Origin of the sequence: Sorangium sp. So ce124, assembly GCF_051525235.1 — a bacterium.
Lineage (GTDB): Bacteria > Myxococcota_A > Polyangia > Polyangiales > Polyangiaceae > Sorangium > Sorangium atrum.
Genome location: NZ_CP150312.1, coordinates 13,257,417 through 13,313,329, shown reverse-complemented (window position 1 = coordinate 13,313,329; position 55,913 = coordinate 13,257,417). Strand labels below are relative to the sequence as shown.

The window sequence follows — 55,913 nt, the reverse complement described above, 5'->3', positions numbered from 1 at the left end:
CCCGCCGCCGAAGAGGGCCCCGGGCGCCACGCCCGCCTCGGCGAGCCAGCGATCGAGGAGCGCCGCCGCGGCGTCGAGATCGAGCGCGTCGCCGGCGAAGGGCGTGAGCGCCATCTCCGATCGGTAACGCTCCTCCAGCGCGCCGAGCTCCGCCCGGCCGCTGCCCGCGGCGCGCGTGAGCGTCGCCGAGGCGGCCACGGCGCAGCTCGTGGTGGAGCCGAAATCCAGGCCGAGCAGGGTGACCTGGGCGCCCATCACCGGACGGTCCTGATGTTCATGGCCAGGCCACCGTCCTACCGCACCGGCGCTCGGGGGTCGCTCCACGCCGGGGGGGACGTCAGAGCACCCGCTCGGGCGCCGCTCCACGTCAGGGACGTCAGAGCACCCCCCCGCGCGCCGCTCGACGTCAGGGACGTCAGAGCACCCGCTCGAACGCGCTCTGCAGCGCGGCCCGACCGCCGCGCTCGACGACGTCGCCGTGCGCCACCACGATGCGCTCCGGCTCCCACGCGAGCATCCGCTCCACCGACGCGCGCACCGCCGCGCGATCGCGCATCATCGAGCGTGCGATGCGCGACGGGCCGAACCTCCCGTAGGCGCCATTGAGGCGCATGAAGAGGCGCGTCGGGAGGTGATCGCTCTGCGCGATGTGAAAGCAGAGATCCCAGACGAAGAGCGTCCTGCTCGGCCGGTGGAAGAAGACCGTCTCCTCGAGCTTCGGCATCCCGCCGACCGCCGCCTGGTCGATCTCCGCCGACCAGAGCGGGTCGGGCGCGCCGTCGAGCGCGCCGGTGAACGTCACGTCAGGGCGCTTCTCGCGGAGCCCCCGTGCGCCGTACAGCCGCGCGTCCGGGAACAGCCGCGCCGCCGGCGAAAGGCCGAGGTGGTGCAGCAGGTTCGGCGCCACGATCGCCCGCACCTCGCCGAGCGCGCGGATCTCGTCCGCCTCCCGCTCCACGCTCGGGAGCGGCGAGAAGAGCAGCAGCCCGCCGTCCTCGAGACGCACGACCGGAGATCGCACGGGAAAACGGAGAAACCCCACCTTCAACGTGTCTTCCGCAACCCAGAGGGATTGATCGAGCCGTCGCAGCATGCTCCAATTGGTAAACCTGCTTGACCATTTAGTCAAGCAGATTGACCATTATGAGCCAACACGACCTCGATCCCTGCGACGTCGCCGAGCTCGAGCGGCGCAAGCGCGCGAGCCTCGGGCAGCTCCTGCTCCGCTCGGCGCGGCTGCTCGACGAGCGGGCGGTGGCGCGCGTCGCCCGGCGCGGCGCGCCCGGGGTGCGCCGGGCGCACACGGCGCTCATGCCGTACATCGATCTCGAGGGCACGCGGCTGACGGATCTCGCGGAGCGCGCCGGCGTGACGAAGCAGGCGGTGGGTCAGGTCGTGGAGGAGCTCGAGGCGGCGGGCGTGGTGGAGCGGACGCCCGATCCGGACGACCGGCGGGCGAAGCGGGTGCGGTTCACGCCGCACGGGCTGAAGATGCTGCTCCACGGGCTCGGGGTGCTGCACGAGCTGGAGGAGGAGCTCACGCGAGCCATGGGCCAGAAGCAGATGGCCTCGCTGAAGAAGGGGCTCACCGCGCTGCTCGCGGCGCTGGAAGCGCCGGAGACGCCGCCGGAGGGCCGGTGAGCGCCGGCGCGTCGGGGCTCCCGGGAGCGCCGGCAGGGTGGGGCTCGAGGCCCAGCGCGTGCGGCAGGAGCCGCGCGATGTTGCGCGCGTCGTCGATGGCGCGGTGCTGCGTCCCCTGAAACGAGAGGCCGACCCGGCGCAGGGCCTGCCCCACGCCGAGCTCGCGCTCGGCGCCGAGGCGGCGGGCAAAGGCCCGCTTGAGGTTGAGGTGATCGCCGCCGAAGGGCAGCGCCACCCCGTGGCGGCGGGCGTCGCGCTCGATCTGGCGTTTGTCGTAGCCACCCCAGGAGCAGAAGAGCGCCTGTTTTCCGCGCACCAGCTCTCTCAGCCGCGCCACCGCCGCGGGGAACCGCGGCGCGGCGTCGACGTCGGCCTGGCGGATGCTCGTCAGCCGCATGCAGAACGCCGAGAGGCGCGGGTTTCGGATCGGGCGCACGAAGCACTGCAGCTCCGCGGCGGGCCGCAGGGTGCCGGCATCGACGAGCACGGCGCCGACCTCGATGATCTCCATCTCGTCGCGGGGGAAGGCGGGGTCGTCGCTGCAGGTCGCCTCGAGATCGATGACCAGATAGTGAGTTAGGGAAGACATCGGCGTTCTCCTTGAATTCGTTGCGGGGAGTCTGCGGCCGAGATGGCCCGAGGACCCGGACACGATTCCGGACACGCCGCCCCCACGGGCTCGCTTACGGGCTTTTCCTGGGGGGATGAAGGGCTCTCCGGCGAGGAGCGGGCTTGCCTGCACGCGCGCTGGATCGATCATCGCGCGCTCGAACGGACCATGGTTCAACCACGTAAGTCGCTGCGTCGCTCCACTCGCAGCCGCTCAACCGAGCTCGCAACGAGGGCTTCCCCTGGCGGCGCCGCCGCGATAGGACTGCAGCGTGACACGGACCATCGCACGGTGGATACCCCTCCTCGCAGCGCTCTCCGCCGGGTGCGCCCCGGCGCCGCCCCCCGCAGCCCCGACGGCCGAAGAGGTCACCGCGAAGAAGGCCGCCAGCATGGCGCTCACCGCGCTGCTGAACCGCAAGTTCGACGTCCAGGGCTGCGACGCCTCCGGGGCGCGCGTCGTCCAGGAGGCCGAGGCGCGCGCGGGCACGCCCCAGGGCGAGCGCTGCGCCATCCTCGTCGCGCGCAGGAGCGACCGGACATGGCTCGTCGCCGTCCGCTCCTCGCTCTCGTCAGGCTCCGTCGGAGCGCAGGCGCTCGTGACAGTGCTCCCCGAGGCCGAAGGCGTCGGCGCTATCGAGTACACGCGCTGATCCGCGCGGCGCGGCGCTCACCGCGCCGTGGCGACGAGGAACAACCTCCGGAACGGAAACGGCGTCTTCCCGTCCACCGCCTTCGGATACGCCGCCGCCACCCGCCCGCCGTACTCCTCCAGGAACTCGGCCCGCTCCTGCGCATCGAGCGCCGCGAGCAGCGGCCGCAGCGCCGTCCCCTTGGTCCACTCGACGACCGGATTCGCGCCCTCGAGGACGTGCAGATACTCCGTCTCCCAGATATCGATCCGCGCCGCGTGCGGCGCCAGCATCCCGTAATACGCCGCCGGCGCCGCGACAGGGCTCTCCCTCACCACCGCCGCCAGCTTGTCGCGGAAGCGAGGCAGCCGGCTCGCCTCCACCATCGCCGTGTGCGACGGCGCGCCGTGGTTCCTCGGCATCTGCACCGCCAGCACCCCGCCGGCCGTGAGCCGCCGGAGCAGCGCCGGGAACAGCGCCTGGTGGTCGTCAAGCCAGTGCAGCGCGGCGTTGCTGAAGATCAGCGCCGGCGGCGCGGACGGCGCGAAGCGCGCGATGTCGCCCTCGACGAACCGCGCCCCAGGCAGCGCGGCGCGCGCCTGCGCCAGCATGTCCGGAGAGCTGTCGACCCCGAGGATCCCCCGGCCCGGAAAGCGCTGCGCCACGAGGCGGGTGATGTTGCCGGCCCCGCACCCGAGATCGACGATCTCGCCCGGCGCGGTGAGGTCGACCCGGCCGAGCAGGTCCATCGCAGGACGTGCCCTCTGGTCCTCGAACTTCAGGTACTGCGCAGGATCCCAGTCCGCCATCGCGCCCTCCACGGGTCCAGCGCCGCAGAGCGTGAGCTCTCCGCCGCCGTTTCCTTTCCCTACTTCCAGCAGATCCGGGTGCGCCTGTCGATGCAGAAACCGAGGACGTTCCCGTCCTGCGCATCGTGCACGCGGTGATCAGCCTCCGCCCGGACCTGCGCGCGCCCTTCGTCGAGCAGCTCGGTCCGCGCGGCGGCCGCCTTCGTAAACGCTCCTCCTCAAGCGGCCCCGGCCGCTACCGCTCGCCGCGCGCGATGTGCGCGAGCAGCACGTCGGGAGCGATCGGCTTGACCAGGTGGGCGTCGCACCCGGCCTCCCTCGATCTGCGCAGATCGTCCTGCTGGCCGTAACCGGTGAACGCGATGATCTTCAGCTCCGTCGCGCCCGGCGAGCGCCTCATCCTCCGGGCGACCTCGTAGCCGTCCATCTCCGGAAGGCCGATGTCGAGCAGGACCACGTCGGGCGCGAAGCTGCGCGCCATCTCCAGCGCCGAGGCCCCGTCGTGCGCCAGCCCGATCGCGTGGCCAGCCTGCTCCAGGAGCAGCGCCAGGGCGAACGCGTGGTCGCGGTTGTCGTCCACGACGAGGACCCGCCGCGGGCGCGCGCTCGAAGCGGGCTCGACGGCCTCCCCGGGCTCGGCCGCCGCCTCGACGGCCGGCAGGCGGACCGTGAACTCGCTGCCGCGGCCCTCGCCCTCGCTCGCGGCCGACACCGAGCCCCGGTGCATCTCGACGAGCCGCTTCACGAGCGTGAGCCCGAGCCCGAGCCCGCCGCGCGCGCGGTCGAGCGTCGGGTGCGCCTGCTCGAACAGGCCGAAGATCCGCGGCAGCATCTCTGAGGGGATGCCGACCCCGGTGTCCTTCACCCGGACCACGATCTCCGCCCCCTCCTGGCCCGCGGAGAGCCAGATGCGCCCGCCCTCGGGGGTGTACTTCGCGGCGTTCGTGAGGAGGTTGACGATCACCTGCTCCAGGCGCGCGGTGTCTCCGAACACCGGGAGCGGCCGCGCACCGACGTCGAGCGAGAGCTCGTGCTTCGAGGCGTCGATCAGCGGCGCGGCCGCCGCCACCGCCTGGCGGACGACGTCGCGGAGATCGAGCGGCGCCTGCTGCAGCGTGATCTTGCCGCGCGTGATCCGCGAGACGTCGAGCAGATCGTCGACCATGCGGCCGAGCTGGCACAGCTGCCGCTGCATGACCGACCGCGCCCACGCCCGCCGCGGCTCGGGGACCGAGGGCATCTGCGAGACGCTGAGCGAGAACTGGATGGCCGAGAGCGGGTTCCGGAGCTCGTGCGCCAGCATCGCGAGGAACTCGTCCTTGCGGCGATCGGCCTCGAGGAGCGCCTGCTCGGCCTGCTTGCGCGCGGTGATGTCATGGCAGGAGACGGCCACGCCGTCGCCGACCTTCACGGCCATGTTGCGCACCCACACGCGGCGCCCGCCGGCCGTGAGCTCGACCTCCGTGTCGTGCGGCTCGCCGGTCTCGACGGCGCGCGCGTAGAGCGGGAACATCTCCGCCCGAAGGTCGGGCATCACGTCGAGGAGCCTCCGGCCGACGAGCGCCTCCAGGGGCACGCAGTGGAGCCGCCCGGCCGCCGGGTTCGCGAAATCGAACACGAAATCGACGATCTCGCCCCCGGCGTCGCGCACCGCCCGGAGCACGACGAACGCGTCGAGCGAGAGCTCCTGGGCCGCGCGGAAGCGCTCCTCGATCTGGCGCCGGTCGGTGATGTCGATGTTCATCCCAATCCACTCGCGCACGCGCCCCTCCGCATCGAGCAGCGGCACCGCCCGGGCCTGCGTGCGCCGGTAGCTGCCGTCGGCGGCCCGGATCCGGTACTCGGTCTCGTAGCGCGCCTTCGCCTCGACGGCGCGCGCCCAGCTCTGCAATACCTGCTCCCGGTCGTCCGGGTGAACGACGGCCAGCCACCCGCGGCCGAGCATCTCCTCGGGCCTCTGGCCGGTGACGGAGCACCAGTGCGGCGAGTGCTGCTGCGTGAGCCCCTCCGGCGTCGTCGCCCAGACGACCTCCTCGGTGGCCTCGACGAGGCCGCGGTAACGGTCCTCGCTCCAGCGCCGCGTCTCCTCGGCCTGCTTGTGCTCGGTGATGTCCTTGACCACGCCGATCGTCCGCACCGGCTTGCCGCGCTCGTCCCTGATCACCGCGCCGCGCACCACCGCCCAGCGGACGCGGCCGTCCTTGCGGACGTAGCGCTTCTCGCTGCGCCACTCGAGGTGCCCGCCGTTCAGGGCCTGCACCCAGGTGGCGGTCTCCCGCGGGCGATCGTCAGGGTGCGTGAGGTCGGCGAAGGGGCGATCGAGGAGCTCCGCCTCGGAGTAGCCCGTCAGCTCGCAGAACGCCCGGTTGCACCCCACGATCCGCGCCGTCACCGGATCTCCCATGACGAGGGGCACGCCGGCGAGCTCGAGCGCCTGGAGCAGGTCGCGCACGCTCACGAGGTCCGCGCAGATCCCGCTCGCGCCCAGGCGCGTCCCCCCCGGCCCAGGGCTCCTCCCCTCGGAGAGCGCTGCGCTCGCCGCGCCCTCCAGCTCTTCTTGAGTCGATGTCACCCGCCCCCCGCGACGCCCCCCGAGATCGCCGGCCTGCGTACCGGCCGCCAGGCACGCGGCGTCGCGGGCATCGTAGTGCAACGGCGCGCCCCCCGGCAGCTCGCGGATCGAGCCGGCTCGGCCCTTCACAGCGGCTCCGGCGCGGCGCGCGGCGGCGCCACGTCGAAAGGAATCCCCTCGCACCCCCTCGGAACAGGGCCTGTCGCCACGGCGCCTCTCGCCGGGCGGCGCGGGGCGGAGGGCCCCTTCACCTACCGAACTCCTCGACCCACCGCGCGAGCACGGGGTAGCATTGCGCGCCGCAATCCACCGATCACCGAGGAGCGCCGCGCGATCCGTCGCCGGCCGCACGCAAGACCCTATGAAGCTCGCTGTCATCTCAGGCAGTCACCGCAACGGCTCCGAATCGGGGAAGATCGCCCACCACGTGCAGCAACAGCTGGCGTCGTCGACGGACGTCTCCTCGACATACACGCTCGATCTCGCCGACAACCCGCTTCCGCTCTGGGATCCGGAGGTGTGGCAGCCGTCCGAGAAATGGGAGCGCGTCTGGTCCCCCATCTCCGCCGAGCTCAGAGCGTCCGACGCCTTCGTGATCATCGCGCCGGAGTGGGGCGGAATGGTCCCCGCCGGACTGAAGAACTTCTTCCTCCTCTGCTCCCGGGGCGAGCTCGCGCACAAGCCCGCGCTCATCGTCGGGGTCTCCGCGAGCATGGGCGGCTCCTACCCGATCGCGGAGCTGCGCATGAGCAGCTACAAGAACACGTACCTCTGCTACATCCCGGACCACGTGATCGTGCGCAACGTCCGCAGCCTCCTCAACGACCCGGAGGCGCCGCAATCCCCCGACGACGAGCGCATCCGCGAGCGGCTCCGCTACGCGCTGGGCATCCTCCTCCAGTACGGCAAAGCCCTGCAGCACGTCCGCGCCAGCGGCCTGGTCGATCTGGCCAAATACCCCTACGGGATGTGACGAGCGCCGGCGGCGAACACGCTAGTCTCGCCGGGTGCCGAAGATCCTCGTCATCGACGACCAGCCCGCCGTCTGCGTCGCGCTGACGACGCTGTTCGAGCTGCACGGGCACGAGGTCCGCGTCGCCGCCACGCCCGACGAGGCGATGGCGGCGGTGCTCGGCGACGAGCTCGGCGCCGTGGTCCAGGACATGAACTTCCGGCAGAGCGCCACCTCGGGCGAAGAGGGGATGGAGCTGCTCCGCCGGATCAAGGCCGTCGACCCCGAGCTGCCCGTCGTGGCCATGACGGCGTTCACGTCGATCGCGGGCGCTGTCGAGCTGATCAAGGCCGGGGCGAGCGACTACGTGCCCAAGCCGTGGGACGACCAGAAGCTCGTCGCCACCGTGGGCAACCTCGCGCGGCTGCGGGCGCTCGAGCAGGAGAACGCGCGCCTCCTGGCCCAGCGCGGGCGCGCGCGGCACAGGCTCGCCGAGCGCCACGACCTGGCCGGGCTCGTGTACGCGAGCGACGCGATGCACGAGGTCGTGAGCCTCGCCGTGAAGGTCGCGCCCGCCGACGTGCCCGTCCTCATCACCGGGCCGAACGGGACCGGGAAGGAGCTCCTCGCCTCCATCGTCCAGGCCAACTCGCGGCGGCGGGACCGGCCGTTCGTCAAGGTGAACGCCGGGGCCCTCCCCGACGAGCTCGTCGAGGCGGAGCTGTTCGGCGCCGAGCCAGGCGCGTTCACCGGCGCGACCCGCCTCCGCGCGGGCCGCTTCGAGGAGGCCGACGGCGGCACCCTCTTCCTCGACGAGATCGGCACGCTGTCGCTGAACGGCCAGAAGAAGCTGCTGCGCGTCCTCCAGACCGGCGAGTACCAGCGGCTCGGGAGCAGCGTCACCCGCAAGGCCGACGTGCGCGTGCTGAGCGCGACCAACCGCGATCTCCCGCGGGCCATCGCCGAGGGATCGTTCCGCGAAGACCTGTACTTCAGGCTCAACGTCATCGAATTGACGATCCCCGCGCTGCGCGATCGCCCCGAGGACATCGCGCCGATCGCGAGCCACCTGCTCGATCGCCTCGCCGCGCGCGCGGCGGGCGGCGAGCGCGTGACGCTCGGCCCGCGCGCGCGCCACGCGCTCGTCGAGCACGACTGGCCGGGCAACGTCCGCGAGCTCGAGAACCGGCTCACGCGCGCGGCGCTGGTGCGCAAGGGCGAGACGATCGAGCCGCACGATCTGGGGCTCGACGCGGCCGCGCGCGCCTCGCATGCCCCTGGGGCCGCGCCCGCTGCGCATGCCGCGCACGCCGCGTCCTCCGCGCCCTCCGCCGAGCGCATCGAGATCGAGCGCGCGCTCGTCGAGGCGCGCGGCGTCGTCGCCAAGGCCGCGGCGTCGCTCGGCCTGAGCCGGCAGGGGCTCTACCGGCGCATGGACCGGCTCGGGATCCATATCGAGCGGAAGCTCAAGTAGCGCGCTCGTCCGGCGGCGGCGGCAGGCGGCACTCCGCCTCGGCCCCGCCCCCCTCGCGGCGCCGCAGCGCGAGCGCGCCGCCGTGCGCGGTCGCGATCTCGCGGCAGAGCGCGAGGCCGAGCCCGCGGCCCTGCTGCTTCGTCGAGTAGAAGGGCAGGAGCGCCTTGCCCGGGGCGTCGTCGGGGAGCCCGTGGCCGCGGTCGGCCACCGTGAGCGCGAGCTCGCCGGTCGAGAGCCGCCGCACCGAGACCTCGATCTGGTCGGGCGGGCTCCCGGCCTCGACGGCGTTCTTGAGCAGGTTCAGGAGGAGCTGCTGGATCTGCGCTGGGTCGAAGAAGCCGGGCTCGTCCGGCGCGCCGCCGAGCGTGAAGGGCGCGAGCCCGCGCAGCCGCTCGAGGAAGGGGCGCCACGCGACCCGCTCGGGGGCGGGCGGCGGGAGGCGCGCGAGCTCGGCGTACGCGGCGAGGAAGCGGGCGAGGTGCGCGCTCCGCTCCTCGATGGTGTCGAAGACCACGCCGAGGCGCTCCCGCTGCTCCGGGCGATCGAGCAGGAGGCGGCCCGAGTGGATGAGCGAGGAGATCGGCGCGAGGGAGTTGTTGAGCTCGTGGCTGATCAACCGGATCGCGTTCCTGTGGAGCTCCGCCTCCCGGCGCGAGATCTCGCGCGTAAGCGACCGGACCGAGACGAGGACGTGCGCCTGCGTGTTCAGGCGGAAGGCGCGGCGGGCGACGTACAGCGTCTCGAGCTCGCCCCGGCGCTCGACGGAGACGAGCGCGTCCCTCCCGGCGATCATCGCGGCGCGGAGCTCCTCGGGCTCCCCGGCGAGCAGCGCGGAGAGCGTCCTCTGGCCGATGCGCTCGCCCGCGGCGAAGAGGGCGCGCGCGGCGCCGTTGCCGTACACGATCCGGCCCGCCTCGTCGTGGAGCACCATCGCGACGGGCGTGGCGTCGAGCGCCGTCTCGAGCAGGAGCTCCTTCTGGTAGAGGTCGTCGCGCTGCGCCCGCAGGGCGTCGCCGAGGCGGTTGTGGCGCTCGACGAGGTCCCCGAGCTCGTCCCGGCGGTGGTGCCGGACGCGCTGCGTGTAGTCGCCTTCGGCGAAGCTCGCGAGGCCGTCCATCACCGCGCGGAGCACGCCGAGCGCGCGCCCGAGCAAGAGGCGGGAGGCGAGCGCGCCGGCGACCAGCGCGAGCCCGAGCCCCGCAAGGGCGCACCCGGGCAAGGACACCTGCGCCTGCGCAGCGACCAGGCTCCCGGCGCAGGCGGCGGCGGAGCTCAGGAGCACCACCGCGGCGTGGCGTACCCGGAGCGGCGCGCGGATCGGCCTCATGATCGCGACGCCTCGGCGGGGGAGACGGCGCTCGCGCGGAGCGCGGGCAGGAGCGCCGCCGCCATGCCGGCGAGCCACACGGCCACGGCGACCAGGGCGGCCGCGCGTGGATCCAGCGGCAGGTCGAGCTCGGGGGCGGCCGCGCGCGCCGCGGCCCGGAGCCCGGCGAGGGCGGCGGCGCCCACGGCGAGGCCGGCGGTCGTGAGCAGCGCGTTCTCCACGAGGATGAGGCGCGCCACGTCGGCGCGGGTCGCGCCCAGGGCGCGGCGGATGCCGAGCGCCTGGCGGCGCTCTGACACGAGCAGGGACGCCATCCCGATGCGCCCCAGGAAGACGACGACGAGCATCATCCCGATCAGCGTGAGGGCGAGGGCGCCAGCGCCGCGGTTCGTGTGGCTGTCGAGCTCGGCGCCCTCGTCGAGCGCGCGCACGAGCACGACGCGCCGCGGATCGGCGCGCTCGAGCGCCTCGCGCACCCGTGCGCCGGCGCGGTCGTCGCCGTCGCTGTCCTCACCGTCGCCGCCGTCGGCGCCGTCGTCTCCGTCCGGTTCGATCCGGATCAGGTAGGAGAGCGTGCGGCCGAGCGGCGGCCCCTCGGCCGCGAAGAGCACGCTGTCGGCGTCGGGCCCCAGGGCGGCGCGGAACGGCGGCACGACGCCGACGATGGCGAGCGGCTTCTGCCGGGCGCTCCGGCGCACGATCTGCCCGATGGCGCGGCCGTCCGGGAAGAGGCGCGCCGCGAGCGCCTGCGTGACCACGGCGGGCGTCGACGCCGCGTCCGCGGCGTCCCCGGGGGCGAGCAGGCGCCCTTCGAGCGGGGCCAGGCCGAGGACGGCCGCTACCCCGCCGCGGTCGTCCAGCATCCACGCAAGCGCGCTCGGACCGCCCGGGGAGGTCGCCTCGACGAGCTCCCGGTGGGTGATGTTGAACGGCGCCGAGCTCGCCTCCGCGGCGCCGCGGACGCCGAGGACGCGCGCGAGGGCCTCGGTGTCGCGGCGGACCGCGGCCTCGCGCTCGCCTCGGGACGCGAAGCTCGGGCCGTCGCGCTCCGTCATGGCGAGGAGCAGCGACCGCGTGTCGATGCCGCGCGGCGCGGCGGCCGCGCGGGCGTAGTGGAGGGCGAGCCCCGAGGCGTGGACGGCGACGGCGAAGCCGAAGGCGGTCTCGAGCACCATCAGGAGCGCGGGGATCTTCTGGCGGGCGAGCGCCCTGGCGATGGGGCCGATCACGAGCGCCGGAGCCCCTTGGCCGAGGGTTGCCTCGCCGCGCGCCACGCCGGGTACCCGCCGGCGAGGAGGCCCAGGACGAGCGCGGCAGCGACCGTCGCGGCCGAGCTCCGCGCGTCCAGGTGGTAGTCGATCGGCCGGAGGTGGATGACGCGGTTGACGAGGGCGAGCGCGGCCGCGGCGACGCCGAGGGCGAGCGCGGCGCTGCCGGCGGCCACGAGCATCGCCTCGAGCAGGAGCTCGAGGAAGACGGCGCGGGAGCTCGCCCCGAACGCGCGGTAGATGGCGATCTCGGCGCGCTTCGCGCGGAATTTCCCCTCGAGGAGCCGCGCGGCGTTGAGGGTGCAGGCCCCGAGGAGCACGTCGGCGAGCAGGGCGAAGAGCGTCGTGCCCGGGTCGTCCACGCGGAGCGCGTGCATGCGCTCGCGCGGCACGAGCTCGGCCCCGAGGACGCGCCTGCCCCGCGCGCGCTCGCGGGCCACGTGGGCGTCGAGCTCGGCCTGGAACGCGGCCCGACGGGCCTCGTCGGGGAGCTCGACCAGGAGCTCCAGCCAGCCGTTGTCGGAGGCCGCGAGCGCGTCGAAGCTGCCGCTCGGGTCCTCGCGCTCGTGGATCAGCGGCGGCCGGACGCCGAGCGCGATGCCCACGGCGCTCGGCGCGAAGGCGATCGGGTGAAGCGAGGCGCGCGTGCCGGGAGGGGCCGGGATGGCGACGACGCCGGCGACCCGGAAAGACGCTCCGAACAGCCGCAGCGTGCGCCCGAGGCCGCTCGCCCCGCCGAACAGCGTGCGCTCGGCCGCCTCCGTGAGCACGACCGGGCGATCCTCCCCGGCGCCCTCTGCCGGCGACCAGAGCGCCCCGCTCCGGACCGGAATCCCGAACATCCCGAACAGATCGTGGGCACAGAAGGCCACCACGACCGGAACGAGCGGACCGCCGTCGGCGCTGCCGGCGGCCATGGCGGCGAAGAGGTCGGTCTTGCGCGAGGGATGGGGGCTCCCGAGGAGGATGCGATCGCGCAGGCTCGGGGGATGGATCGCGCCCGGCGCCACGGGCGCGCCGCCCTCGTGCGGGACGGAGACGAGGTAGACCCCGCGCGCGGACGCCAGCGGGTCGGACGTGCTCTCGTGGAGGACCGCGCGCGCCGCCGTCCACACCGCGAGGCCGAGCGTGAACGCCAGCAGCACGATCGCTGTATGGCCCGGCTGCCGCCCGAGGCTCCTCCGGGCCAGCCAGAGCGCGTGGCCGAGCATCATCCGCGGCTCGCCGCCGTCGCCGGCGCCTCCGCGCGCGCGCCGGGGTCCGAGGGCGCCCACGGATCGATGAGCTTGCCGTCGAGCACGTGGACCCTGCGGCGCGCACGCGCCGCGAGCTCGGGGTCGTGCGTTGTCATGACGATCGTCGTGCCGCCTGCGTGGATGCGCTCGAGCAGATCGAGGATCTGCCGCGCCGAGCGGGAGTCGAGGTTGCCGGTGGGCTCGTCGGCCAGGAGGAGCGAGGGCTCGCCGACCAGCGCGCGCGCGATCGCGACGCGCTGCTGCTGGCCGCCCGAGAGCTCGCTGGGCCGGTGGTGGAGCCGCGCGCTCAGGCCGACGTCCTCGAGCGCGCGCAGGGCGCGCTCGCGCCGCGCACGCGCGCCCATGCCGCGGACCCGCAGCGGCACGTCGACGTTGTCGAGCACGTCGAGGTCGGCGATGAGCTGGAAGCTCTGGAACACGAAGCCGATCTTCCGGTTCCGGATCGCGCTCGCGCGCACGTCCGAGAGCCCCTGCATCGGCTCGCCGTCGAGGAGGTACTCGCCCCCGTCGAACGGATCGAGCAACCCGGCGACGTTGAGGAACGTCGTCTTTCCGGAGCCGGAGGGGCCCATCACGGCGAGGAACTCGCCGCGCGCGACGTGCAGCGTGAGCCCGGCGAGCGCGTGGGTCTCGAACAGGCCGCGCCGGTAGACCTTGGTGACGTTCGTCATCCGTATCATGTCGGCCTCTTTGGCAGGAAATGCAGGTACTTTATCTTCACGGCCATGCGCCAGATAGCTACCGTCGTCGCGTGAAGCGGCTCCCTGCATCGAAATCCGCTCCCTGGGCCACGCCGCGCGCGCATCGCCATGGACCGACGCGCAGGGTCGTGGCCGTGGCCTACGACGGCGCGAGCGCCATCGACGTGGTGGGGCCCACCGACGTATTCGCGTTGGCGTCGGACATCGCGAGTATGAAGGTGCCCGGCGCTCCACCCGCCTATGCTGTCGAGATCGCCGCCGTGAACGGCGGCGTGATCCGGACGGTGTCGGGGGCGCAGATCGTCGCCCACAAGGCGCTCGCGGATCTGGCGCCCGGCATCGATACGGTGCTGGTCGCCGGGGGCGAGACCCGTGAAGCGACGCGGGACGCCCGGCTGCTCGCCTGGCTCCGCGCGACGACGCCCGAGGTGCGGCGCATGGGCTCCGTCTGCACGGGCGCCTTCCTCCTCGCCGCCGCGGGGCTGCTCACGGGGCGCCGGGCGGCCACCCACTGGCGTTCCGCGGCCGCGCTCGCGCGCGAGTTTCCCGGCGTCGAGGTCGACCCCGACGCGATCTTCGTGCGGTCCGGGAAGATCTACACGTCGGCGGGCATGACAGCGGGCATCGACCTCGCGCTCTCGATGGTGGAAGAGGATCTCGGATACGACATGGCGCTCCAGGTGGCGCGGGGGCTCGTGGTGTTCCTCAAGCGCCCGGGTGGACAGTCCCAGTTCAGCCGCCCGCTCCTCGCGCAGACGGTCGCCACGGGCCCGCTGCAGGGCGTTGTCGACTGGATCCTCCGGCACCTCGACGCCGATCTGCGCGTCGAGGTGCTGGCGGAGAGGGCCGGGATGAGCCCGCGCAACTTCGCGCGGACGTTCACCCAGGCCATGCGGATGACCCCCGCGAAGTTCGTCGAGGCGGCGCGCCTGGAGCAGGCGCGCTCCTGCCTCGAGGGGGGTCGAGCGTCGATGAAGCAGCTCGCGCGCGACTGCGGCTTCGGCACGGACGAGCGGATGCGGCGCGCGTTCCAGCGCACCCTGCAGGTCACGCCGGAGGACTACCGGAGGCGCTTCGGTCGAACGTGAGCGGACGCGCGGACGCTAGATGCTCGGCCGGGCGCCGTCGACGCTCGCCGAACGCTTCGGGCGCGGCCGCGCGTGACGATGCGCGCCGGGGCCCCGCGCCTGCGTGTCCTGAAAGCAGGGGACGATGTCCTTTCGGCCCCCGCCGGCGTGGCGCACAGTCGGCTCCACGAAGCGCGTTCCGCCGCGCTCGTGAGAGCCAGGCGCGGGGCCGCGTCGAGGCGGAGCTCCGCCATCGAGGCGATCATCGGCAGAGGAAGAGACGAAAGGGTTCAGGGACGAAAGATGACGGACGCTTACGATATCAAGCTGCCAGATCCTCAGCCGCCGCTCCAGGTCGGCATGGTGCTTTATCCAGGGCTCACGGCGCTGGATCTGATCGGTCCTCAAAGCGTGCTGACCGCTCACGCGACGACCTATCTGCTCTGGAAGACGCGCGACCTTGTCATGTCCGACTCGGGGGTTCCCATCCAGCCGACGGCGACCTTCAGCGACTGTCCGGACGATCTGGACATCCTGTTCGTGCCAGGCGGCATGGGCACGCCCGACGCCATGGTGGATCAGGAGATCCTTCGGTTCTTGAAGGATCGAGGCGCCCGCGCCAGGTACGTGACCTCCGTGTGCACGGGATCGCTCGTCCTTGCCGCAGCAGGTTTGATGCAAGGATACAAGGCCACGACGCACTGGTCCACGCGCCACATCCTGGAGGCGTTCGGCGTGGAGTGCGTCCGGGCGCGCGTCGTGGTCGATCGCAACCGGATCTCGGGCGGCGGGGTGACAGCAGGCATCGATTTCGGGCTGACGCTGCTGGCGCTGCTCCGCGGGGATGATGCCGCGAAGCTGACGCAGCTCATGCTGGAATACGACCCCGCCCCGCCCTTCAACGCGGGGGTGCCCGAAGCTGCGGGCCCCGAGCTGACGGAGCGCATCTTGAGCGTCCTCGATCCGTACGATCAGCAGATGCGGAGGATCGTTGCGGAGAGGAGCAGCAGAGCGAGCTGAAGCCGACTGCGCGCGCAGCCGCGATGCCGTGTCGATGCCCCTCGGAGAGCGCATGGATCTGGACAGGCCAGGACTCTCTGAAATTGAGAGACGGTTGCATTCGGTCTGCCCCGGCGCGCTCGCCTGCTCGCGAAGCACCTTGTCCGCCTCGAGGTCGCGCCGCGCCGACGGCGCCGATCGCTCCGGTGCGCTATAGGGTGTCGTCGCGGATGAAGCAGCAGCAGGAGCAGCTGTGGCTCGACGACTTCATCGGAGGGCTCCCCCTCCCCGTCCTCGTGCTGAGCCCGGCTGGGGTCGCGACCCACGAGAACCCGGCGTATCGAGCGAGGTTCGGCCCGAGCGCCGACGAGCGCAGCGAGATCGCGTCCGCGCTGCGGGGCGGGCACTCCTCGGCGCTTCGCGCGGCGCTCGACGGCGTCTCGCGCGCCGTGCCGCTCGGCTCGATCAGCGGCGCGCCGTTCACCGGGCACTATTTCCCGATCCGCGACGCTTCAGGCGCCGTGGCGTTCGTCGGGATCCTGTTCGTCGAGGAGCGCGCCGCTCCGGTGCCGGCCGCTCCAGCGCTGACCTCCGAGGCCCACGACATCCCGGAGGTCGAGCGGAGCCTTCGCCGTATCCTCGATATGATGCCGCAGCTCGTCTGGTCGGCGCGGCCCGACGGTTATCACGATTTCTACAACCGCCGCTGGTACGACTATACCGGCGAGACGCCCGACGCCACGCACGGCGCCGGCTGGAACGACCAGCTGCACCCGGACGATCAGCAGCGCGCCTGGGAGCGGTGGAAGCGCTCCGTCGAGACGGGGGAAGACTACCAGATCGAGTACCGCTTCCGGCGCGCCGACGGCGTATACCGCTGGTTCCTGGGCCGCGCGCTGCCGACGCGCGACGAGGCAGGGCGCATCCTGCGCTGGTTCGGCACCTGCACCGACGTCGACGATCAGAAGCGCCTCGAGCAGCAGCGGGCCGAGGTCCTGGCGCAGGCCGAGGAGACCAGCCGGCTGAAGGACGAGTTCCTCGCGATCGTCTCGCACGAGCTCCGCACGCCCCTGACCGCCATCCTCGGGTGGGCGCGCATGCAGCGCTCGCGGCCGGAGCTCGCGCCCAAGGCGATGGATGTCATCGAGCGCAACGCCGAGGCGCAGGCCAGGCTCATCGAGGAGATCCTCGAGAGCTCACGCATCGTGACCGGGAAGATCCGCCTCTACCCCAGGAACGCGAGCGTGAACGAGCTCGTCCGCACCGCGGTCGACGCCATCCGGCCGGCCGCCGACGCGAAGGCCATCGGCCTCCAGGTCCGGCTCGATCCCGGTGTCGGGGACATCGTCTGCGATCCCGATCGGCTCCAGCAGGTGGTCACGAATCTGCTGGTCAACGCCGTGAAGTTCACGCCGGGCGGCGGGCACGTCGTACTCCAGACGGCGCTCCGCCCAGGCGCCGTCGAGGTGACGGTGACGGATACCGGAAAAGGCATTTCGGCCACCTTTCTTCCGTACGTGTTCGAGCGGTTCCGTCAGGCAGAGGCGGCCACAACGCGGCAGCACGGCGGACTCGGTCTCGGGCTGGCGATCGTCAAATACCTCGTCGAGATCCACGGCGGCACCGTCCGCGCGCGGAGCGACGGCGAGGGGAAAGGGGCGTCCTTCAGCGTGAGTCTGCCGGTGCGGGCCGTGGCCCTGGCGGCGCGAGAGCGCTCCGAGGTCCCGTCCGGGATCGAGCGTCCCTCGGCCGGGACGATCACCCGGCTCGACGGGCTGCGCGTGCTCGTCGTCGACGACGAGCCGGACGCGCGGGAGCTCGTCACCATGGTGCTGCGCGAGGCAGGCGCCCAGGCGGACGAGACGGGCTCGGCCTCGGCCGCGCTGGAGATGATGAGTCGCGCTCGGCCCGATGTGCTCGTCAGCGACATCGCCATGCCGAAGCAGGATGGCTACGCCCTCCTTCGCGAGCTCCGATCCCGCACACCGGACCTCGGTGGCTGCGTGCCGGCGCTGGCGCTCACCGCGTTCGCCCGGCCCGAGGACATCGTTCAGGCCCGCGACGCCGGGTTCCAGCTCCACCTCGCCAAGCCGGTCCAGCCGGGTGAGCTCGTGGCGGCGGTCCATCGGCTCGCGCGCAAAGGCGCCTGATACGAACCAGGCGTGGAGGACGAGACACCCTCCTCGTCCCCGCAGGAAATCGGCGCCGGACCGCGGGCGCACGACACCTGTCCGCCTCCGCCGCGGACACCTGTCCGGACGCGGACACGCGCCCTCGCGCGCCGCCCGCCGATTGCGGCCAATCCCTTTCGGGCATGCCCGCTGCTTGGGCGCCCCGCATGCGTCTTCTCATCTACTTCGTTTTGCCCTCCGCCACGGCGCTCCTCCTCGGCTGTTCCCCCGAGGCGTCGCCGGGCGCGAGCACACCGACATTCCACAGGGACATCGAGCCGCTGCTCCAGAAGAGCTGCCTCGGCTGCCACGCGCAGGACGGCACCGCGCCGGTGAGCCTGGCCTCGTACGAGAGCGCGAAGGCGCTCGCGCCGGTCATCGCCGACGAGACCGAGGCGCGGCGGATGCCGCCGTGGGGCGCGCTGCCGACCGACGAGTGCGCGCCCCCTCGCCCGTTCCGGGGGGACCTGCACCTCTCCCTCGACGAGATCGCCCTGCTCCGCGCCTGGAGCGACGCCGGCGCGCCCGAGGGGGATCCCGCGGACGCCCCGGCCCCCTACACCCCCGTCGCGGCGGGCCTGTCGCGAACGGACCTCGAGCTCTCGCCCAGAGCCCCCTTCGCCGCTGCGGAGGGCTCCGACAGCTTCCGCTGCTTCGTCCTCGATCCGGGGCTCACGGAGCAGGCGTGGGTCCAGGGCTACGACGTGCTGCCGGGGAACCGCGCCGTCGTGCACCACGCGCTGCTCTTCATCGACGTGAACCGCGAGAGCGAGGCGCTCGGCGGCGAGAGCGGCAGCTACGAGTGCTTCGGCGACGCGCGCCTCTCCGAGCCGTCGCTGCTCGGCGCCTGGGCGCCCGGCACGCAGGCGTTCGAGCTGCCGCCGGACATCGGCATCTCGGTGCCGGCGAACGCGCTGCTCGTGATGCAGGTCCACTATCACCCGAAGCCCGGCGAGAAGCCCTCGCCCGACGCGACCCGGGTCGCGCTCCGCCTCATGGACGAGAAGCCGAGCCGCGCGCTCTCGCACCTGATGCTCGGCAACGCCGAGGCGCCATTCCTGGACGGCACCGGGCTCCTGCCCGGGCCGGGCGACCGCGGGAGCGTCGAGTTCCGGATCCCGGCCGGCGCCCGCGGGCACGTGGAGCGGATGCGGTACACCATCGACTTCCCGATCCCCGAGATCTCGATCTACGGCGCCAGCGTCCACATGCACCGGGCCGGCGTCGACCTCAAGGTCGACCAGCTCCGCGCCGAGCCGCGGGGCGATGAGGCCGACCGCGAGTGCCTCGTCCAGACGCCCGCGTGGGACTACAACTGGCAGCGGCTCTACAGCTACGACGCGCCGATCGACGAGCTGCCGACGCTGCGGTCGGGCGACACGATCGAGCTCCGCTGCACGTACGACAACTCCACGGAGAACCCGGCGCTCGCGGCGCAGCTCATCGAGGAGCGCCTGCCCGCGCCGCAGGACATCGTCCTCGGCGAGTCGACGCTCGACGAGATGTGCGTGGCGTTCCTGCCTGTCGTCCACCCGAACCTCTGATGGAGACGCCGATGCCTTCGAACCATTGTCACGCACTGTTCGGTCTCGGCGCGCTTTTGCTCGCCGCGTGCTCTTCACCGCCGAGCGCCGCGCCGCCGGGGCGCACGGAGCCGCACGAGGACCTCTGCCCGGAAGGCTTCGCCGATTGCGACGGCGTCAGCGACAACGGCTGCGAGGCCGCCCTGCTCACGAGCGTCGAGAGCTGCGGCGCGTGCGGCGCGCGCTGCGCGGGCGGCGACGGCGCGACGGCGCTCTGCTCCGCGGGCGCCTGCACCCTCGCGTGCGACGCCGGGCGAGCCGACTGCGACGGCGACGGCAGCAACGGCTGCGAGGTCCTCGTCGCGGAGGATCCGCGCCATTGCGGGGCCTGCGGCGTGACCTGCGCCGACGCGTGCTGGAACGGCACCTGCGACGCCGCCGTGCTCGTCGGCGAGCTCCGGCTGCCCACGTTCCTCAGGATGGACGCGACCGGGCTCTACTGGACGAACCAGGGCTCGGGCGACCCGCCGGACGGCAGCGTCATGCGGCTCGATCCGGGCGGCGGGACGCCGGCAGCGCTGGCGGCCGAGCAGGAGCTCCCGGGCCCGCTCGCGCTCGACGAGGCCACTGTGTACTTCGCGCACGCGCGCGGCCTCGCGGCCGTCCCGAAGGCCGGCGGCGAGGTGACCGAGCTCGCGCCCGACGCCCGCGGCGTCACGGCGCTCGCGGTCGACCAGGGCGCGCTCTACTGGGTCGAGGCGGGGACGCCGCCGGCGTTCGAGGACGGCGGGCTGTTCATGCTGCCGCTCGGCGCCGAGCCAGGCGCGGCGAAGGTGATGCTCGCGGCCATCCCGGGCGCCGCGAGCGGGGTGGCGCTCGACGCCGGCCACGTGTACGTGACCGCGCAGCGCGCCGACGCGGCCGGCGGCGCGATCTTCCGGGTGGCGCGCGACGCGGCGCCGCCGAGCGCGCCGGAGCGGCTGCACGAGGCGCTGGTCGCCCCGCGCGGGCTCGAGGCGCGCGGCGGCGCCCTCTGGCTCATCGAGGGGCGCGGCATCGCCACGTTCTCGCCCGGAGGCCCGCTGCGCAGGGTCGTCCAGGATCTGCCGCAGATCCCCGCGCAGCTCGCGTTCGACGACGCGCGCGTCTTCTGGACGACCGCGCGGGAGGCCGACGGCCAGGTGCAGAGCGCGCGGCTCGACGGGAGCGATCTCGCGACGCACGCGCGCAACCTGAGCTACCCGTGGGGCATCGCCGTCGACGGGACGAACGTCTACTTCAACCTCGCGTGGAACGGCGGGCCCGCGACGGGGGCGCTGGTGCGCGGGCCGAAGGGCCCGTGACCGCGCTCTCCGCCGGGGGAGCCCGGCCTCAACGCCGGCCGACCTTCGCGCTCGCCGCGGCGTGACCGCGCTGGATCGCGCGGGCCCAGAGATCGGGGCGCTCCGGCCCGTGGTCGCCGGCGCGGGCGATCTCGGCGCAGATCGCGGCCGTGAACGCGTCGCCCGCGCCCGCCGCGCGGGCCTGGGCCACGACGGGCGGGGCGAACGCGATCTCGCCGAAGGGGCCGGCGGCGCGGGCTGCGCCTGCGCCCTGGGTGAGCACCAGGGTCGCGCTCGGCCGCATGGCGGCGCGCACCTGGGCGTCGTCGAGCCCCAGCCCGGCGAGGTCCGCCGCGCTGCACCGCACCACGTCGGCCTCGCGCAGCAGGGCGTGGAGCACGCGCGGGTCGCGCCCGGCCCAGAGGCGCCATCGCGCGTTGAGGTCGACGACGACGACGGTGCCCGTGCGGCGCGCGGCCCGCGCGGCGCGGCAGAGCGCGGCGATGGGCGCGAGCGCCGGAGAGATCCCCGAGAGCAGCAGCACCGGCGCCGCCCACCCCTCGGGCACCGAGAGGGGCAGATCGTCCTCTGCGCGGTGGGCGACCATGTGCCGCGCCCCGCCGGTGTCCTCCAGCACGATGAGCCCCTGGCGGGCCGGGATCAGCGCCACACCCGCGACGTCGACGCCGACCGCCGCGACCCGCGCCAGGAGCGCCCGGCCCGGGGCGTTGTCGCCGAGCGCCGCCGCGAGCCCGACGCGGAGCCCGCTCCGCGCGAGCGCGACCGCGGCGTTCACCGCCCCGCCGCTTGGCCGGAACCGCAGCGAGGCCCCGCCCGGAGGCGCGAGGTCCCAGAGGGCCTCACCGGCGCAGATGACGTCCAGGGTCACCACCCGCGACGGCGCGACCCGCGCCGCCGTGGACCGCCCAGCGCTCGCAAGATTGGATGCCATGGGGTTCCCCATCTTACACCACGGGGACCGCGGCAGCGCGCCGGCTGCGCCGCTGGCCGTCGGCACCCTCATGGGAGGGAGGGGCGCCTCGCCTTGCGACTCCTTCCGCACCGTCAATGTGTCGAGCTGCAGGGCTTTCGCCCTCCGGTCCTCCGGACTTCACGGTTCTTCACGCACCGGCGCGGTCGCCCTGACTACGCTGACCCGCATGGCATCCGGAAAAGGTCGCTTGCTCGGGCTCCTCGGCGGGCTGGTGCTGACCGAGGCGAAGGTGCGGGCCGTGGACGCGCCCCACCCGCTCTACCGGCACGTGGTGCTCGAGGGCGAGGGGCTGCGCACGGGCAGCTGGCAGCCCGGCGACAAGATCCAGGTGCTCCTCCCCTCGAACGACGTGCGGACGTACACCCCGATCGACTGGGCGGAGGGTCGGACCACGCTGCTCCTCCACGCGCACGGGAGCGCGCCGGGCGCGCGGTGGACGGAGGCCGTCCGCCCCGGCGACGTCGTGCGGTTCGTCGGCCCGCAACGCTCCCTCCGTCTGGGAGGCGTGGGCCTCCTGACCGGCGACGAGACATCGCTCGGCGTGGCGGCCTCGGCGCGCCGCCTCGGCGCCCACGCCGTGCTTCGGGTGGCGAACGTCCCCGCGGCGGAGGCGGCGGCGCGATCGCTCGACGTCTCCGTGGACCTTGCGGGCTCCGACGAGGAGGCCGCCGCATTGCTCCGCGAGCGCGCGGCGGGCGTCGCCACGGCGGTGGCCTGCGGCGGGGGCGCGTGGGTCCAGCGGGCCCGGGAGGTGCTCCGGGCGGCCGGGGTGCGGGAGGTGCGCGCCAAGGCCTACTGGATCGCGGGGAAGACCGGGATCGACTGACCCCATCTGGACGACCCCGAGCGCCGCTTTTGGCGGGAAGCCCGCGGAGACCCCTCACGGATCGGATCGATCGCGCCCCCTCGCGCCGGAGGGCGGCGAGGAGGACAGCGCGTCCAGCTCGCCGCGCGTCACGCGCTTGTCGCCGTCGCGGTCGAGCGCCTTCATCATCTCGCCGACGACCACCTCGGACGGCGTCTCGGAGGTCGTCCTCGCGACCGCGGCCCTCAGCTCCTCGGCCGAGACGCGGCCGTCCCCGTCGGCGTCGATCGCCTCGAAGGCCCCGAGCTGGCGGACGAGGTCCGCGGCGAACGACTCGACGAGGACGAGCTTCGGCTCGCGCCCGCTGTCCGCCGGCGGCACCTTCTCCGGGTGCTCCTGGGCGAAGCGGACCAGCGGCGCGATGTCATCCATGCCTCCGAGGAGCCCGCGCGGGAGGGCGATCCGGTACGCGCGATCATCGACCAGCGGGAGGCCGTCGATCGCGCTCAGGACGCCTCGGGCGTCCGTCGCCATCCGGTCGTCGATCTGGAGGTAACCGGCGTGCTGGGCGGGGGCGCGCGACCGCGACGCGGCGACGGCCTCGCGGACGACGCGGCCAGGCAGGAGGGTCACCACCACCTCGTTGCTGAAGGGCACCTCGGCCTTGAGATCCCCGTAGGTGAAGCGCTCCCGGTACACGCGACCGCCGCGGATGCCCCCGCCGTTGAAGAGGCACCCCTCCGCCCCGAGGGCGTCCCGGATCCGCGAGCAGAGCAGCGCTCCGAGCGAGGTCTGCTGCACCCGCGTCCCGACGGACGAGAGCTCGCTCCCCGGCGGAAGCCGGAGGAGGGTGGCCGCGTCGAGATCGCGAACGATCTGCATGTGGCGGTCGACGCGCGCGCGCATCGCCGGATCCTCAAGGTAGGCGCCGACCTCCTCGATCCGGACGGTGACCGCGGGCAGGTCGGGCGCCCCTGCAGGCGGCGCCTTGGCCGGCCACACGAGGTCGATGATCGCAGCGCTCTCCGCGTCGGTGCCGGCCTTCACGACCCAGCAGCCGTTCACGTCGTCGAGCATCACCTCGTGCTCGTGCCCGCCGAGGATCACGGGAAAGCGCGGATCGCGCTGCGCCCGCGCGAGCGCGAGGTCCTGGTCGCGGCTCTGGTGCGTGATCGGGATCACGCACGCGCACCCCTCGTCGCGGAGGAGCCGGCGGGTCCAGCGCAGGGCCGCCTCGTTCGCCGGCTCGATGTCGATCCCCCCGAACGCGTCCCGCCGGTAAAGGCCCTTCACGTGCACGAGCAGGCCGAGCAGGCCGATCCGGACGGTCCGCCCGCCGGGGCTCGAGATGTCGAGGATCTCGTGCGTCGGCAGCGCCGGAGAGAACGAGGGCATGTTGGTGTTGAGCCACGTGCCCCGGAACTCCTGCACCCGCGCCCTGAGCTCCGGCAGCTCGACGTCGGCCTCGTGGTTGCCGAAGATGGTGTGGGTGATCGGCAGCGCGTTCATGCAGTCGACCATGCCCCTGCCGTGATCGAGGCTCGACAGCAGGCTCGGCGCGAGGAAATCGCCGGCCATCACGGTGATGAAGCGATCCACAGGCCCGGCGGCGTGGCGCCGCACCAGGGTCGCGAGGCGCGGTAGGTTGTCGAGCAAGTACACGTCGTTCACGCAGACGATCCGCAGAGCGGGGCCTCTGGGCAGGGCGTGTGGGGCGGCGGTCATGGCCATCGAAGATAGCCCAGCCAACGGCCGCGCGAGGCCGTCAGCGCCGAGCGCCCCTCGCCTTCGGCGGGCGCCACGCGCGCAGGCTCTCCGCGAGCGGCTCGAGCACCGCGCGCACCCGCGGAATGGCGCGGGCGCTGCGCGGGCAGTGCAGGACGAGCGGGCGTCGCGCGGGCGGCAGGACCACACGCGCCGCATACTGCTCCGACGCGAAAGCGCGCAGATCGAGCCCCTTCCCGACAGGCGCTCATCCGTCGAAGGTGAGCTCCTTCTGGACGTGCCGCTCCAGCCGCTCCAGCACCTGGCGCGCCACGCGCCGGAGCCGCCGGGGGTAGACGACGACGAGGGGCGGGCTCGGCAGCGGGAGCCTGGGCAAGAGGCGGATCAAGCGCCCCTCCTGGACCCGACGCGCGACCAGCCAGCGCGGGAGCACGCTCACGCCGAGCCCTGCGTCCACGGCCCTGAGGTTCGTCTCGATGTCGTCGGTCGTGAGCCTGACGGCGAGCCCCAGCTTCTCGAGATCGCGCACCCCGCCGCTCGCCACGACCCGCACCGCGGCGAGCTCCGACATGGATGTCGGCGCCGGCTTGCCCGCGAACAGGCCGGCGCTCCCGACGAGCCACTGGGGCGAGGTCCCCAGCGTTCGCTCGATGAACGACGGCTCGCTGCGGACGCCGACGCGAAGCGCGAAATCGAACGCGCCTGCCACGAGGTCGACCCGCTGATCGGTGAGCGCGGCGTCCACGACGAGCCCCGGCGACTCGTGCATGATCCGCACGAGCTCCGGCACGAGGAGGCGACGGCCGAGCGCCCCAGGCGCCGAGAGCTTCACGCGGCCCGCGAGGTCCCCGAAGCCGGAGGCGGCGCGGAGCTCCGCGTCCTCCAGCGCGCGCACGTGCTCCTCGATCTGCTCGTAGTACGCGCGCCCCTCCAGGGTGAGCGCGACGCGCCGGGTGGTGCGCTCGAACAGCCGCAGCCCCAGCCGCGACTCCAGATCGGCGATCCCGCGGCTCGCTGCCGATTGCGTCATGGAGAGCTCGCGCGCCGCCCGCGAGAAGCTGCCGCTGTCCGCCACCTTGCAGAACACGCGCAGCGCGAGGAATCGATCCATGGCTCAATTTATTCTGAATTGAAATAACTGTAAGCCGTATTCTAACGCTACCGGCATGAGCGGGCGCTGACCATCCTGCGTGCATGCTCGTACGCCACACGTTCGATGGACCGAGGCGGGGCCGTCTGCTCCGCCTCCTCGCGTTCTTGAGCGCGCTGCTGCCACCCCTGGGCCTCCACGCGGCCGAGGCCACGGGGGCATCCCCGCCGCGGGAGGTCGCGCCCCGCAGCGCCGACTCCACCGGTCCGGGGTCTGCAGAGGCTCGCCTCGTCCTCGGATCACGCCTCGTGGGGAAGGACACGGGCGGCGGCCTGGAGCTCGACGGCCGCGTGCGCCTCGCTGGCGGGGCGCAGCTCGGCGCCGCTGTCGCCTTCTGGGCCCTCGAGCGAGCGTACATGGGGGGGCAAACGGTGAAAGGCGCGAGCGGCGCCTCGGGCGCTGCGGTCTTCCTGATGCCGCTCGTGGCGCACGGCCCGCTCGAGCTCGATCTGCGCCTCAAGACGGGGTTCCTGGCGCTCCGGGATGTCGGAGGGGACGGCGGGGGAGGCGGCGACGCGCCCGCGTCGGCGCTCCGGCACATCGACGAGCTATCGATGATGGCTCACGTCGCGCTCGGCGAGGCGTGGCTGCTCCGCGCCGGGGCCACCGTCGCCTTCGAGCTGGAGCTCGATCCGACGGCCGAGCTGGCCGACCTGGCGCAGGTCCTGACGGCGGGCGCCGGCTACGCCGTGTCCGAGCGCGTTCTCCTCACCCTCGACGCCAGCGCGGGAGGCAGCTTTGGATTCAACGGCGACAACGGGAAGTTCATGCTCGAGGGCTCGTTCGGAGCGCGCTTCGCTTTCGGACAAGGAGGCTCGCGTGTCGCTCACTGACCGCCGTGGCCACGGCCTTCCCCTCATGACGCTCGCGTCGAGCGCGTTCCTCGCGCTCCTGCTGGGGGCCGCGCGGGCCGACGCGCAGGCTCCGGACGCCGGGTCCGGGGACGTCGAGCGCGCCGGCGCGGGCGCCTTCGATGGCGGGCGGCCCGAGCCCGCGGACGCGCGCGGCGCGCGCCGGCCGGCGCCGGACGTCCCGGTAGGCGGCTTCGTCGACCTCGAATGGCGCGTGATGGGCCTGGGAGGACACGTGTCGCACGGGCCGGCGTTCGCCGCCGGCGTGACCTTCGCCAACGGCCTGGTGCGCCTCGGCCTGGGTGGGCTCGGGCGGCCTGGGCCCATGAATCCGGCCACCTTCGAGGTCGCTCTGCCCGGAGGGCAGACCTACAAGGGACAACGCACGCTCGAGCTCAAGTCCGACGGATCCATGCTGGGCGCGCACGTCGGGCTCTCGTTCCGGCTGCCCTTCGCGGAAGCGCTGGCGGTCCAGATCCCGATCACGGTCGGCTACGGCGGGTTCGGCTTCTACTTGCAGGGGAACGATCGCAAGACGCCCGACGGACGCCGCGTGAGCGCGTGGGAGGACGAGCTCTTCGCGGGCAAGGACTCGTTCCTCGGCGTGGTCGTCGATGCGGGGCTGCGCTTCGGGTACCAGCCGGACGACGCGCCGTGGTTCAGGCCCTACGTGGGCGCGAGCTTCACGGCCGTCCCCGGCTTCGACACGGTGGTGCGAGACGATTACCTCGGGTTCAGCGGAGTCCTCGGCGTGGAGCTCGGCCACGGCATCTGAGCGGGCGCCCTCGCCCGTGTCGTCGGCCGGTCCACGCGGCCCCTAAGCGCGAGCGCGCTCGTTCAACGCGCTTCTCGGATGTTCCGTTGGAACCGCCCCGACTCCCATCTTCTGTGCGACAGACCGGCTCGCCATGCTCCTTCGGGAGCTCAGGAGCTCCGTACCGGCTCCGCGAGCCAGCGAACCAGCGCCTCGCTCTCGAGATCGAGCAAGGCATCCTCGACCTCGCCCGGACCGATCGCGCGGGCTCGCTCGAGGATCGAGCGCTCTTCTTCCACCGTCGGCCGTCGGCCGATCCGACGCGCGAAGAGGCGACCGAGCAGCTCGGCGATCGCCTTCTCCTCCCCACGCTGCTCACCCCTTAGCTCGCCTCGCTGCTCTCCTCGCTGCTCCCCGCGTTGCTCCCCTCGCCGCTCGGCCTCGAGGATCAGCTCCCCGATGATCGGTGTGCGCCGGAGCAGCCCCTCTTCCTTGTCCTCCACCATGTCGACGAGCTCCTTCATCAGATTATGCCCCCAGGGATCGATGGCCGCCATCACCAGCAGCGCCGTATACAGCTCGGCCCGCTCCGCGGCCGTCGCCGCCCCCGCGTGGATCTCCGCGACGACGTCCCACAGCGCCGCCACGGTCGCGTCCCGCGCCAGCGGGGCGAACACCAGCCAGAGCACGCTGCCGCGCGCACGGAGCTCGCCGATCGTGTGCTGGTAGACGGCATCGATCCTGAAGTGCGCGCCGCTGAACGGCCGCCCCGGCCAGGCGGTAGAGCGCTGGCCCGTCGCACGCAAGCGCCGCTTCCTGCCCGAGAGGACCACGACGACGCTCTCGATCGGCGGCACAGGCTCACCGGGGGCTTCGAGGCGGAGCGAGGTGAAGAGGAAGCCGAGGTATTCGAAGACGCGATCCGGCACGTCCTCACGGAGCGCGTAGCAGAACTCGATGTGCAGCACCCGCGGCTCGCCGTCGACCCGCAGGCGCAGCGCCTTGTCGACGCGGCGCTCGATGTTCGTGACCTGGCTGTCCACCCAGCCGACGACCTCGGTGCGATGGCCCTCGGGGACGAAGGCGCGCACCAGGTCCCCGGGGCGCCTCCGGGCGAGGTGGCGCAAGGCGATATCGGCGTCTCCCATGCGTGGCGTCCCCGGCAGATCGCATGCCAGGGAGGAGGAGGCCGAAATCACGGGCTCCCAGCATGAGGTATGCGCGCTGGGCGGGTGGCGGCGCCATGGCGGGCTGCGCTCAGGGGTCGAACCGGTAGGTGGTCTCGCCGGCGGACGCCCGCGCCGCGAACTCTCGACAGAAGCCGTTCAGCGCGGGATAGGGATCGGTCGGCAGGACGCGCCGGAACTCCAGATGAGTGACGAGGCAGAAGAGCGCGACCTCCAGGTAGCTCAGATCCCGGTCCGACGGGAGCGCGGCGAGCGCGTGGCTCGCGTTGTCCTCCAGCCATGACATGGTGTTGATCAGGCTATTTCGCTGCTTCGCATGGTGCGCGCTGGCATCACCGGACCCAGCGGCGCCGGCCATGATCAGCGCGACCTCCGTCGCCATCGCATGAACGACGAGCTCCTGGGCGTTCGCGAGAAGGGGTTGGTCGAGGTCCTCCGGCCATACCGTGCGCACCGCGCGCTTCGACTGCCGCGACAGCTCGCGGCAGATATTGAGCGCGCCGAACCACACGCCATGGCGCGTCCGGAGAGCCGGCATCTTGAGCGCGGGGTTGCCCCCGTAGTCCACCGCGTTGGGCGACATGAGGTCCCGCACGACCTCGAGCGAACAGTCGACCCCCATCTCCGAGGCGAAGATCCGCGTCACACGCGTGAAGTGCGAGCTGGAGCGGCCGACGATGACGGGCTTGACGAGCTCTCCTAGAGCATCTGACATGCTTGCTTCTCCGATCCGAGAACCGTTCCGTGTCGATGCGGGTCCGGCGCGTGGAGCGCCTTGAGCTCCAACCCAGCCCCGTCGCGCCGCTCCAACGCATCATGGACAGGTAGCGTACCCGACGGCGAACCCGCGCTGTCAAGCATCCGGGCAGCATCCCAGTCGGTCACCCGGGTCCCCGGATCCACGCGCTGCGCGCGCTCACCTGCTCTATCGAACGCGCTTCCTCGCAGCGACCTCGTCGACCTCCGGCCCGTCCGCGCGAGCGGGCCGGCTCCCTCTCCGCCCGTCCGGCGCTCCAACCCAGCCCGACCAGGCCGGGCGAGCGGCGATCCGCGGCGACGCCCCTGTCACACTCTCGCCCGCTGGACCGATGGTCCACGCATGAGAGCCGCCGCTCCGACCGCCCTCGCCCTCCTCGTCCTCGCCTGCACCCCCGCCCCGCGCGACCTTGCGCCGCCGCCAAGCCCCCCTGTCGCGGCCAAGGCGCCGCCGCCGCCCACCTGCGCCCGGCGCGCGGCGGGCCCGGCGCCCGCGCCCCTCGACGCGACCCACGCCGGCTCCGGCGTCGCCCTCGCGGACCTCGGCGGGCGCACCCTCGCCTTCGTCGCCGACGAGGACGACGCCGCCCTCCACACCGTCGACATCGACGCCCGCGCCGCCCTCGCGCGCACCCCGCTCGCTGGTCGGCCCGCCCAGGTGATCGTGCTGGGCGACGGCCGCGTCGTGGCCTCGCTGCGCGACCGCGCCCTGCTCGAGGTGCTGGAGCCGGTGGGCCCTGCCGCCCCGCTCGAGCGAAGGTGCCTGGTGCCCGTGGCGAGCGAGCCGGTGGGCCTCGCGATGACGCCGGACCGCGCCACGCTGCTCGTCGCGAGCCGGTGGGGCCACGCGCTGACCAGCCTCGCGACCGCCGACCTCCGGCGCACCGGCGAGCTCCCGCTCGCCCGGGATCCCAGCGCGGTCGTCGCGTCGAGCGACGGCCGGCGCGCGTTCGTCTCCCACGCGGTCGGCGGCCGCATCAGCGTCGTGACGCTCGACGAAGGCGGCGCGCCGACCGGCGCGCGGGAGCTGTCGATCGACGGGGTGGAGCGGCGCGCCCGGATATCGATGTCGAAGCCCGCGGCGCCGTTCCCCCGCAGCTCGAGCGGGCCCTCGCGGAAAGTGCCCTTCCAGATGCGCCGCCCGACGGTGAACGTGGATCGCCGCGGATCCCAGGGCTTCGCGCTGGCGCGCTCGGCGAGCGGCGCGGTCTTCGCGCCCATCGCGCTCGTCGATCCGGGGCCCACGACGGGCGCCGGCGGTTATGGCAGCGCGCTCGTCCAGACCGCGATCGAGCACATCGCGGTCGTCGACGCGATGGGCGAACACGCGGACGTCCCGCCGATCTCGGCCCACCTCGGGCTCCGCGGCTGCCGGCTCCCGCGCGCGGCAGCGTTCGAGCCCGGGGACGAGGTCCTGCTCGTCACCTGCCTCGGCCACGACCAGGTGATCGCCTACGACGCCCGCGCCGAGATCCCCGGCAAGCCGCCGCGGACCGGATCGGTGCGGGATCGCGAGCTCTTCCGCGCCCGCGTGGGCGCCGGGCCCACCGCCGTCGCCGTCGACGGCGCGCGCCGGCGCGCCGTGGTCTTCTCCCGGTTCGACGGCGCGCTGACGATCCTGCCCGCCGCGCGCGCTCCGGGGCCGACCGCGATCAGCGCCATCGGCAAGGAGCTCACCGGCGAGCTGCCGGTCATCGCCCTGCCCCGCGCGTCGCGCCTCGACGAGCAGCGCGCGGAGGGCCAGCGGCTCTTCCACGCGGCCGGCGGCCGTCGCATCGCGTTCGACGGCCGCGCCTGCGCCAGCTGCCACCCCGACGGCCGCGACGACGCGCTCACCTGGTCGACGCCGGAGGGCCCGCGCCAGACGCCCATGCTCATGGGGCGGCTCGACGGCACAGCGCCGTACGGCTGGGAAGGCGGCAAGAAGGACCTGGAGAGCCACTTCGCCCGGACCATGTCCCGGCTCGCGGGCGCCGGCCTGACCGCGAAGGAGCGCGACGCCATCTTCGCGTACCTCCGCGGCATGGAGCCGCCCTCCGAGACAGCGGTCCTCACGGCCGAGGAGCGCGCCGCGCTCGTGGCGGCGCCGGCCGGCGCCGAAGAAGCGGCGGCCGCAGAGGCGGCAGCCGCGGCCGCCGGCGCCCGCGCGGCCCTCGCCGCGCGCGGCGAGGAGCTCTTCCATGCCCGCGAGGCGGGCTGCTCGAGCTGCCATGTCGGCGACGAGCTGACCACCGACGGCGCGCGGCACGACGTGCGGAGCGGGACGCGCTTCGAGGCGGAGCGCTCCTTCGAGACGCCCTCGCTGCGCTTCGTCGGCCGGTCCGCGCCGTACTACCACGACGGCCGCTACCCGACGCTGCTCGCGCTGGTCGAGGGGGTGGACGGGTCCATGGGCCACACGGCTCACCTGTCAGGCGGGGATCGGCGCGCCCTGGTCGCTTACCTGGAGTCGCTCTGAGGGAGGCGCGACAGGCCTGAACCGCGTCGCCCCGAGCGGGGCGCCGCTCGACGGCCACGCGCCCGGTCCCCGCTCCTCTTGCGGGAGCTCACGAGGGACGAATCGGCTCCGCGAGCCAGCGAACCAGCGCCTCGCCCTCGAGATCGAGCAAGGCATCCGTGACCTCACCCGGGCCGTTCGCGCGGGCTCGCTCGAGGATCGAACGCTCTTCTTCCGCCGTCGGCCGTCGCCCGATCCGCCGCGCGAAGAGGCGGCCGAGCAGCTCTGCAATCGCCTCCTGTGCTCGTTCTTCGCCACGAAGCTCGCCACGAAGCTCGCCTCGCAACTCACCTCGTCGCTCGGCCTCGATGATCATCTCTCCGATGATCGGCGTGCGCCGGAGCAACCCCTCTTCCTTGTCCTCCACCATGTCGATGAGCTCCTTCCGCAGATTATGCCCCCAGGGATCGATGGCCGCCATCACCAGGAGCGCCGTGTACAGCTCGGCCCGCTCCGCCGCGGCCTTTGCCCCAGCGTGGATCTCTGCGACGACCTCCCGCAGCGCCGCCGCGGTCGCGTCCCGCGCCAGCGGGGCGAACACCAGCCAGAGCACGCTGCCGCGCGCCCGGAGCTCCGCGACCGTGCGCTGGTAGACGGCGTCCACGCGGAAGTGCGTCCCGCTGAACGGTCGACCTGGCCACGCGGTACAGCGCTGGCCCGTCGCGCGCAAGCGCCGCTTTCTGCCCGAGAGGACAACAACGACGCTCTCGATCGGCGGCACAGGCTCACCGGGGGCTTCGAGGCGGAGCGCGGTGAAGAGGAAGCCGAGGTATTCGAGGACGCGATCCGGTATGTCGTCACGGAGCGCGAAGCAGAACTCGACATGCAGCACCCGCGGCTCGCCGTCGACCTGCAGGCGCAGCGCCTTGTCGAGGCGGCGCTCGATGTTCGTGACCTGGCTGTCCACCCAGCCGACGACCTCGGTGCGATGGCCCTCCGGGACGAAGGCGCGCGCGAGGTCCCCGGGCCGCCTCCGGGCGAGGTGGCGCAAGGTGATGTCCGCGTCTCCCATGCATCGCACGCACGGCAGATCGCGTGCCAGCGAGGAGAAGGCCGAGATTACGCGATACCCGCGTGAGTCATGCACATCGAGCGGGTGGCGGCGCCATGGCGGGCCGCGCGGCCCATTCAGGCCGCGAACCCGCCGTCGACGGTGATCGTCGCTCCGGTGATGAAGCGCCCGCCTTCGCCGGCGAGGTGAGCGACCGTGGCGGCGATATCGTCGGTGCTGCCGTAGTGACCGAGCGCGAGCATGCTCCGCTGCATATCCGCCCCAGCGCCGTTGGCCGGGTTCATGTCCGTGTCGATCGGGCCGGGCTGGATGAGGTTGGCGGTGATGCCGCGCGGCCCGAGATCGCGGGCGAGGCCCTTCGTGAGGCCGACCAGCGCGGACTTGCTCATGGAGTACAGCGCGATTCCCGGCCCCGGCACCCGGTCGGCGAGGCAGCTGCCCATGCTGATGATGCGCCCGCCGGCGCCCATGTGCCGCGCCGCGGCCTGCGAGGCGAGGAAGACGCCCCGAACATGGATCCCCAGCGTCTTGTCCAGGTCCGCGAGCGTCACGGCCTCGATCGGCGCCATGATGGCGACGCCGGCGTTGTTGACGAGGATGTCCAGCCTGCCGAACTCGGCCACCGTCCGCTCGACCGCGCCGACGATCGCAGCCGGATCCGCGGTGTCCGCCGCGATCGCCATCCCCCGCCGGCCGGCCGCCTCGACGTCGGCGATCACCGAGCGCCCCTTGTCCGCGGCGCTCACGTACGTCAGCGCCACATCCGCCCCGCCCCGCGCCAGCCGCTTGACGATCGCCGCGCCAATCCCGCGGCTGCCCCCGGTCACCAGCGCCACCTTGCCTGCAAATTCCGCCATGTCAGCCTCTTTTCTGTACAGATCGATACAGAATATATAGTCTGTCCCATGACGGGTGGTCAATCGTTTTTTATCGATTGTCACAGAATTACAGAAAGGTCTCGATGATGGTCGGACGAGGTCGCCCTCGCAGCTTCGATCGGAGCGCCGCCTTGCGGCGGGCGATGGAGGTGTTCTGGGAGCGGGGCTACGAGGGCACCTCGCTCAGCGATCTCACGGCCGCGATGGGCATCAACTCGCCGAGCCTCTACGCCGCGTTCGGCTGCAAGGAGGCGCTGTTTCGCGAGGCCGTGGCGCTCTACACCGAGGTCGAGGGCGCGACGACGAACCGGGCCCTGCGCGACGAGCCGACGGCGCGCGGGGCGGTCGAGGCGATGCTGCGCGGCAACGTGGAGGGGTACGTGACGCCGGGCAAGCCGAGCGGCTGCATGGTCGTGCTCGCCGCGACGCTCGGCACGCCGGAGAACGAGCGCGTGCGCTCCTACCTTGCCGGGTGCCGGCGGGCGGCGCTCGACGCGCTCCGGCGCCGGCTGGATCGCGGCGTCGTCGAGGGCGACGTGCCGGCGGGCACCGACACGGCGGCGCTCGCCGCCTTCTACACCGCGGTGCTCCAGGGCCTCTCCCTCCAGGCCCGCGACGGCGCCTCGCGCGAGGCGCTCCAGGCGATCGTCGACTGCGCGATGGCAGCATGGGAGACGCTGGCGAGGCCGCGCGCCGCGGTCTGAGCGCGCCCGGCGGCGCGCGGGGTGCGCCCACGCTCTACGTGGCTTCGTTCATCGGCCGCATGACGATCTGCACGATGCGCGAGCGGTCCCGCGGCAGCGCGGTGAGCACCACGGCCTCGGCCACGTCCTCCGGCGTGGAGAAGCCCCGCATGCGCTCCGAGCCGGCGGTGCGCCCGTCGCCGAGGGCGAAGTGGGTCTCGACGCCGCCCGGACAGACGGCGCTCACCTTGATGTTGTCCTGCCAGAACTCGCGATCGAGCGCCTGGGTCAGGCCCACCTGCGCGAACTTGGAGGCGCAGTAGATGGCCTCGTTCGGATAGCCCTGCAGGCCGGCGACGCTGGCGACGTTGATGATGTGGCCGCCGCCCTGGCGGCGCATGTGGGGGATGACCTCGCGGCAGAACAGCCATGTCCCCTTCACGTTCGTCGCCATGATGCGGTCGTAGTCGTCCTCCGACCACTCGAGGAAAGGCCGGTATCCGCCGATGCCCGCGTTGTTGACGAGGATGTCGACCCTCCCGAGCTGGCCGACGGCCCTCTCCACGCACGCGGCGACGGAGGCAGCGCGGGTGACGTCGGCCTCGATCATCAGCCCGCGGCCGCCCGCCGCGCGGATCTCCCCCTCGAGCGCCGACAGATCGGCCGCGGTGCGCGCCACGCCGACCACGACGGCCCCCTCACGGCTCAGCGCGAGCGCGCTGGCCTTCCCGATTCCCCTGCTCGCCCCGGTGATGAGCGCGATCTTGTCCTTCAGACGCACGGTGTCCCCTCTCTCTCCGCCGCGCGCAGAGGAACGGAGCGCCGCCCCCCGCGCCGGCGGGAGGCACGCTATCACGGGCGCGGCGCGCGCGCGCGGAGCCGGTAGCCGGCCTCGGGCGGGGCGCCGGCCGCGAGCCAGGCTGGTCTCGGCGGCGGCGGTCGCGGCCCTCGCGCTCCGCGGCGCGCTGCCGGGAAGCACGGCCGGGCTGGAGGGGTGATATAGGACCTGCCATGACCACGCCTGCGCTCCCATCGAAGCTGCCGTCGACCGGCGTCAGCATCTTCACGGTGATGACGCGGCTCGCGAACGAGCACGGCGCCATCAACCTGTCGCAGGGCTTCCCGGATTTCGACTGCGCGCCGGAGCTGGTGGAGGCCGTCGCCCGCCACATGCGCGCCGGCCACAACCAGTATGCCCCCATGCAGGGCGTGCTGGCCCTGCGCGAGGCGCTGGCGATGAAGATCGAGCGGCTCTATGGCCGCCGCTACGATCCGGCGACCGAGATCACGATCACCTCGGGCGCCACCGAGGGCATCTTCAGCACGATCACCGCGTTCGTCCGGCCCGGGGACGAGGTCATCCTGTTCCAGCCCTGCTATGACTCGTACGCGCCGGCCGTGCAGCTGAACGGCGGAACGCCCGTGTTCGTCACGCTCCGCTTTCCGGACTACCGCGTCGACTGGGACGAGGTGCGGCGCGCGATCACGCCGCGCACGCGGCTCCTGCTCATCAACTCTCCGCACAACCCGACCGGAACGATGCTGTCGGCCGACGACATGCGCGAGCTCGCCCGCGTCGTGGACGGGCGGGACGTCATCGTCGTCGGCGACGAGGTCTACGAGCACATCCTCTTCGACGGGCGCCGGCACGAGAGCCTCGCGCGGTATCCGGAGCTCTCGGATCGCTCCGTCGTCATCAGCTCCTTCGGCAAGACGTACCACACGACCGGCTGGAAGGTGGGCTATTGCGCGGCGCCGCAGGCGCTCTCGGCCGAGATCCAGCGGGTCCACCAGTTCGTGACGTTCGCGGTGAACGGCGCCATCCAGCACGCGTATGCCGAGCTCGTGATGCGCGACCCGCTCGCCGCCGATCTCGCGCCCTTCTACCAGGCGAAGCGGGATCTCTTCCTGAGGCTCATCGAGGGCTCGCGGTTCCGCCCGCTGCCGTGCGAGGGCACGTATTTCCAGCTGCTCGACACCTCCGCGATCACGGCCGAGCGAGACGCCGACTTCGCGCTGCGCCTCCTCCGCGAGCACGGCGTCGCCTCGATCCCGATCTCCCCGTTCCTCTCCGGCGTGGAGCCCGGGCCCGTCCTGCGGTTCTGCTTCGCCAAGCGGGACGAGACGCTGGAGCGCGCGGCGGAGAGGCTGCGCCGGGTCTGAGGGTCCGCCGCGGCGGACCACCTCCGGGGCGCCGCCTCCTGTAACATCCGGCTTCGCCGACGACCAGGCGAGCTCAATGCCTCGCAGCCACAGAGGAACGACCTCATGAATGCAGAGAAGAACGACGCAAGTCAGGCCGACGAGCTCCTCGCCGAGGCCGAACGGATCTCAGCGCTCCTCGCCGAGCACGCGGCTCAGCACGACCGGGATGCCACCTTCCCGATCGAGGGGCTGACCGCCATGATCCGCTCACCGATCAACACAGCGCTGCTCGGCGGGGCCGCCGGCGACGGCGCCGCCCGCGCGCCCTGCTCGTGGCTCACCTTCGGCCGCATCGTGGCCATCCTCGCGCGGGGCGACGCGTCGTTCGCCACGGCGTGGCTCATGCACCAGGGCGCCCTGTCGGTGTACCGCGCCCTTGTCGACCCCGGCGAGCGGTCCCGCTTCGAGCAGGCGATCCGCCGCGGCGCGTGGGTCGGCAACGCGCTCTCCGAGCCCACCAGCGGCAACATGTTCCTCGTGCCGCGCCAGGTGGCCGAGAAGGCCGCGGGCGGCTATCGCCTGACCGGCGAGAAGCGCTTCGTCACCGGGTGCGAGCGCGCGGACTGGTTCCTCACGGCCGCGGTCTGCGACGGCCAGCCGGCGTTCTTCCTCATCGAGAGGGACGACTCGATCGTCATCGAGCCCGTCTGGGACACCCTCGGAATGCGGGCCACGCGCAGCCAGATCGTCCGCTTCCAGGGCACGCCCCTGCCCGAGTCGCGGCGGCTCGCGCTCGATCCCCTGGCGCCGAACCCTATTCCCAACGGCCTCGGCTGGCTCTCCGTGGGCATCGCCGAGGCCGCCATGGCCGCGGCCGTGGCCTACGCCAAGGAGCGGGTCCTGCCGCCGGGCGACCGGCCCATCGCCGAGCTGCAATGGGTGCAGTTCGCCGTGGCCGACATGAGCATGCGCCTCGAGGCCGCGCGCGCCCTCGCCATGCGCACCGCCGCTGCCCTGGACGCGGGCGACCCGAGCTACGGCCTCCTGCAGCTGCAATCCAAGGTGGTGGCCAACGAGGCCGCGGTGGCCATCGCCACCTCGGCCCTGGAGATCGCCGGCGGCGCCGGGTACATGCGCACCCGCCCCATCGAGCGCCACCTGCGCGACGCGATGAGCGGCCCCATCATGGCCCTGTCCGGCCCCGCGATCCGCGACATCGTGGGCAAGGCCCTGCTCGGCATCGCCTGACGCCGCGCGCGCGGCCATCTCGCGCCGCGCGGGCCCGCGCGGCGTCGGCGCGCGCGGCGTCGGCGCGCGTCAGCCGAGCAGCTGCCGGATCCGATCGAGCAGCTCCGGAAAGCCGATCCCCTTCGCGAGCACCGCGTCCGGCGGGGGCGCGTCGCCGAGGCCCTCGTCGCCGCTGCCGCTGATCAGCACCGCCTTCGCGCGCGGCAGGCGCGCCCGCAGCGCCGCCACGAGATCGGTGCCATGACCGTCGCCGAGGTTCTGATCGAGCAGCGCGAGGTCGTACCGCGCGCCCTCCGCCGCGATCTTCTGCCCGGCCTCGGTGAACGAGCCGGCTTCCTCCACCTGGAAGCCCTCATCCTCCAGGAGCGTCGCGAGCACGAACCGGGACGACGCGTCGTCGTCGACGAGGAGCACGGTCACGCTCACGGCGCCCTCCTCCGCCCCCGCGGCCGGCGCGGTCGCGGCCGGGCATGGAGCAGCGCACGCCGCCGCCCGGCGCCATGTCCAGCGGCCCTCAGCACGTCCCCGGGTCGCTCCGGGCGCGCGCGATCGTGTGCATGAGCTCGCGCACCTCGAACGGTTTGTGGAGGCAGGCGTACCCGCCCTGGCTCGTGAACGCGTGGATCATCTCCGGCGTCGCGTGGCCGGTCATCGCGATCACCGTGATCCCGCGGCTCAGCCGCCGGATCTGCTCGTGGGTCCTCACGCCGTCCAGGGAGGGCATCCGGAGGTCGAGCACGCAGACGTCGACCGCCGCGTCCCGCGCGCGCTGGATGGCCGTGTGCCCGTCGTACGCGGCCTCCGCGCGCAGCCCCGCCGCCTTGAGCCCCGCCACGATCGACTCCGCGACCGCGGGGAGGTCGTCCACCACGAGCACGCCGCGCGACGAGAGGGCCCGCGCGATGATCCGCATGAGGTGCTCCATCGAGAAGGGCTTGTAGATGACCGCATAGACCCCCTCGCCGATGCCCTGCTCGATGAGCTGCTCGCGCGCGAAGCCCGTCATCAGCACCACCGTGAGCTCCGGCTGGAGCCGCTTGATCTCCCGGAACGTCGCGACGCCGTCGAGGCCGGGCATCCTCACGTCGGTCAGCACGAGCGCGAAGCGCCGCTGCCTCACGAGCTCGAGGGCGTGCGCCCCGTCGCGCGCCTCGACGACCTCGTACCCCTCGAGCTCGAGGTTCGCGGCGAGCGTGGCGCGCATCCCCTCCTCATCGTCCACCACGAGCACCGGTCCGGTCCCTTGCATCGACGGACGTCTCCCTCCGCTGTCACGCGAGCTGAACGGAGTGTACCTCCGGCGCCGCGGCGCGCGGTAAACGGATGGTGAACGTCGTCCCCGCGCCGGGCGCGCTCTCCACCGCGATCGTGCCGCCGTGCAGGCGGACGATTCCGGCGGTGATGGCGAGCCCGAGGCCCGTCCCCTTCAGCTTCGTGCTGAAGAGCGGCTCGAAGATCTTCGCGAGGTGCTCCTCCTCGATCCCATCCCCGTTGTCGACCACCTCGAGGCTCACGGTCTCGTCACACACACGCCCAACCACACGCACCCACCCTTCGCGTTCAACAGGGATCGCCTCGGCCGCGTTCTGGATCAGGTTCACGAGCACCTGCCGGAACTGGTCCTTGTCGAGGCTCGGCACCGGCAGCGCCGCCGGCACGAGGTTCTCGAGGCGCACGTGCGCGGGCGGCTCGACGACCGACATGGCGTCGTCCACCAGGGGCGCGAGCGGGCACGCGGTGCGGCGGAGCCTGCGCTCACGCGCGAAGTCCAGGAGATCGCCGATGATCCGGTTGCACGAGAGGAGCTCCTTCTCCATCAGGGCGAGGAACTGGGCGACGCGCGGCTCCGCGCCGACCTCGGTCCCGGCGAGGCGCTTCTTGAGGTAGTGCGTCGCGTTCCGGATGGCGCCGAGCGGGTTGCGGAGCTCGTGCCCGACGCTCGCCGCGAGCTGCCCTATCGCCGCGAGCCGCTCGACGCGCACGCTCGACGCCTGGGCCTCGCGCAGGCTCTCGGCCATGTGGCGGAGCGCCGCGCCGATGCGCCCGAACTCGTGCTTTCCCAGGTCGGGCACGCGGTGTTCGAGGTCGCCTCCGGCGATGCGCCGCGAGCACTCCGCGAGCGCGCCGAACCCGCGCGCCATCGAGCGCACAAGGCCGCCGAGGAGGACGACGAGGGTCACGAGCGCCGCCGTCATCAGGGCGATGCTCGCGATCCTGATCCTGGCGCCCGCGCGGCCCGCCTCCTCCGCGTTCCGCGCGACGTCGCGCCGCGCGTCGGCGATGGCCGCGTCGATCTGGGGCACGAACCCCTCCTCGTACTCGGCCTCGGGGCGCTCCACGAACCTCCGGTAGGCCGCCAGATCCCCGGCGCTCGCCATGCGGGACACGTGGTCGACGCCCCCGGCGATCGCCGCGAAGCTCGCGCGCATCCGGCGCAGGCGCTCGTCGCCCTCCTGCGCCTCGCGCAGCGCCTCGGGGGCGCGCTCGCCCTCGATCAGCGTCCGCTCGAGCGGCTCCCACGCCCGCTCGAGCGGCTCCAGCGCCCGCTCGCGCGGCTCCCGCGCCCGCTCGATCGCCTCCGCCGCGGCCAGGTCCCGCGCGACGAGCCCGGCCAGGTGGTGGAGCTCCTCGGAGTCGCCGCCGCCGAGGGAGATCTCCGCGGCTTCCCGCATGTAGCGGCCGGCGTGGTTGGCGAGCGTGACGTGGCGGGTGAGGTCCTCGTACGACAGCTCGGCGCGCCGCTGGAGCCGCGTCATGCTGGCGGAGGTGACGTAGAGCGCGCCGGTCGCGAGCAGCACGACGGCCGCGGCCACGGCGAAGATCAGCGAGAGGGCGGCCCGGATGCTCATCGCGGCGCCTCGGCCGCGCGCGACGTCACGGCCGCTCCTCGGCGCCCGCGCCGGGCGGCTCGGGCGCCGCGGCGAGGGGCAGCTCGATGCACGCCAGCGTGCCGGAGGGCGCGCCGTGGCCGAGGGTGAGCGTCCCGAAATAGCGGCGCGCCACGCGCCCCGCGATGTTGAGCCCGAGGCCGAGGCGGCCCGGCTTGGTTGTGTAGAACGGGCGCGTGATCGCCTCCCGCTCCGCCTCGGGCACGCCCGTCCCCGTGTCGCCGACCTCGATGCGGTAGCGGGCGCCGACCACGCTCCCGCGGAGCGTGACCACCCCGCCCCCGGGCATCGACTCCGCCGCGTTCTCCACGAGGCACCGGACCGCCAGGGCCAGCTCGGCCGGATCGAGCTCGACCACGCCCTCCGCCGCGTGGACGTCGACGCGGATCCCGGGCTCGGCGATGCGCGCGCAGGCCGCCGCCGTGAGGGCGCACTCGCGGGCGCTCGCGCTCACCGGACGCCGCCTGAGGCTCGCGTTCGCGTCGATGACGCCGTCGACGAGCGCGCTCGCCGCGATCGCCTCCTCGTCGATGACGTCGAGGAACTGCCCCACCCGCGGGTCGTCCCGAAAGGCCTGCTCCCGGGCGACCTTGCGCCGGATGAAGAACGCCGCATTGCGGATCGTCCCGAAGCAATTGCGCAGATCGTGGCGCAGCGTCGCCACGATCTCCTCGGCCGTCGCGGTCTGCTCCACCGCGCCGAGCGGATCTCGGCTCGTCATCGTGGGGGATCGCCTCCTCGGGTGCCGCGCTCGCCGCTGCGGGCGATCACTTGAGGGTCCGGGCCGGGAGCCCAGCGTCTCCGACCCGCACCGTGTCCAGGTAGCTCGACGCTGCGCGGGAGGACGGGGGCGGGTACGAGCTCACCCGCTCGCGCTGCGAGGACGCCGGCGCGTCCTGGTTCTCCCGCGGCCTGAGCGACGGCGCGGCCCTCCTCGTCTTCGAGGCGGGCGCGGCGGCCTCGCGCGCCGAGGAGGCGTCCACGGACCGCCTCGCGTGGGCGAGGCGCGCGAGCTCCAGGACGATCCGGGTGACCCGGGCGGGCTCGAACGGCTTGAGGATGACGTAGTGGCGGCCCGCCTCGCCGGAGCGGATGTACTCCTCGTCGCCGGTGATCAGCAGGCAGCTCGTGTAGAACGGCAGGCCGGCGACCCGCTTGAGGAGCTCGTCTCCGTTCATCCCGGGCATCTTGTAGTCGGAGCAGACCACATGGAACTGGCCTGTCTGCAGCAGATCGAGCGCCCGGTGGGCGGACGTGCAGGTCTCGACGTCGATGTCGTCGTCGAGGATGGCCGCGATGCTGTCCAGCATCCTCCGCTCGTCGTCGACGACGAGCACGCGCAGCCGCTCCTGGGCATACAGGCTCACGATTCTCCTCTTGTGTGCTCGTGCAGTGATCTGGACGCAACCCGAACGAGCGACGGCAGGACGCCTCGCGTCATGTCGCGCGCGCTCGGCTCGCGCGCTCCAGGCTGGTGGCGCCGCATCGACACCCATGCTCTCGTGTCGATGCGTTCCAGCCCGGAGCAGCGGCGTAGCAGATTAGGAATCTACACTACTCACCCTACCCCGGCAAAGAGATTCCTGAACGATTCCTGCGCGGTTCTCCCGCTCGCCGTCGCGGGGCGTCATCGAGCTTCCCCCGTCCTTCCTCGTGCTTCCAAGTCACCGTCTTGAAACATTCGATTCACACGGACGATAAGCGCATCGGCAGTCCGCCGCGCGCGACGCGCGTGGATTGCACATCTGCAAGGAGCGTGGAGTTCTCGACGCGAAAAGGAGCCATAAACTGGGACTCTGTGCGAGACGCATTCATTACAGAGTTGCAATCAGCGCATGTGTGCGCTCGGCGCTGCTCGCCGGCAGGCGCGCGGTCTTCCCGGAGGAGCCGGGCCGCCTCCCGTCCCCTCGTCCGACAGCGGCGGCGACGGGCGGGCGTCGCGCGGCGCTGAGGACGGCTGCGCCCCTCGGGTCTCGAGCGGCGGCGCCAGACGACCGTGGAGTGACCGCCGCGATCCCGTCTGGTAAGATGTGCGTGTCCATGCCACCGGCCATCGACAAGCGCGCATTGCTCGCGGCCCTGAGGGACCAGCTCGCCCGTGAGCTCGAGCGCTCCACCGAGCGGGCGCGCGACGCCGCCAGCGCCGCGACGCACGAGGAGAACCGCGCCGAGGGCGACAAGGACATGCGCGCCACCGAGGCGTCTTACGTGGCGCGAGGTCACAGCGAGCGCGTGCTCCAGCTCGAGCAGGCGCTCGCCAGGCTGGGCGCCCTCACGGTGCGCGACTTCGGCCCCGGCGCGGGCATCGAGAGCTCGGCGCTCGTGGAGCTGGAGAGCGGAAAGCGGCGCGCGCTCTACTTCCTCCTGCCGGCCGCGGGCGGCGAGCGCATCCAGTTCCAGGGGGTCGAGCTGCAGACCCTCGCCACGACGAGCCCCCTCGGCCAGTCCCTGCTGGGCCTGTCGGAGGGCGACGAGGCCGAGGTCGCCACACCGCAGGGCACGCGCACCCACCTGATCGCCAGCGTGCGGTAAGGCCGGGCCCGGCCGAGCCCGCGCCGGCCTCTCCCGGCTGCTGCGGAGCATGCTCGAGGAGCCCGCCTCCAGAAAAAGTCGCTCGTCCTCGTAGGGCTCCCCTCCCCGCCGGCGTCACAGGGATGAACGACCCGCTCGGCACGGCGCGGGCGACCCAGGAGAAGAGTCCATGACGCAGTCTCGTTGGTGGAGGCTTGGTGCGGTATTGCCGCTCGTCGGCGCGCTCGTCGGCGCGGCCGGTTGCACGGCGGAGACGGGGCAGGGCAACACGTCCCCGAGCGACGAGGCCGCCGAGGCGGCGCTCGCCCAGGGCCCGTCGAGGGCGGGCGGTCCCCGGGAGGGCTTCGGCGGCCATCGCGGCGGCCCGCGCGGCCCCGAGCACCTCCTGCGCGCGGCGCTCCACGAGCTCGACCTCTCGGACGCGCAGAAAGCGACGATCGAGGGCGCCCTCGAGGGGCTGCGCGACGGCGCGAAGGAGGGCCCGAAGGGCGGGGCCGTCTTCTCGGCGCTCGCCGAGGGCGTGCGCGCGGGCAAGATCGATCGGGCGGCGATCGAGGCGAAGCTCCCCGACGCCGGCCGCGCGGCCGAGGAGCACCGCGCGCGCGTCGCCGGGGCGCTGAGCACCCTGCACGCCACGCTGACGAAGGAGCAGCGCCGGCAGCTCGTCGACGTGATCGCCGCGAAGATGGATGAGCGAGGAGAGCGCGGCCCGCGCGGCGGCAAGCAGGGCGGCGAGCACCACCGCGGCGATCGCGGCGGCATGGGCGGCCCCGGCATGCGCGGCGGTCCGCTGGGCCATCTCCTCGCCGGCCTCGACCTGCGCGACGAGCAGCGCGCGCAGATCGACAAGGCCCTCGAGGGCGCGCGCCCGAGCGACGCCGACCGGGACGGGCGGAAGGAAGATCACGCGGCGAGGCGCGCCGAGATGCGCGCGCGGCTCGAGACGTTCGCCGCGGATCGCTTCGACGCGAACGCGTTCCTGCCGCAGCCGCCGGCGGGCGAGAAGATGGGCCCGCGGGCGCACCTGGACCGCATGGTCGGCGCGCTGGCCGCGATCGTCCCGATCCTCGACGAGGCGCAGCGCAACGCCCTCGCCGAACGCATCGAAAAGGGGCCGTTTGCGGGCAGGCCCGAGCGCGGCCCCGGGCCCGGCATGCGCGGCCCCGAGCACGGCCCCGGGCCCGGCATGCGCGGCCCCGAGCGCCGCTGAGCGCTCGTCCCTGTAGCGCGCGCGGTGCCATGGGCGCAGAATCGCGGGGGAACGTGATCGTCGACCTCAGGCTCGTCGCAGCGCGCGTCGCCAGGGGCGATGATGCGGCCTTCCGGCAGATCGTCGAGCACACGCGCGCGCCGATGTACCGCCTGGCCGCGCGCCTGGTCGGCGACCTCGCGGAGGCCGAGGACGCGCTGCAGGAGGCGTTCGTCGACGCCTACCGCGCCCTGCGCGAGGGGCGCTACGACGGGAGATCGAAGGTGGAGACCTGGCTGTACCGCATCGTGACGAACGCCTGCCTCGACGCCCTCCGGCGCCGCCGCGAGACCCCGCGCGAGGCGCCCGCCGAGCCGCGCTTCGACGGCCTCGTCTCCGCCGAGGCGCGCGTCGCGCTGCGCGAGCTCGACGCCCTGCTCGCCGCGCTCCCGCCCCAGGAGCGCGCCGCGCTCGTCCTCGTCGCCGTCGAGGGCCTGCCCGCGAAGGAGGCCGCGGCGGCGCTCGGCTGCTCCGAGGGCGCGGTCGAACAACGCCTGGTGCGCGCCCGCGCCGCGCTCCGCGCCCGGCAGATCGAGGAGGAGGCGCCGCATGTCTGACCGCGACGACGACCGGACCGGACCCGATCGGGACCTCGCGCGCATCGCGGCCGCGACCGCTCGCATCGACGCCGACGACCGCTTCACGGCGGCCGTGCTGCGCGCAGCGACGGCCAGCGCGGCCAGCGATCCGCTCGCGCGCATCGCGGCCGCGACCGAGGGCCTCGAGCCGGACGCCGGCTTCACCGAGGCCATGGTCCGCGCGGCGACGGCCGCTCCTCCCCTCCTCCCCGCGCGGCCCGCGATCGCCGACGGCATCGTCCGCTCGGGTCGCCCTGCCCTCGTCGTGACCGCCCTCGCTGCGGCCGCGAGCGTCCTCTTCTTTCTGCAGACGCAGCGCGACGTCGACAGCGCGATCGTGGCCTCTGTGGAGGCCGTCGAGGCGAGCGAATGACCCAGCGCCCCGCGTCCCCGCCCGCCCTCGCCCGCTGGAAGCCGCTGGCCGTGCTGGCCGCGGTCTTCCTCTTCGGCGGCGTCGCCGGCGCGGCCATCGGCCGCGTCACGGCGTTGCGCGACCTCGAGGCGACCTTCCGGGGTCCTCCGACCGAGGCGCGCGCCCAGTTCCGCCTCAAGGCGATGCGCCGCCACCTCGACCTCACCGACCGCCAGGTGCGCGAGCTCAGGGCGACCATCGCCGAGGCCGAGGCCGAGCGGGAGCGGCTCCTCTCCGAGTGCCGCCCCGCGCTCGACGCCCTCCGCGATCGCACCGACGCGCGCGTGAAGGGCGTGCTCACGCCCGAGCAGCTCACCCGCTACGAGGAGCTCGAGGCCGACCGGCGGCGGCACCCGGGCCCGCCGCCGTTCGGGCCGGGGCCTGGCCGCGGGCGCGGGCCGGGCGGTCGGGGCGACTGAGCGCCTGCCTGGGCAGGGCCGACGAGAGCGCGCTGCCCGCTACGCGAGATCCTCTTCTTGCAGCGCGCAGTTGATCCCGAACGCCGCGGCGGCCCCCTCGGCGGCGGCCACGATGGCGAGCAGCACCTCCTTCGAGGCGTCCCCGGCCACGAAGACCCCCTCGTGGGTCGTCTCCTCGTGCTCGGCGACCGTCTCGACGCCCCGCTCCTCCGTGACCGTGCAGCGGAGCCGCTCGGCCAGATCCGACCTCTGCTCCTGCTTCGCCTTGAGGAAGAGCGAGCGGCGCTCCACCGCGCTGCCGTCCTCGAGCACCACGCGCTCCAGCGTCCCGTCGCTGCCCTCGAGCCGGGCGATCCGCTCCTCGCGCACGCCGATCCGGTGGCGCGCGAGCCGATCCGCGTCCGATCTCGACAGGGATGCTGGCCCGTCCGTGAACAGGACCACATCATCGCTCCACGTCTTCATGTTCACGGCGAGCGAGACCCCGGTGCTGCCCTGTCCGTAGACGCCGATCGCCTGATCGCGCGCCTCCCATCCATCGCAGTAGGGACAGTGGTGCACGCTCTTGCCGTACATCGCGGGGAGCCCCGGGAGCTCCGGCAGCCGGTCGACGAGCCCGGTGGCGAGCAGCAGCTTGCGGCAGCGGAGGCGCTCGCCTCCTTCCAGCGTCACCTCGAAGCGCCCCGCTGCGCGGCGGACGTCGGTGACGGCCGCCTCGCGGATCTCGACGCCGTAGGGCTCCAGCTGCTCGCGCGCTATCCGCCGGAGCTCGGACGGCGCGATCCCGTCGCGCGACAGGAAGCCGTGCATCTCGCGCGCCGCGTGGTTGCGGTACTGCCCCGAGTCGCACACGAGGACGCGCCTCCGGCAGCGCCCCAGGATGAGCGCCGCGCTGAGGCCGGCCGGCCCTCCGCCGACGATGATCGCGTCGTACCCCGGGGTGTCCTCTTCGCGTGTCGACATGGTCGGTGCTCCGCTTCGCAAGGGGCGCGCCGCGCCACCGGCGCGCACGGCGTGTCCGCGTCCCCGCCCGGGGTGGGCTCGCGAGCGTTCCCTGGAACCGCTACGGTCACCGCATGCGTTCCTGCATGAGCCTGCCTGCCGTGCTGCTCTCGGCTGTGGCGCTGATGAGCGCCTGCGCCAAAGAGGACCGTTCCGAGTCGGCCCCGCCTGAGCCGGCCGCGGCGGTCGATCAGCGAGAGCAGGGGCCATCGCCCGCGGCGGCGCCGCTCACCGGGCGCGCGATGCGGATCACCGTCGAGACCGCGATCCTGGTGGACGCCTTCGAGCCGGCGATGCAGCGGCTGCGAACCGCGGTCGAGGAGCACGGCGGCTACGTGAGCGAGGCCCGGGTGCACGGCGGCCCGCACCGGAGCGCGTCGCTCGAGGCGCGGGTCCCCTCGGCGAAGGTCGGCGCGTTCCGGGCCGCGGTGGCGTCGGTCGGCGAGGTGGTCGACGACGCGGAGAAGGCCGAGGACGTGACAGAGCAGCGCGCGGACATCGGCGCGCGGCTGCGGAACGCCCGCGCCCAGGAGAAGCGGCTGCTCGACCTGCTCTCCGACAGGACGGGGAGCCTCGCGGACGTGGTAGCCGTCGAGAAGCAGCTCGGGAGCGTGCGTGAGACGATCGAGCAGATCGAGGCGCAGGAGCGATTGCTGGAGGGGCAGATCGCCTATGCGACCGTGAAGATGTCGATCACGGCGCGCGGCGAGGAGCAGACGCTGGGCGCCGGCGGCAAGATCGCCCGCGCGGCCAGCGAGGGAATCGAGAACGCGGGGGTCGTCGCCGTGAAAACAGCGGTCCTCGCAGCGTCGATCGGCCCCACCTTGCTGCTCCTGGCGGCGTTCTTCGGGGCGCTCTACTACGCCCTTCGCGCCATCGTCCGGCGGCAGCGGCGCACGGCAGCCAGCTTCCGTCCGCCCTTCCAGGCCGGCCCCATGCACGCTTACCCGAGCGGCGCGCCGCCGGTGCAGGGTGCGCAGCCTTACCCGAGCGCCGCGCCGCCGGCGCAGGGCGCCCAGCTTTCGCCGGAACCGACCTCGCCGCCTCCGGCGCAGCCGCGCGGCGACGGCGAGATCGGCCCCGGGTGAGAAGGATCGCAATCGCGAGCAGCTCGATCACGACCTGCTCGGCCTCGCGCACGCGCTCCCCTGACATCGCCGGCCGGAGCGCGCGTGTCCCACGCGATTGTCCCCAGCCCCGCGCACGCACCTATCGCCACACTGCGCATTGCAACGACCCCCGGGCCGCTCGCCGCCGTTCTGTCGGGCCTTCATGCAGTGTGAGATTTCGATCATCCCATCGCGCTTTGCTGGGCCTCAAACAGAGCGCGATGAAGGCGACACGCTGCCTTGCTCACCTTCCACACCGTGGACAGAGCAGATCCCACGCTTTCAACGATTTACGAATTTTACACAAATCACCAGTTGAGCACTGGACATGATGCCTATTCATCGGTACACCCAATTCGACCTTCGACGAGGGCACGAAGGGACGAACCCGGGGGGGGGGGACGACGATGTACCGGATCAGCATCGCTGGTTTCGTGGCGCTTTCGCTCGCGCTTTTGGTGGGCTGCATCGCAGTTCAGGAAGAGGAGGAGGGCTCCGTAGGAGTTGCCCCTAACGCCCTCGAGTTCGTCAACGCTCTCAACCCCAACGCCCTCAACCCCAACGCCCTCAACCCCAACGCCCTCAACCCCAACGCCCTCAACCCCAACGCCCTCAACCCCAACGCCCTCAACCCCAACGCCCTCAACCCCAACGCATTGAGCCCGGCGGCCCTGACCGCGATCCAGGATCCGGGGGCGGCCGGCGATCTCTCGCGCCAGCTCCTCAACTATACGGTCGGCTGTGCGTTCCTCCCGTCGCAGTCGTTCAGCTTCTCGTGGACCGATCGATCGGGCACGGTGATCAACGAGGAGTACAGGGGAATCATCGGCCTCGCTCCGGACTGGAGCACCAAGCCGCTCGGCGTGCCCGAGCAGCAGTGGATCTCGGCGTGCCTCGCGTCGCGGACGAACTGGTACGGCGTCTCCGTGACGATCTCCTCACGGGGCACTCCCTCGGCCATCGACAAGACCGGTACCCTCGAGCTCACGACCTACCCGCGTCTGGAAGGCGCCTTCTGGGGCAATCTGTTTGCCCCCTCTCCTTACCTGAACGCCTGCTACGACGAGGCCAATCGCAGCCATTCACGGTCGCTCATGCGGGACTGCGCCGCCGGTCACCTCACCAGCAGCGGGGCTATCCAGCAATGCGGAATGCTCAGCATCCGCGGCCCGTGCAGCCCCTACTGCCAGCAGCTCAACACGAACGGCATGTACTACCCGAGCTGCGTCAACAACCTCACCGGCAGCCCGGATTCGACCACCCGGGCGATCACCGTCTTTCTTCCCTAACGAGAGAGACGGCGAGCCCCAGCCGCTGGTCGACAAAACATTGTCCGGGAACCGGAGCCCCACGAAGAGGCGTCCGTCCGGATCGTAGATCTCTTTCGCCGTGTCGATAGCGCCTCCGAGATGCTCCGATGTACGAGGCGGCGAGCACGACGGGCAGCTCCAGGTCGGTGGTGCGCGGGGCTGCGATGAGGGCGAGTCGGTCGTGCGTGGGAGTACCGCACTCGAGGCGCCAGCCCGAGAGGGCGAGCCAGCCCCGGCCAATCGAGGCTTCACGGCGCCGGCCTGATGGTGCACCATTTCAGCGCAGAAGAACTCCCGGACGGCCGCGGGCGGAGAGCGGCGGGCAGGGCTCAGGAGGGCTGAGCGCGCTCTCCGCGGCGGCGAGCGGCCGCGCGTGAGGTTGCAGATCGGGCAGGGCTCAGGGGGGACGATGGAGATCGATCGGCAGAGCGACGAGCGAATCAAGGCAGAGAACGCGCGGCTCCGGGCTCGCGTGGAGGAGCTGGAGCGAAGGCTCAGCGCAGGCGCGGCGCCGCGGGAAGCGCAGCGCGAGCTCGCGGACAGCGTGCCTTACCGCGCGCTCTTCGATGCCTTGACCGTACCGCTGGTGGTGCATCGCGCGGACGGGCTCCTCGTCGCGATCAACCGGGCCGACTGCGCGCGGTGGCGCATCAACCCCGAGCAGATCATCGGCAAGTACAACGCTCTGGAGGATCCGCAGGCGGTGAAGACGGGCCACGCCGAGGCCTTCCGCCGGGCGCTTGCCGGGGAGGTGGTCACGCTGCCCCCGGTCCCCTACGACACCGAGCCGGGTGAGCTCTACAAGGACCGGCGTCGGCTCTGGACCGAGCCGAGCTACGTTGCGTTCGAGGACGCGAGCGGGAACCGCTTCGTGGTGGTGGTGACCATCGACGTCACCGCGCGCGTGGAGTCCGAGGCGCAGAGGCGCCGGGGCGCCGCGCTGCTGGAGGCCTTCATTCAGAACGCGCCGATGCTCATGTTCGCGCGGGACAACGAGGGGCGCCACACGCTGCTGAACCCGCCGGTCGAAGAGCTCCTCGGCAAGCCCCGCGAGGAGCTGATGGGGAAGACCCAGCACGACCTGTTCCCCGCAAAGATAGCCGACCGGTTCGCGGCGCAGGACCGGGCGGCGATGGCGTCGTCCGAGCCCATCACCTCCGAGGACGAGATGGATCTGGCCGACGGTAGGCACGTGTTCATGAGCACCAGGTTCGCGCTCCGCGACGAGGAGGGCAGGGTCTCCGGATGCGGGGCGATCGCGGTGGACATCACCGAGCGGGTGCAGGCCGAGGCGAGGACCCGGCAGCTGCAGGAGGAGATGCTGATCGTGCAGCAGGAGACGATACGGGCCATCTCCACGCCGCTGTTGCCCATCGCGGACGGGGTGCTGGTGGCGCCGCTGGTCGGCGAGCTGACCCGCGAGCGGGGCGCGCAGTTCACCGAGACGCTGCTGGACGGGATCTCCCGCCAGCACGCCCGGATCACCATCTTCGACGTGACGGGGGTGCCGCAGGCGGGGCCGGAGGTGACAGACGCGCTGATCCGGGCGGCGCGGAGCGCGCGGCTGATCGGGGCCGAGGTGGTGCTCACCGGGATCAGGCCGAGCGTGGCGCAGGCGTTCGTGGCGCTGGGGGCCGATCTGGGGGGGATCGTGACGCGGGGGACGCTGGAGCGCGGGGTGACCTATGCGCTCTCCGCCCGCGAGGGGGCCCGGGCGCCGGCGCGAACCCGGAACGGGCGCGGCGCGCACTAGCTCACATCCCGGGGCCATCGTCGCTCTTCGCGAGCGTCGCGGCGTTGGCCTTCACCTGCTCGGGGGTCAACGGCTTGCCGTACACCGCGGCATACTGGATCGAGCCGCGAAGAGAGCGCCCGGCCTTCCGCGTGTTTCCGAGCACGAGGTACCACGTCGGCTCCGCCCACGTGAAGACATAGTCGGAGGGCGGCCGATCCGAGATCGCATTCGTCCGCACATCGCCGTTCACGTAGAGATCGACGACGCCCTCGGCGGCGTTCAGCACGAGGTGCAGGACGCACGGCCGCTCTAGCTCCTCGAGGGGAATGAACCACTGCCCCACGAACTGCGTCTTGGAGTCGGCGTAGATGTGGAATTGCAGCTCTCGGTTCCCCATCCCGTCGGGGTCGCCCGCGCTCAGCGAGTACTTCCCGAACTCTCCTGTATCGGTCCCGAGGTACAGAATGCGAGATGGCACGCCCTCGACCGCCGCGGCCGTCACGCTCACCACGGTCTCGAGCGTGAGCGCCGCCTTCGAGACGAGGAGCTTGCTCGGGGGCGTGGCGGTGGACGGAAACGCGGCCTCCACGCGCGCGTTGCCGCCCAGGGCGTTCCACCGGATGCCCCTGCGCCCCGCCTCGCCTTCCACCGTGAGACTCTCTCCGTCCGACACCACGTCGAGCGAGAGCCCCGGCTCCGGTCCCGAGTCGACGAGCTTGCCCTCCGCGTCGAACGCGTCGAGGAAGTACCGCGCGAGCAAGCCATCATCGACGAGGCAAGTCGAGATATGGCTCCCGGGCCCATCGCAGCCCTCCGGGGGCGCCCCGCCGCAGCCGCCGCCCCCCTGCCCGCAAGGCTCCGCGGTGCCACCGGCGCCGCCGCTCGTTCCGCCCGTTCCGCCTGCTCCATCCGCGCTTGCGACGACATCCTCGTAGCTGAAGAAGACGCAGCTACCTCCGCTGAGCGCGATCAGCGGGACGATCGGCGAGAGCGCCCAGCCCATCCACCTCCACGATACGATGCGCATCATCGGGAAGATCCCTCTCTCCGGAAGCCTCACCAGCGCTTGCTGATCACGAGCCCGCCCGGCATGGGGCTCACCGACAGGCCGGTCGCCGTCGCGTCCCGCGCGTCGGGCCGTCCCGTCAGGAGGACGTACGCCGCCGTGCCGAGCCCCGCCGCGCCCGCGGCCAGGAAGCTCCAGACCGCCGCGTTCGCGAGGTCTGCCTTGGCGTGTCCCAGGTCGTTGTACGCGCGCAGGTCGAGCCCAGGGCAGCGCGCAGGGTCCGTGCAGGAGGCCGGCTCCAGGAGGCGCTGCTGCGAGCTCGCCTTCCCGTTCGAGAGGACCACGAACGCGACGCCGAGCCCCGTCCCCGCGGCGGTCGCGGCGAGCCCCGTGAACACGACCGCGGAGCTGCGTGGGCTCGGGCGTCCATCCGCCGCCTCGCCGCCCTCCTGGGCGCTGCCGTCGGCCGCACCCTGCCCAGGGCCGAGCGGCTCGCCGCCCTCCTGGGCGCCGCCGTCGGCCGCACCCTGCCCGGGGCCGAGCGGATGCGGCTCGCCGCCCGCGCCGCGCCCGGTCCTGTCGCTCTCGATCCGCACCTTTCCGGCCGCGAGATCGACCTCGACCTTGGCCCTCATGCCCTCCTTGAGGACGATCTCCTTCGTCAGCCCGCGTCGTCCAGGCGCCCCCACGGCCAGCGTGTGGCTGCCCGGATCGCGCGCGACGGGCGTCGACTGTGGCACGTCCAGCCCGCCGAGCGCCACCTGCGCGCCCCCCGAGCCCGCGCCTGTCACGGTGATCTCCACGGTGGGGATGCGCGACGAGAGGGCCTCGAGCTCCGTCCTCGCCTCGGCCTGGGCCTCCCGGAACGCCTGCGACGCGTCGGCCGGGAGCTGCTCGTCGACGATGACCTGGTAGACCGAGCGCGCCTCGGTCAGGCGGCCGAGCTTGTGGCAGGAGCGCGCGACCATGATCAGGAAGGTCGGCGCATGCACCGTGGCCTCGGCTCGGCGGAAGGCCTGGAGCGCTTCCCGGTACCGGCGCGCTCGGTAGGCCGTCCACCCCTGGTTGGCGTACGTGACAGCCGCCTGTCGCGCCTTCGCCGACGGGGGAGGCGCCTGCGCCGACGCCTCCGCGCCGGCGAGCGTGACCAGGAGCAGCACACCCATCACCGCCGCTCGGAAGCGCATTCTTGCCTTCTGGGGACGCGGAGCCACCCGGCTAGAGCCCCCAGTCCGGCCTGCTTCCGCCGGACTTCTTGCGAGGCCCCGTTACTGTCTTGCGCGGCGCCGGTGCCGCCGCGGTCCGAGCGGTGGTCGGGGTCGTGGGGCGCGCGGGCGCGGCGCTCCGCGCCGCCGCGCCAGAGGGGACGGGCGATGCCTGTGCCGGCGCCGGGGAGGCGGCGTTCGGCGCGCCCGCGCCCGCGACGGGGTCGAGCGGCAGCGGAGCCGGCACCACCGCAGGAGTCGCCGCGGCGCGCGCCTCGGGAGCGCTCGCGACGGCGGGGACCGCGGCGAGCCCGGCCGGCGCGCCGCTCGACGGCGCGCCGAGCGCGGGCGCTGATGCGTCCGCGGAGGCCTGGGTCGCGGCCTTGTCGCCGTCGGTCGATGCGCCCTTGAGCGTGGCGACGAACAGGCCGACCCCCACGACGGCGATCGTCGCCCCGACGGCGACGCGCCCCGCGACCCGCGCGATGGCGGCGCGCGCCGTGTGCGGCGCCGACAGGTTGATCGCGCCGGTCAAGGTGCCCGGCAACGATTGCGGGTTCGGCGTCGAGGCGCGGACATCGTTCGGGTCCGAGCGCCGCTGGATGGGCATCGTCGTCAGCTGCGCCACCGGCGGCGTGCCGGGGTCGGCGAGCCCGGGCTCGCCGCCGGAGCCCCGCCATGTCCACCCGGCGCCCAGCGAGGTGTCCCCCACGAGCGAAAAGAACGGCGGCGCGCCCGCGACGCGCGCGAGCTCGTTGATCATCTCGCGCACGTTCTGGAACCGCTCGTCCCGATCGCGCGCCAGCGCCCGCGCGAAGAACGCGTCGATGCCGCTGGGCAGATCGGGGGCGAGCTCGCGCGCCGACGGCACCGTGCCGAGGATCACCTTCGTGACCACGCGCCCGATCGCGTCGCCCGGGAACGGCAGCTGCCCCGTGAGCATCTTGAACAGGATGACCCCGAGCGACCAGAGATCGCTGCGCGCGTCCACGTCCCGTTCGCCATAGAACTGCTCCGGGCTCATGTAATTCGGCGAGCCCATCACCTCGCCCGTGGCCGAGATGTCGGCCGCGAGCACCGCCGAGACGTCCTTCGCGATCCCGAAGTCGAGCAGCTTCACGATCTCGCCGTCCTCGCCGTCGACGCGCGCCAGGAAGAAGTTGGCGGGCTTGAGGTCGCGGTGCACGAACCCCGCTTCATGGACGCTGCGGAGCGCCTTCCCGGCCTGGACGATGATGTGCAGCGTCTCCGGGAGCGAGAGGCGCCCGCACCGCTGGAGGCGCTTGCTGAGATCCTCGCCTTGCAGGAGCTCCATGACGAGGTAGGGCACCTCGTCCTCCTCCTCGAAGCCGAAGTCGTGGACCTGCACGATATGGGGACTCTTGAGCTGCGCGGCGGCGCGCGCCTCCCGCTCGAAGCGCGCCCGGAGCACCGGCAGCCGCGAAAACGAGTCGCGCATGAACTTGACCGCGACGAGCGTGCCGAGCTGGACGTGCTGCGCTACCCAGATCGAGCCCATCCCGCCGTGCGATAGCTCTCGCTCGAGGCGGAATTTGCCGGCCAGAAGGACGTCTTTCTCGAACTTCATACGCCCGGTCACCTCCCGAGGGGGGAGCCGAGAGGATACCGAATCCCGGGCAGGACGCGAAGCTTCGTGTGGTCGATCCGGCGCGGGGAGCAGCACCTCGTACGACCGTCGCAGGGGGCGGTATGCAAACAGGCGACACCGCGCCAGAGCAGGGCAAGGGGGCCAGGACGGCGCGGGCTGCGTCCCTCCACAGTCCGGGGATACGCACCGCGCTATCTCGCCGGGCCGCCGGAGGCCGGCACCAGCGCCAGCACCCGGGCCGGCGCGCCGCTGCCGCGCGCGAGCGGCAGCGGCGCGACCACCACGACGGCCCCGGCCTCCGGGAGCTGCTCCAGATTGGCCAGGTTCTCGATGTGGTAGCCGCCGGCGCCAAGGAAGGCCCTGTGCTGTTCGAATGTCTCGCTCTGCCCGGGGTCGGTCGACAGCGTATCGATACCGATGCAGCGCACGCCGCGCTCGCGCAGGTAGCGGCTCGCCTCCACGGACACCCCGGGAAAGCGCATGACGCCGGGCGGGTGATCAGCCCTGTCGTGTCCGTGGCGCTGTGATCCGGCGGAGCGCGCCCTCTTCTCCTGCAGTTGCGATCTCCAGATCGGAAAGGAGCTCGGGTGAGGCGAATACGCCCTCTCCGGCCTGGTCTGGCACCCACGCCGCGATCTCCAGCAGCTTGCCGGCTGCGGGCGAGCCCTTGCCTGTATCCATGAGCTCTCCCGCATGGAGGCACAGGCGCACATCGACCCTGGGATCGCGCCCGGAGCGGGCCTCGAGCCGCTGGTAGATCGCGAGCGCCGTGCGCACCACCTGGCTGCGCGCCTCCCTGTCCCCGGCCGGGTCGTCGGGACGATCCGCCGTGAGAAGCACGCTGCTGCCGGTCTGCGCCATGATCGTGAGACCGGCGCTGACGAGCTCGGCGGCGATGAAGGGGAGGATGACGTCGAGATCCGCGAGCAATCCATCCTCCGGCTCCTCGAGGGCGCTCGGCTCGACGTGCACTTCGGCGTAGAGCGCGAGCGCCTGCCGCGCGCGCGCGGCAGAAGACAGCGCGCCCGTCCCGCCGCTCGCCTCCACCTTGGCCCTCAGCTCGCCCAGAAAGGCCGTGATCGTCGGGGTGCGCTCCCTGCGATCCTTGCTCATCGCACGGAGGATCACCTCATCCAAGGCGGGATGGACGCGCGCCCGGGTGCTCGGGCGCGGCGGGTCCACGTAGAGGTGCAGCTGGCGCAGCATCGGGTAGGAGCGCTCGACGAAGGGCGGCTCGCCGACGAGCATCCGGTACGTCAGCACCCCGAGCGCATAGACGTCAGCGCGGGAGTCGATCGACTCGCCGAGGATCTGCTCCGGGCTGATGCACGTCGGGGTCCCGACGATGTGCCGCGACGACGTGAGCGCAGGCCCCGGCGCATCGAGCAGCTTGGCCACGCCGAAGTCGAGCAGCACCACCCTCCGCCGCCCGCCCTGCTCGGCGAGAAAGACGTTCGATGCCTTGATATCCCGGTGCACGATCCCACAGCGGTGCGCCGCATCGAGCGCGCTGCAAAGCGGCTCCAGGAGCGCGAGCACATCGGTAGCGGACAGGCGTCCGCGGGCGCGGAGGTGCTCGTCGAGACTACATCCCTCGAGCAGCTCCATGACATAGTAGGGGTGACCACGGCTGCCGAGCCGCCCGTGCTCGAAGATCTCGACCACGTTCGGATGATCCAGGCGCTGTATCGCCTCGATCTCCCGCGCGAAGCGGACGACCGCATCGAGATCTGAGGCGAGATCGGCGTGAAGGATCTTGAGCGCCGCAGCGGTGCCGCGCTCGGCGTGCGTGGCGCGATAGACGAAGCTGAAGCCCCCCTGGGCAAGGGGGCGATCGAGGATGTAGTCGCC

52 protein-coding genes (2 of these 52 cut by a window edge) are annotated in these 55,913 nt (G+C 72.8%); 24 read left to right on the top strand and 28 right to left on the bottom strand.

Annotated elements, in window-relative coordinates; all coding sequences use genetic code 11:
- Both WMF19_RS49905 and WMF19_RS49900 read right to left on the bottom strand, forming a co-directional pair.
- A protein-coding gene (locus WMF19_RS49905; protein WP_437896811.1) for an ethanolamine ammonia-lyase reactivating factor EutA crosses the window boundary here: on the bottom strand, positions 1–255 show its 5' end (the start). The gene continues 1,158 nt to the left of window position 1, outside the view; 255 of the gene's 1,413 nt are visible here — the first part of the coding sequence; its start codon is at positions 253–255; the stop codon falls past the left edge of the window.
- A 160-nt stretch (positions 256–415) separates the two neighbouring features.
- The gene (locus WMF19_RS49900; protein WP_437896810.1) at positions 416–1,093 is read right to left on the bottom strand and encodes a DUF4336 domain-containing protein; all 678 of its coding nucleotides are present in this window, start codon (positions 1,091–1,093) and stop codon (positions 416–418) included.
- Between the two features lie 50 nt (positions 1,094–1,143).
- Here WMF19_RS49900 and WMF19_RS49895 point away from each other — a divergent pair, with 50 nt between their 5' ends.
- Positions 1,144–1,641: a MarR family winged helix-turn-helix transcriptional regulator gene (locus WMF19_RS49895; RefSeq protein ID WP_437896809.1), complete on the top strand. Its 498-nt coding sequence runs from the start codon at positions 1,144–1,146 to the stop codon at positions 1,639–1,641.
- On the opposite strand, the gene WMF19_RS49890 is transcribed toward WMF19_RS49895, so the two are convergent.
- A complete protein-coding gene (locus WMF19_RS49890; protein ID WP_437896808.1) occupies positions 1,586–2,230 on the bottom strand; it encodes an exonuclease domain-containing protein in 645 nt (214 codons plus the stop codon). The two genes, WMF19_RS49895 and WMF19_RS49890, sit on opposite strands and share 56 nt — an antisense overlap.
- A gap of 292 nt (positions 2,231–2,522) precedes the next feature.
- Between WMF19_RS49890 and WMF19_RS49885 the strand changes: the two genes are divergently transcribed.
- Positions 2,523–2,903, top strand: a complete 381-nt coding sequence (locus WMF19_RS49885) for a hypothetical protein (protein WP_437896807.1) — start codon at positions 2,523–2,525, stop codon at positions 2,901–2,903.
- 17 nt (positions 2,904–2,920) lie between these two features.
- On the opposite strand, the gene tam is transcribed toward WMF19_RS49885, so the two are convergent.
- The gene (tam, locus tag WMF19_RS49880; protein ID WP_437896806.1) at positions 2,921–3,691 is read right to left on the bottom strand and encodes a trans-aconitate 2-methyltransferase; all 771 of its coding nucleotides are present in this window, start codon (positions 3,689–3,691) and stop codon (positions 2,921–2,923) included.
- 235 nt (positions 3,692–3,926) lie between these two features.
- Positions 3,927–6,392, bottom strand: coding sequence for a PAS domain S-box protein (locus WMF19_RS49875; protein ID WP_437896805.1), 2,466 nt, complete (start codon positions 6,390–6,392; stop codon positions 3,927–3,929).
- A gap of 232 nt (positions 6,393–6,624) precedes the next feature.
- On the opposite strand from WMF19_RS49875, the gene WMF19_RS49870 reads away from it, so the two are divergent.
- Together WMF19_RS49870 and WMF19_RS49865 are read left to right on the top strand one after the other, a co-directional pair.
- Complete coding sequence (locus WMF19_RS49870) at positions 6,625–7,236, top strand: NADPH-dependent FMN reductase (protein ID WP_437896804.1); 612 nt, start codon at positions 6,625–6,627, stop codon at positions 7,234–7,236.
- Between the two features lie 34 nt (positions 7,237–7,270).
- A complete protein-coding gene (locus tag WMF19_RS49865; RefSeq protein ID WP_437896803.1) occupies positions 7,271–8,689 on the top strand; it encodes a sigma-54-dependent transcriptional regulator in 1,419 nt (472 codons plus the stop codon).
- Here the strand turns inward: WMF19_RS49865 and WMF19_RS49860 are convergent.
- Genes WMF19_RS49860 through WMF19_RS49845 form a run of 4 tightly spaced genes read right to left on the bottom strand, consistent with a single transcriptional unit; the run spans position 8,682 to position 13,220 of the window.
- Complete coding sequence (locus WMF19_RS49860; RefSeq protein WP_437896802.1) at positions 8,682–10,016, bottom strand: sensor histidine kinase; 1,335 nt, start codon at positions 10,014–10,016, stop codon at positions 8,682–8,684. The two genes, WMF19_RS49865 and WMF19_RS49860, sit on opposite strands and share 8 nt — an antisense overlap.
- Entirely contained in the window at positions 10,013–11,245 is a 1,233-nt protein-coding gene (locus WMF19_RS49855; RefSeq protein ID WP_437896801.1) for an FtsX-like permease family protein, read from the bottom strand. Before WMF19_RS49855 ends, WMF19_RS49860 begins: the two co-directional genes overlap by 4 nt.
- Positions 11,242–12,558 (bottom strand): FtsX-like permease family protein, encoded by a 1,317-nt coding sequence (locus tag WMF19_RS49850; protein ID WP_437896800.1) that lies wholly within the window; start codon positions 12,556–12,558, stop codon positions 11,242–11,244. The genes WMF19_RS49855 and WMF19_RS49850 overlap by 4 nt, the downstream gene beginning before the upstream one ends.
- Positions 12,495–13,220, bottom strand: coding sequence for an ABC transporter ATP-binding protein (locus WMF19_RS49845; protein WP_437896799.1), 726 nt, complete (start codon positions 13,218–13,220; stop codon positions 12,495–12,497). Before WMF19_RS49845 ends, WMF19_RS49850 begins: the two co-directional genes overlap by 64 nt.
- Before the next feature lie 149 nt (positions 13,221–13,369).
- Between WMF19_RS49845 and WMF19_RS49840 the strand changes: the two genes are divergently transcribed.
- The 5 genes from WMF19_RS49840 (at position 13,370) to WMF19_RS49820 (ending at position 20,344) form a co-directional block, all read left to right on the top strand.
- On the top strand, positions 13,370–14,329 hold the full coding sequence (locus WMF19_RS49840; protein ID WP_437896798.1) for a GlxA family transcriptional regulator: 960 nt from the start codon (positions 13,370–13,372) through the stop codon (positions 14,327–14,329).
- Between the two features lie 282 nt (positions 14,330–14,611).
- Positions 14,612–15,328, top strand: a complete 717-nt coding sequence (locus WMF19_RS49835) for a DJ-1/PfpI family protein (protein WP_437896797.1) — start codon at positions 14,612–14,614, stop codon at positions 15,326–15,328.
- Positions 15,329–15,537: 209 nt separating this feature from the next.
- On the top strand, positions 15,538–17,457 hold the full coding sequence (locus tag WMF19_RS49830) for an ATP-binding protein (protein WP_437896796.1): 1,920 nt from the start codon (positions 15,538–15,540) through the stop codon (positions 17,455–17,457).
- A gap of 188 nt (positions 17,458–17,645) precedes the next feature.
- Complete coding sequence (locus tag WMF19_RS49825) at positions 17,646–19,022, top strand: hypothetical protein (RefSeq protein ID WP_437896795.1); 1,377 nt, start codon at positions 17,646–17,648, stop codon at positions 19,020–19,022.
- Positions 19,023–19,033: 11 nt separating this feature from the next.
- Positions 19,034–20,344 (top strand): hypothetical protein, encoded by a 1,311-nt coding sequence (locus WMF19_RS49820; RefSeq protein WP_437896794.1) that lies wholly within the window; start codon positions 19,034–19,036, stop codon positions 20,342–20,344.
- 28 nt (positions 20,345–20,372) lie between these two features.
- On the opposite strand, the gene WMF19_RS49815 is transcribed toward WMF19_RS49820, so the two are convergent.
- On the bottom strand, positions 20,373–21,275 hold the full coding sequence (locus tag WMF19_RS49815; protein WP_437896793.1) for a PfkB family carbohydrate kinase: 903 nt from the start codon (positions 21,273–21,275) through the stop codon (positions 20,373–20,375).
- A gap of 208 nt (positions 21,276–21,483) precedes the next feature.
- Here WMF19_RS49815 and WMF19_RS49810 point away from each other — a divergent pair, with 208 nt between their 5' ends.
- Positions 21,484–22,143 (top strand): siderophore-interacting protein, encoded by a 660-nt coding sequence (locus tag WMF19_RS49810; protein WP_437896792.1) that lies wholly within the window; start codon positions 21,484–21,486, stop codon positions 22,141–22,143.
- Positions 22,144–22,197: 54 nt separating this feature from the next.
- On the opposite strand, the gene WMF19_RS49805 is transcribed toward WMF19_RS49810, so the two are convergent.
- Positions 22,198–23,847: a 5'-nucleotidase C-terminal domain-containing protein gene (locus WMF19_RS49805; protein ID WP_437896791.1), complete on the bottom strand. Its 1,650-nt coding sequence runs from the start codon at positions 23,845–23,847 to the stop codon at positions 22,198–22,200.
- A gap of 247 nt (positions 23,848–24,094) precedes the next feature.
- Complete coding sequence (locus WMF19_RS49800; protein WP_437896790.1) at positions 24,095–24,958, bottom strand: LysR family transcriptional regulator; 864 nt, start codon at positions 24,956–24,958, stop codon at positions 24,095–24,097.
- An 83-nt stretch (positions 24,959–25,041) separates the two neighbouring features.
- Here WMF19_RS49800 and WMF19_RS49795 point away from each other — a divergent pair, with 83 nt between their 5' ends.
- Both WMF19_RS49795 and WMF19_RS49790 read left to right on the top strand, forming a co-directional pair.
- Positions 25,042–25,830, top strand: coding sequence for a hypothetical protein (locus WMF19_RS49795; protein ID WP_437896789.1), 789 nt, complete (start codon positions 25,042–25,044; stop codon positions 25,828–25,830).
- The gene (locus WMF19_RS49790; RefSeq protein WP_437896788.1) at positions 25,817–26,623 is read left to right on the top strand and encodes a hypothetical protein; all 807 of its coding nucleotides are present in this window, start codon (positions 25,817–25,819) and stop codon (positions 26,621–26,623) included. Before WMF19_RS49795 ends, WMF19_RS49790 begins: the two co-directional genes overlap by 14 nt.
- Before the next feature lie 149 nt (positions 26,624–26,772).
- Here WMF19_RS49790 and WMF19_RS49785 read toward each other — a convergent pair whose 3' ends face one another.
- Both WMF19_RS49785 and WMF19_RS49780 read right to left on the bottom strand, forming a co-directional pair.
- Positions 26,773–27,750 carry a hypothetical protein gene (locus WMF19_RS49785; RefSeq protein WP_437896787.1) on the bottom strand — a complete coding sequence of 326 codons (978 nt, stop codon included), beginning with the start codon at positions 27,748–27,750 and terminating at the stop codon, positions 26,773–26,775.
- Between the two features lie 109 nt (positions 27,751–27,859).
- Entirely contained in the window at positions 27,860–28,504 is a 645-nt protein-coding gene (locus tag WMF19_RS49780; RefSeq protein WP_437896786.1) for a glutathione S-transferase N-terminal domain-containing protein, read from the bottom strand.
- Positions 28,505–28,888: 384 nt separating this feature from the next.
- On the opposite strand from WMF19_RS49780, the gene WMF19_RS49775 reads away from it, so the two are divergent.
- Positions 28,889–31,003 (top strand): cytochrome C peroxidase, encoded by a 2,115-nt coding sequence (locus WMF19_RS49775; RefSeq protein WP_437896785.1) that lies wholly within the window; start codon positions 28,889–28,891, stop codon positions 31,001–31,003.
- Positions 31,004–31,091: 88 nt separating this feature from the next.
- On the opposite strand, the gene WMF19_RS49770 is transcribed toward WMF19_RS49775, so the two are convergent.
- A complete protein-coding gene (locus tag WMF19_RS49770) occupies positions 31,092–32,054 on the bottom strand; it encodes a hypothetical protein (protein WP_437896784.1) in 963 nt (320 codons plus the stop codon).
- Positions 32,055–32,170: 116 nt separating this feature from the next.
- Positions 32,171–32,911, bottom strand: coding sequence for an SDR family NAD(P)-dependent oxidoreductase (locus WMF19_RS49765; RefSeq protein WP_437331246.1), 741 nt, complete (start codon positions 32,909–32,911; stop codon positions 32,171–32,173).
- 107 nt (positions 32,912–33,018) lie between these two features.
- Here WMF19_RS49765 and WMF19_RS49760 point away from each other — a divergent pair, with 107 nt between their 5' ends.
- The gene (locus tag WMF19_RS49760) at positions 33,019–33,636 is read left to right on the top strand and encodes a TetR/AcrR family transcriptional regulator (protein WP_437901765.1); all 618 of its coding nucleotides are present in this window, start codon (positions 33,019–33,021) and stop codon (positions 33,634–33,636) included.
- Between the two features lie 34 nt (positions 33,637–33,670).
- On the opposite strand, the gene WMF19_RS49755 is transcribed toward WMF19_RS49760, so the two are convergent.
- Positions 33,671–34,396 (bottom strand): SDR family oxidoreductase, encoded by a 726-nt coding sequence (locus WMF19_RS49755; protein ID WP_437896783.1) that lies wholly within the window; start codon positions 34,394–34,396, stop codon positions 33,671–33,673.
- A gap of 230 nt (positions 34,397–34,626) precedes the next feature.
- Between WMF19_RS49755 and WMF19_RS49750 the strand changes: the two genes are divergently transcribed.
- On the top strand, positions 34,627–35,778 hold the full coding sequence (locus tag WMF19_RS49750) for a methionine aminotransferase (protein WP_437896782.1): 1,152 nt from the start codon (positions 34,627–34,629) through the stop codon (positions 35,776–35,778).
- A 105-nt stretch (positions 35,779–35,883) separates the two neighbouring features.
- Positions 35,884–37,008 carry an acyl-CoA dehydrogenase family protein gene (locus WMF19_RS49745; protein ID WP_437896781.1) on the top strand — a complete coding sequence of 375 codons (1,125 nt, stop codon included), beginning with the start codon at positions 35,884–35,886 and terminating at the stop codon, positions 37,006–37,008.
- 69 nt (positions 37,009–37,077) lie between these two features.
- Here the strand turns inward: WMF19_RS49745 and WMF19_RS49740 are convergent, their stop codons facing one another.
- From WMF19_RS49740 to WMF19_RS49720, 5 genes are all read right to left on the bottom strand, one after another.
- Positions 37,078–37,434, bottom strand: a complete 357-nt coding sequence (locus WMF19_RS49740) for a response regulator (protein WP_437896780.1) — start codon at positions 37,432–37,434, stop codon at positions 37,078–37,080.
- A gap of 88 nt (positions 37,435–37,522) precedes the next feature.
- Positions 37,523–38,257 carry a response regulator gene (locus WMF19_RS49735; protein ID WP_437326439.1) on the bottom strand — a complete coding sequence of 245 codons (735 nt, stop codon included), beginning with the start codon at positions 38,255–38,257 and terminating at the stop codon, positions 37,523–37,525.
- A 22-nt stretch (positions 38,258–38,279) separates the two neighbouring features.
- Positions 38,280–39,857 (bottom strand): sensor histidine kinase, encoded by a 1,578-nt coding sequence (locus tag WMF19_RS49730; protein WP_437896779.1) that lies wholly within the window; start codon positions 39,855–39,857, stop codon positions 38,280–38,282.
- A gap of 25 nt (positions 39,858–39,882) precedes the next feature.
- A complete protein-coding gene (locus WMF19_RS49725) occupies positions 39,883–40,617 on the bottom strand; it encodes a sensor histidine kinase (RefSeq protein WP_437896778.1) in 735 nt (244 codons plus the stop codon).
- Positions 40,618–40,663: 46 nt separating this feature from the next.
- A complete protein-coding gene (locus tag WMF19_RS49720; RefSeq protein ID WP_437896777.1) occupies positions 40,664–41,263 on the bottom strand; it encodes a response regulator in 600 nt (199 codons plus the stop codon).
- Between the two features lie 673 nt (positions 41,264–41,936).
- Between WMF19_RS49720 and WMF19_RS49715 the strand changes: the two genes are divergently transcribed.
- The 5 genes from WMF19_RS49715 (at position 41,937) to WMF19_RS49695 (ending at position 45,086) form a co-directional block, all read left to right on the top strand.
- A complete protein-coding gene (locus WMF19_RS49715) occupies positions 41,937–42,428 on the top strand; it encodes a GreA/GreB family elongation factor (RefSeq protein ID WP_272096501.1) in 492 nt (163 codons plus the stop codon).
- Positions 42,429–42,597: 169 nt separating this feature from the next.
- Positions 42,598–43,638, top strand: a complete 1,041-nt coding sequence (locus WMF19_RS49710; RefSeq protein WP_437896776.1) for a Spy/CpxP family protein refolding chaperone — start codon at positions 42,598–42,600, stop codon at positions 43,636–43,638.
- A gap of 29 nt (positions 43,639–43,667) precedes the next feature.
- Positions 43,668–44,234 (top strand): RNA polymerase sigma factor, encoded by a 567-nt coding sequence (locus tag WMF19_RS49705; RefSeq protein ID WP_437797369.1) that lies wholly within the window; start codon positions 43,668–43,670, stop codon positions 44,232–44,234.
- Complete coding sequence (locus WMF19_RS49700) at positions 44,227–44,628, top strand: hypothetical protein (RefSeq protein WP_437896775.1); 402 nt, start codon at positions 44,227–44,229, stop codon at positions 44,626–44,628. The genes WMF19_RS49705 and WMF19_RS49700 overlap by 8 nt, the downstream gene beginning before the upstream one ends.
- Positions 44,625–45,086, top strand: a complete 462-nt coding sequence (locus tag WMF19_RS49695) for a hypothetical protein (protein WP_437896774.1) — start codon at positions 44,625–44,627, stop codon at positions 45,084–45,086. The genes WMF19_RS49700 and WMF19_RS49695 overlap by 4 nt, the downstream gene beginning before the upstream one ends.
- Positions 45,087–45,125: 39 nt before the next feature.
- Here the strand turns inward: WMF19_RS49695 and WMF19_RS49690 are convergent, their stop codons facing one another.
- A complete protein-coding gene (locus tag WMF19_RS49690; protein ID WP_437896773.1) occupies positions 45,126–46,049 on the bottom strand; it encodes an NAD(P)/FAD-dependent oxidoreductase in 924 nt (307 codons plus the stop codon).
- Between the two features lie 125 nt (positions 46,050–46,174).
- On the opposite strand from WMF19_RS49690, the gene WMF19_RS49685 reads away from it, so the two are divergent.
- The 3 genes from WMF19_RS49685 (at position 46,175) to WMF19_RS49675 (ending at position 50,260) form a co-directional block, all read left to right on the top strand.
- On the top strand, positions 46,175–47,176 hold the full coding sequence (locus WMF19_RS49685) for a DUF4349 domain-containing protein (protein WP_437896772.1): 1,002 nt from the start codon (positions 46,175–46,177) through the stop codon (positions 47,174–47,176).
- A 428-nt stretch (positions 47,177–47,604) separates the two neighbouring features.
- The gene (locus tag WMF19_RS49680; protein WP_437896771.1) at positions 47,605–48,486 is read left to right on the top strand and encodes a hypothetical protein; all 882 of its coding nucleotides are present in this window, start codon (positions 47,605–47,607) and stop codon (positions 48,484–48,486) included.
- Between the two features lie 394 nt (positions 48,487–48,880).
- Positions 48,881–50,260, top strand: a complete 1,380-nt coding sequence (locus tag WMF19_RS49675) for a PAS domain-containing protein (protein ID WP_437896770.1) — start codon at positions 48,881–48,883, stop codon at positions 50,258–50,260.
- A 1-nt stretch (position 50,261) separates the two neighbouring features.
- Here WMF19_RS49675 and WMF19_RS49670 read toward each other — a convergent pair whose 3' ends face one another.
- The 5 genes from WMF19_RS49670 to WMF19_RS49650 all read right to left on the bottom strand — a co-directional run.
- Positions 50,262–51,272 carry a hypothetical protein gene (locus WMF19_RS49670; RefSeq protein ID WP_437896769.1) on the bottom strand — a complete coding sequence of 337 codons (1,011 nt, stop codon included), beginning with the start codon at positions 51,270–51,272 and terminating at the stop codon, positions 50,262–50,264.
- Positions 51,273–51,298: 26 nt separating this feature from the next.
- Entirely contained in the window at positions 51,299–52,435 is a 1,137-nt protein-coding gene (locus WMF19_RS49665; RefSeq protein ID WP_437896768.1) for a tetratricopeptide repeat protein, read from the bottom strand.
- Positions 52,436–52,466: 31 nt separating this feature from the next.
- A complete protein-coding gene (locus WMF19_RS49660) occupies positions 52,467–54,041 on the bottom strand; it encodes a serine/threonine-protein kinase (RefSeq protein WP_437896767.1) in 1,575 nt (524 codons plus the stop codon).
- A gap of 212 nt (positions 54,042–54,253) precedes the next feature.
- The gene (locus WMF19_RS49655) at positions 54,254–54,544 is read right to left on the bottom strand and encodes a cyclase family protein (RefSeq protein ID WP_437896766.1); all 291 of its coding nucleotides are present in this window, start codon (positions 54,542–54,544) and stop codon (positions 54,254–54,256) included.
- Positions 54,545–54,560: 16 nt separating this feature from the next.
- On the bottom strand, positions 54,561–55,913 hold the 3' portion of the coding sequence (locus tag WMF19_RS49650) for a serine/threonine-protein kinase (protein WP_437896765.1). The gene runs 195 nt beyond the window's last position; 1,353 of the gene's 1,548 nt are visible here — the last part of the coding sequence; its start codon lies off the right edge, out of view; the stop codon is at positions 54,561–54,563.

Excerpts from the sequence above, each read along its gene's own strand:
- WMF19_RS49805 (WP_437896791.1), bottom strand. The coding sequence starts at position 23,847 with ATGACCGCCGCCCCACACGCCCTGCCCAGAGGCCCCGCTCTGCGGATC.
- WMF19_RS49890 (WP_437896808.1), bottom strand. The coding sequence starts at position 2,230 with ATGTCTTCCCTAACTCACTATCTGGTCATCGATCTCGAGGCGACCTGC.
- WMF19_RS49895 (WP_437896809.1), top strand. The coding sequence starts at position 1,144 with ATGAGCCAACACGACCTCGATCCCTGCGACGTCGCCGAGCTCGAGCGG.
- WMF19_RS49715 (WP_272096501.1), top strand. The coding sequence starts at position 41,937 with ATGCCACCGGCCATCGACAAGCGCGCATTGCTCGCGGCCCTGAGGGAC.
- WMF19_RS49660 (WP_437896767.1), bottom strand. The coding sequence starts at position 54,041 with ATGAAGTTCGAGAAAGACGTCCTTCTGGCCGGCAAATTCCGCCTCGAG.
- WMF19_RS49775 (WP_437896785.1), top strand. The coding sequence starts at position 28,889 with ATGAGAGCCGCCGCTCCGACCGCCCTCGCCCTCCTCGTCCTCGCCTGC.
- WMF19_RS49845 (WP_437896799.1), bottom strand. The coding sequence starts at position 13,220 with ATGATACGGATGACGAACGTCACCAAGGTCTACCGGCGCGGCCTGTTC.
- WMF19_RS49820 (WP_437896794.1), top strand. The coding sequence starts at position 19,034 with ATGCCTTCGAACCATTGTCACGCACTGTTCGGTCTCGGCGCGCTTTTG.
- WMF19_RS49725 (WP_437896778.1), bottom strand. The coding sequence starts at position 40,617 with ATGACGAGCCGAGATCCGCTCGGCGCGGTGGAGCAGACCGCGACGGCC.
- WMF19_RS49780 (WP_437896786.1), bottom strand. The coding sequence starts at position 28,504 with ATGTCAGATGCTCTAGGAGAGCTCGTCAAGCCCGTCATCGTCGGCCGC.
- WMF19_RS49810 (WP_437896792.1), top strand. The coding sequence starts at position 21,484 with ATGGCATCCGGAAAAGGTCGCTTGCTCGGGCTCCTCGGCGGGCTGGTG.
- WMF19_RS49900 (WP_437896810.1), bottom strand. The coding sequence starts at position 1,093 with ATGCTGCGACGGCTCGATCAATCCCTCTGGGTTGCGGAAGACACGTTG.
- WMF19_RS49680 (WP_437896771.1), top strand. The coding sequence starts at position 47,605 with ATGTACCGGATCAGCATCGCTGGTTTCGTGGCGCTTTCGCTCGCGCTT.
- WMF19_RS49795 (WP_437896789.1), top strand. The coding sequence starts at position 25,042 with ATGCTCGTACGCCACACGTTCGATGGACCGAGGCGGGGCCGTCTGCTC.
- WMF19_RS49705 (WP_437797369.1), top strand. The coding sequence starts at position 43,668 with ATGGGCGCAGAATCGCGGGGGAACGTGATCGTCGACCTCAGGCTCGTC.
- WMF19_RS49750 (WP_437896782.1), top strand. The coding sequence starts at position 34,627 with ATGACCACGCCTGCGCTCCCATCGAAGCTGCCGTCGACCGGCGTCAGC.
- WMF19_RS49655 (WP_437896766.1), bottom strand. The coding sequence starts at position 54,544 with ATGCGCTTTCCCGGGGTGTCCGTGGAGGCGAGCCGCTACCTGCGCGAG.
- WMF19_RS49835 (WP_437896797.1), top strand. The coding sequence starts at position 14,612 with ATGACGGACGCTTACGATATCAAGCTGCCAGATCCTCAGCCGCCGCTC.
- WMF19_RS49670 (WP_437896769.1), bottom strand. The coding sequence starts at position 51,272 with ATGATGCGCATCGTATCGTGGAGGTGGATGGGCTGGGCGCTCTCGCCG.
- WMF19_RS49745 (WP_437896781.1), top strand. The coding sequence starts at position 35,884 with ATGAATGCAGAGAAGAACGACGCAAGTCAGGCCGACGAGCTCCTCGCC.
- WMF19_RS49665 (WP_437896768.1), bottom strand. The coding sequence starts at position 52,435 with ATGCGCTTCCGAGCGGCGGTGATGGGTGTGCTGCTCCTGGTCACGCTC.
- WMF19_RS49830 (WP_437896796.1), top strand. The coding sequence starts at position 15,538 with ATGAAGCAGCAGCAGGAGCAGCTGTGGCTCGACGACTTCATCGGAGGG.
- WMF19_RS49785 (WP_437896787.1), bottom strand. The coding sequence starts at position 27,750 with ATGGGAGACGCCGATATCGCCTTGCGCCACCTCGCCCGGAGGCGCCCC.
- WMF19_RS49800 (WP_437896790.1), bottom strand. The coding sequence starts at position 24,958 with ATGGATCGATTCCTCGCGCTGCGCGTGTTCTGCAAGGTGGCGGACAGC.
- WMF19_RS49700 (WP_437896775.1), top strand. The coding sequence starts at position 44,227 with ATGTCTGACCGCGACGACGACCGGACCGGACCCGATCGGGACCTCGCG.
- WMF19_RS49765 (WP_437331246.1), bottom strand. The coding sequence starts at position 32,911 with ATGGCGGAATTTGCAGGCAAGGTGGCGCTGGTGACCGGGGGCAGCCGC.
- WMF19_RS49770 (WP_437896784.1), bottom strand. The coding sequence starts at position 32,054 with ATGGGAGACGCGGACATCACCTTGCGCCACCTCGCCCGGAGGCGGCCC.
- WMF19_RS49825 (WP_437896795.1), top strand. The coding sequence starts at position 17,646 with ATGCGTCTTCTCATCTACTTCGTTTTGCCCTCCGCCACGGCGCTCCTC.
- WMF19_RS49685 (WP_437896772.1), top strand. The coding sequence starts at position 46,175 with ATGAGCCTGCCTGCCGTGCTGCTCTCGGCTGTGGCGCTGATGAGCGCC.
- WMF19_RS49870 (WP_437896804.1), top strand. The coding sequence starts at position 6,625 with ATGAAGCTCGCTGTCATCTCAGGCAGTCACCGCAACGGCTCCGAATCG.
- tam (WP_437896806.1), bottom strand. The coding sequence starts at position 3,691 with ATGGCGGACTGGGATCCTGCGCAGTACCTGAAGTTCGAGGACCAGAGG.
- WMF19_RS49695 (WP_437896774.1), top strand. The coding sequence starts at position 44,625 with ATGACCCAGCGCCCCGCGTCCCCGCCCGCCCTCGCCCGCTGGAAGCCG.
- WMF19_RS49735 (WP_437326439.1), bottom strand. The coding sequence starts at position 38,257 with ATGCAAGGGACCGGACCGGTGCTCGTGGTGGACGATGAGGAGGGGATG.
- WMF19_RS49710 (WP_437896776.1), top strand. The coding sequence starts at position 42,598 with ATGACGCAGTCTCGTTGGTGGAGGCTTGGTGCGGTATTGCCGCTCGTC.
- WMF19_RS49730 (WP_437896779.1), bottom strand. The coding sequence starts at position 39,857 with ATGAGCATCCGGGCCGCCCTCTCGCTGATCTTCGCCGTGGCCGCGGCC.
- WMF19_RS49760 (WP_437901765.1), top strand. The coding sequence starts at position 33,019 with ATGGTCGGACGAGGTCGCCCTCGCAGCTTCGATCGGAGCGCCGCCTTG.
- WMF19_RS49815 (WP_437896793.1), bottom strand. The coding sequence starts at position 21,275 with ATGGCATCCAATCTTGCGAGCGCTGGGCGGTCCACGGCGGCGCGGGTC.
- WMF19_RS49860 (WP_437896802.1), bottom strand. The coding sequence starts at position 10,016 with ATGAGGCCGATCCGCGCGCCGCTCCGGGTACGCCACGCCGCGGTGGTG.
- WMF19_RS49690 (WP_437896773.1), bottom strand. The coding sequence starts at position 46,049 with ATGTCGACACGCGAAGAGGACACCCCGGGGTACGACGCGATCATCGTC.